At 71.4% G+C, this 56394-nt stretch carries 51 protein-coding genes and 4 pseudogenes (1 of these 55 only partly in view); 34 read left to right on the top strand and 21 right to left on the bottom strand.

What is annotated here, in order from left to right:
• On the top strand, positions 1–825 hold the 3' portion of the coding sequence (hutI, locus tag OG242_RS11720) for an imidazolonepropionase (protein WP_405898092.1). It extends 348 nt beyond the left edge of the window; 825 of the gene's 1173 nt are visible here — the last part of the coding sequence; its start codon lies off the left edge, out of view; the stop codon is at positions 823–825.
• A 93-nt stretch (positions 826–918) separates the two neighbouring features.
• Here the strand turns inward: hutI and OG242_RS11715 are convergent, their stop codons facing one another.
• Positions 919–1815: an RNA polymerase sigma factor SigF gene (locus OG242_RS11715; RefSeq protein WP_405898091.1), complete on the bottom strand. Its 897-nt coding sequence runs from the start codon at positions 1813–1815 to the stop codon at positions 919–921.
• Between the two features lie 285 nt (positions 1816–2100).
• On the opposite strand from OG242_RS11715, the gene OG242_RS11710 reads away from it, so the two are divergent.
• Positions 2101–2469 (top strand): STAS domain-containing protein, encoded by a 369-nt coding sequence (locus OG242_RS11710; protein WP_405898090.1) that lies wholly within the window; start codon positions 2101–2103, stop codon positions 2467–2469.
• Between the two features lie 243 nt (positions 2470–2712).
• Positions 2713–3222, top strand: coding sequence for an ATP-binding protein (locus tag OG242_RS11705; RefSeq protein ID WP_405898089.1), 510 nt, complete (start codon positions 2713–2715; stop codon positions 3220–3222).
• An 84-nt stretch (positions 3223–3306) separates the two neighbouring features.
• Here the strand turns inward: OG242_RS11705 and OG242_RS11700 are convergent, their stop codons facing one another.
• Complete coding sequence (locus OG242_RS11700) at positions 3307–4803, bottom strand: peptide MFS transporter (RefSeq protein ID WP_405898088.1); 1497 nt, start codon at positions 4801–4803, stop codon at positions 3307–3309.
• Between the two features lie 423 nt (positions 4804–5226).
• Between OG242_RS11700 and OG242_RS11695 the strand changes: the two genes are divergently transcribed.
• On the top strand, positions 5227–5904 hold the full coding sequence (locus OG242_RS11695) for a response regulator transcription factor (RefSeq protein WP_018104033.1): 678 nt from the start codon (positions 5227–5229) through the stop codon (positions 5902–5904).
• A gap of 53 nt (positions 5905–5957) precedes the next feature.
• The gene (locus tag OG242_RS11690; RefSeq protein WP_405898087.1) at positions 5958–7223 is read left to right on the top strand and encodes an ATP-binding protein; all 1266 of its coding nucleotides are present in this window, start codon (positions 5958–5960) and stop codon (positions 7221–7223) included.
• 161 nt (positions 7224–7384) lie between these two features.
• On the opposite strand, the gene OG242_RS11685 is transcribed toward OG242_RS11690, so the two are convergent.
• Positions 7385–7906: a GtrA family protein gene (locus OG242_RS11685; protein WP_405901580.1), complete on the bottom strand. Its 522-nt coding sequence runs from the start codon at positions 7904–7906 to the stop codon at positions 7385–7387.
• A 161-nt stretch (positions 7907–8067) separates the two neighbouring features.
• Between OG242_RS11685 and OG242_RS11680 the strand changes: the two genes are divergently transcribed.
• Genes OG242_RS11680 through OG242_RS11670 form a run of 3 tightly spaced genes read left to right on the top strand, consistent with a single transcriptional unit; the run spans position 8068 to position 10945 of the window.
• On the top strand, positions 8068–9207 hold the full coding sequence (locus OG242_RS11680; RefSeq protein WP_405898086.1) for a 5-(carboxyamino)imidazole ribonucleotide synthase: 1140 nt from the start codon (positions 8068–8070) through the stop codon (positions 9205–9207).
• Positions 9204–9743, top strand: coding sequence for a 5-(carboxyamino)imidazole ribonucleotide mutase (purE, locus tag OG242_RS11675; RefSeq protein ID WP_405898085.1), 540 nt, complete (start codon positions 9204–9206; stop codon positions 9741–9743). Before OG242_RS11680 ends, purE begins: the two co-directional genes overlap by 4 nt.
• Before the next feature lie 5 nt (positions 9744–9748).
• Positions 9749–10945: a dipeptidase gene (locus OG242_RS11670; RefSeq protein ID WP_405898084.1), complete on the top strand. Its 1197-nt coding sequence runs from the start codon at positions 9749–9751 to the stop codon at positions 10943–10945.
• An 18-nt stretch (positions 10946–10963) separates the two neighbouring features.
• Here OG242_RS11670 and OG242_RS11665 read toward each other — a convergent pair whose 3' ends face one another.
• The gene (locus OG242_RS11665; RefSeq protein WP_132903301.1) at positions 10964–11323 is read right to left on the bottom strand and encodes a VOC family protein; all 360 of its coding nucleotides are present in this window, start codon (positions 11321–11323) and stop codon (positions 10964–10966) included.
• A 103-nt stretch (positions 11324–11426) separates the two neighbouring features.
• Between OG242_RS11665 and OG242_RS11660 the strand changes: the two genes are divergently transcribed.
• Positions 11427–11936, top strand: coding sequence for a CGNR zinc finger domain-containing protein (locus OG242_RS11660; RefSeq protein WP_405898083.1), 510 nt, complete (start codon positions 11427–11429; stop codon positions 11934–11936).
• 14 nt (positions 11937–11950) lie between these two features.
• Here the strand turns inward: OG242_RS11660 and OG242_RS11655 are convergent, their stop codons facing one another.
• The gene (locus OG242_RS11655; protein ID WP_405898082.1) at positions 11951–13294 is read right to left on the bottom strand and encodes a UDP-glucose dehydrogenase family protein; all 1344 of its coding nucleotides are present in this window, start codon (positions 13292–13294) and stop codon (positions 11951–11953) included.
• A gap of 175 nt (positions 13295–13469) precedes the next feature.
• On the opposite strand from OG242_RS11655, the gene OG242_RS11650 reads away from it, so the two are divergent.
• From OG242_RS11650 to OG242_RS11640, 3 genes are all read left to right on the top strand, one after another.
• A complete protein-coding gene (locus tag OG242_RS11650) occupies positions 13470–14627 on the top strand; it encodes an acyl-CoA dehydrogenase family protein (RefSeq protein ID WP_405898081.1) in 1158 nt (385 codons plus the stop codon).
• A gap of 119 nt (positions 14628–14746) precedes the next feature.
• Complete coding sequence (locus OG242_RS11645; RefSeq protein ID WP_405898080.1) at positions 14747–15916, top strand: AAA family ATPase; 1170 nt, start codon at positions 14747–14749, stop codon at positions 15914–15916.
• Positions 15913–16497, top strand: coding sequence for a DUF4276 family protein (locus OG242_RS11640; RefSeq protein ID WP_405898079.1), 585 nt, complete (start codon positions 15913–15915; stop codon positions 16495–16497). The genes OG242_RS11645 and OG242_RS11640 overlap by 4 nt, the downstream gene beginning before the upstream one ends.
• On the opposite strand, the pseudogene OG242_RS11635 reads toward OG242_RS11640, so the two are convergent.
• Both OG242_RS11635 and OG242_RS11630 read right to left on the bottom strand, forming a co-directional pair.
• Positions 16494–16793 (bottom strand): annotated as a pseudogene (locus tag OG242_RS11635) (DNA alkylation repair protein); the annotation flags it as partial. The gene OG242_RS11640 and the pseudogene OG242_RS11635 overlap by 4 nt on opposite strands.
• A gap of 71 nt (positions 16794–16864) precedes the next feature.
• Positions 16865–17294 (bottom strand): annotated as a pseudogene (locus OG242_RS11630) (ATP-binding protein).
• Positions 17295–17336: 42 nt separating this feature from the next.
• Between OG242_RS11630 and OG242_RS11625 the strand changes: the two are divergent.
• The 6 genes and pseudogenes from OG242_RS11625 to OG242_RS11600 all read left to right on the top strand — a co-directional run bounded on the left by OG242_RS11625 (position 17337) and on the right by OG242_RS11600 (position 20380).
• Positions 17337–18191 (top strand): annotated as a pseudogene (locus OG242_RS11625) (helix-turn-helix domain-containing protein).
• Positions 18188–18388 (top strand): DUF397 domain-containing protein, encoded by a 201-nt coding sequence (locus tag OG242_RS11620; protein ID WP_405898078.1) that lies wholly within the window; start codon positions 18188–18190, stop codon positions 18386–18388. The pseudogene OG242_RS11625 and the gene OG242_RS11620 overlap by 4 nt, the downstream one beginning before the upstream one ends.
• A 7-nt stretch (positions 18389–18395) precedes the next feature.
• Entirely contained in the window at positions 18396–18641 is a 246-nt protein-coding gene (locus OG242_RS11615; protein ID WP_405898077.1) for a DUF397 domain-containing protein, read from the top strand.
• Positions 18638–19096: a hypothetical protein gene (locus OG242_RS11610; protein WP_405898076.1), complete on the top strand. Its 459-nt coding sequence runs from the start codon at positions 18638–18640 to the stop codon at positions 19094–19096. The genes OG242_RS11615 and OG242_RS11610 overlap by 4 nt, the downstream gene beginning before the upstream one ends.
• Positions 19089–19577, top strand: coding sequence for a hypothetical protein (locus OG242_RS11605; RefSeq protein ID WP_405898075.1), 489 nt, complete (start codon positions 19089–19091; stop codon positions 19575–19577). The genes OG242_RS11610 and OG242_RS11605 overlap by 8 nt, the downstream gene beginning before the upstream one ends.
• The gene (locus tag OG242_RS11600) at positions 19574–20380 is read left to right on the top strand and encodes a class I SAM-dependent methyltransferase (RefSeq protein ID WP_405898074.1); all 807 of its coding nucleotides are present in this window, start codon (positions 19574–19576) and stop codon (positions 20378–20380) included. Before OG242_RS11605 ends, OG242_RS11600 begins: the two co-directional genes overlap by 4 nt.
• On the opposite strand, the gene OG242_RS11595 is transcribed toward OG242_RS11600, so the two are convergent.
• Genes OG242_RS11595 through OG242_RS11585 form a run of 3 tightly spaced genes read right to left on the bottom strand, consistent with a single transcriptional unit; the run spans position 20365 to position 22213 of the window.
• Positions 20365–20490 carry a hypothetical protein gene (locus tag OG242_RS11595; protein WP_405898073.1) on the bottom strand — a complete coding sequence of 42 codons (126 nt, stop codon included), beginning with the start codon at positions 20488–20490 and terminating at the stop codon, positions 20365–20367. The genes OG242_RS11600 and OG242_RS11595 overlap by 16 nt on opposite strands.
• The gene (locus tag OG242_RS11590) at positions 20481–20876 is read right to left on the bottom strand and encodes a histidine phosphatase family protein (RefSeq protein WP_405898072.1); all 396 of its coding nucleotides are present in this window, start codon (positions 20874–20876) and stop codon (positions 20481–20483) included. Before OG242_RS11590 ends, OG242_RS11595 begins: the two co-directional genes overlap by 10 nt.
• 41 nt (positions 20877–20917) lie before the next feature.
• A complete protein-coding gene (locus OG242_RS11585; RefSeq protein WP_405898071.1) occupies positions 20918–22213 on the bottom strand; it encodes an LCP family protein in 1296 nt (431 codons plus the stop codon).
• Positions 22214–22332: 119 nt separating this feature from the next.
• On the opposite strand from OG242_RS11585, the gene OG242_RS11580 reads away from it, so the two are divergent.
• Positions 22333–22881, top strand: coding sequence for an acyl-CoA thioesterase (locus OG242_RS11580; RefSeq protein ID WP_405898070.1), 549 nt, complete (start codon positions 22333–22335; stop codon positions 22879–22881).
• A gap of 96 nt (positions 22882–22977) precedes the next feature.
• Here the strand turns inward: OG242_RS11580 and OG242_RS11575 are convergent, their stop codons facing one another.
• Positions 22978–24345 (bottom strand): LCP family protein, encoded by a 1368-nt coding sequence (locus tag OG242_RS11575; protein ID WP_405901579.1) that lies wholly within the window; start codon positions 24343–24345, stop codon positions 22978–22980.
• Between the two features lie 276 nt (positions 24346–24621).
• On the opposite strand from OG242_RS11575, the gene OG242_RS11570 reads away from it, so the two are divergent.
• Entirely contained in the window at positions 24622–25653 is a 1032-nt protein-coding gene (locus tag OG242_RS11570) for a glycosyltransferase family 2 protein (RefSeq protein WP_405898069.1), read from the top strand.
• A gap of 62 nt (positions 25654–25715) precedes the next feature.
• Here OG242_RS11570 and OG242_RS11565 read toward each other — a convergent pair whose 3' ends face one another.
• From OG242_RS11565 to OG242_RS11545, 5 genes and pseudogenes are all read right to left on the bottom strand, one after another.
• Positions 25716–27188 carry an LCP family protein gene (locus OG242_RS11565; protein ID WP_405898068.1) on the bottom strand — a complete coding sequence of 491 codons (1473 nt, stop codon included), beginning with the start codon at positions 27186–27188 and terminating at the stop codon, positions 25716–25718.
• Between the two features lie 268 nt (positions 27189–27456).
• The gene (locus OG242_RS11560) at positions 27457–29169 is read right to left on the bottom strand and encodes an LCP family protein (RefSeq protein ID WP_405898067.1); all 1713 of its coding nucleotides are present in this window, start codon (positions 29167–29169) and stop codon (positions 27457–27459) included.
• A 256-nt stretch (positions 29170–29425) separates the two neighbouring features.
• Complete coding sequence (locus tag OG242_RS11555) at positions 29426–30769, bottom strand: LCP family protein (RefSeq protein WP_405898066.1); 1344 nt, start codon at positions 30767–30769, stop codon at positions 29426–29428.
• Positions 30770–31000: 231 nt separating this feature from the next.
• Positions 31001–31750 (bottom strand): TIGR03089 family protein, encoded by a 750-nt coding sequence (locus tag OG242_RS11550; protein ID WP_405898065.1) that lies wholly within the window; start codon positions 31748–31750, stop codon positions 31001–31003.
• A gap of 260 nt (positions 31751–32010) precedes the next feature.
• Positions 32011–32391 (bottom strand): annotated as a pseudogene (locus tag OG242_RS11545) (zinc ribbon domain-containing protein); the annotation flags it as partial.
• 330 nt (positions 32392–32721) lie between these two features.
• On the opposite strand from OG242_RS11545, the gene OG242_RS11540 reads away from it, so the two are divergent.
• Both OG242_RS11540 and OG242_RS11535 read left to right on the top strand, forming a co-directional pair.
• Positions 32722–33813, top strand: a complete 1092-nt coding sequence (locus OG242_RS11540) for a sugar phosphate nucleotidyltransferase (protein ID WP_405898064.1) — start codon at positions 32722–32724, stop codon at positions 33811–33813.
• Between the two features lie 90 nt (positions 33814–33903).
• On the top strand, positions 33904–34887 hold the full coding sequence (locus OG242_RS11535) for a DNA-3-methyladenine glycosylase family protein (protein ID WP_405898063.1): 984 nt from the start codon (positions 33904–33906) through the stop codon (positions 34885–34887).
• Positions 34888–35441: 554 nt separating this feature from the next.
• On the opposite strand, the gene OG242_RS11530 is transcribed toward OG242_RS11535, so the two are convergent.
• Genes OG242_RS11530 through OG242_RS11520 form a run of 3 tightly spaced genes read right to left on the bottom strand, consistent with a single transcriptional unit; the run spans position 35442 to position 38245 of the window.
• Positions 35442–36752, bottom strand: coding sequence for a coenzyme F420-0:L-glutamate ligase (locus tag OG242_RS11530; RefSeq protein ID WP_405898062.1), 1311 nt, complete (start codon positions 36750–36752; stop codon positions 35442–35444).
• Complete coding sequence (cofD, locus tag OG242_RS11525) at positions 36749–37705, bottom strand: 2-phospho-L-lactate transferase (protein ID WP_405898061.1); 957 nt, start codon at positions 37703–37705, stop codon at positions 36749–36751. Before cofD ends, OG242_RS11530 begins: the two co-directional genes overlap by 4 nt.
• Positions 37706–37750: 45 nt before the next feature.
• Positions 37751–38245, bottom strand: coding sequence for a cysteine dioxygenase (locus OG242_RS11520; RefSeq protein ID WP_405898060.1), 495 nt, complete (start codon positions 38243–38245; stop codon positions 37751–37753).
• A gap of 699 nt (positions 38246–38944) precedes the next feature.
• Between OG242_RS11520 and OG242_RS11515 the strand changes: the two genes are divergently transcribed.
• The 3 genes from OG242_RS11515 (at position 38945) to OG242_RS11505 (ending at position 44960) form a co-directional block, all read left to right on the top strand.
• Positions 38945–39208 carry a WhiB family transcriptional regulator gene (locus OG242_RS11515; RefSeq protein ID WP_003968728.1) on the top strand — a complete coding sequence of 88 codons (264 nt, stop codon included), beginning with the start codon at positions 38945–38947 and terminating at the stop codon, positions 39206–39208.
• A gap of 296 nt (positions 39209–39504) precedes the next feature.
• Positions 39505–43413 (top strand): glycosyltransferase, encoded by a 3909-nt coding sequence (locus OG242_RS11510; protein ID WP_405898059.1) that lies wholly within the window; start codon positions 39505–39507, stop codon positions 43411–43413.
• A complete protein-coding gene (locus OG242_RS11505; protein WP_405898058.1) occupies positions 43410–44960 on the top strand; it encodes a DUF5719 family protein in 1551 nt (516 codons plus the stop codon). Before OG242_RS11510 ends, OG242_RS11505 begins: the two co-directional genes overlap by 4 nt.
• Before the next feature lie 15 nt (positions 44961–44975).
• On the opposite strand, the gene OG242_RS11500 is transcribed toward OG242_RS11505, so the two are convergent.
• A complete protein-coding gene (locus tag OG242_RS11500; RefSeq protein ID WP_405901578.1) occupies positions 44976–45404 on the bottom strand; it encodes a metallopeptidase family protein in 429 nt (142 codons plus the stop codon).
• Between the two features lie 321 nt (positions 45405–45725).
• Between OG242_RS11500 and OG242_RS11495 the strand changes: the two genes are divergently transcribed.
• From OG242_RS11495 to OG242_RS11460, 8 genes are all read left to right on the top strand, one after another.
• Positions 45726–46103 (top strand): DUF3499 domain-containing protein, encoded by a 378-nt coding sequence (locus OG242_RS11495; RefSeq protein WP_018524691.1) that lies wholly within the window; start codon positions 45726–45728, stop codon positions 46101–46103.
• Positions 46104–46162: 59 nt separating this feature from the next.
• Complete coding sequence (locus OG242_RS11490; RefSeq protein WP_405898057.1) at positions 46163–47530, top strand: phosphomannomutase/phosphoglucomutase; 1368 nt, start codon at positions 46163–46165, stop codon at positions 47528–47530.
• Between the two features lie 278 nt (positions 47531–47808).
• Positions 47809–47991, top strand: coding sequence for a Trm112 family protein (locus tag OG242_RS11485; protein ID WP_405898056.1), 183 nt, complete (start codon positions 47809–47811; stop codon positions 47989–47991).
• Positions 47992–48051: 60 nt separating this feature from the next.
• On the top strand, positions 48052–49188 hold the full coding sequence (locus tag OG242_RS11480; protein WP_405898055.1) for an SIS domain-containing protein: 1137 nt from the start codon (positions 48052–48054) through the stop codon (positions 49186–49188).
• A gap of 47 nt (positions 49189–49235) precedes the next feature.
• On the top strand, positions 49236–50405 hold the full coding sequence (gene manA / locus OG242_RS11475) for a mannose-6-phosphate isomerase, class I (protein ID WP_405898054.1): 1170 nt from the start codon (positions 49236–49238) through the stop codon (positions 50403–50405).
• 86 nt (positions 50406–50491) lie between these two features.
• Positions 50492–51571: a cation diffusion facilitator family transporter gene (locus tag OG242_RS11470; protein WP_405898053.1), complete on the top strand. Its 1080-nt coding sequence runs from the start codon at positions 50492–50494 to the stop codon at positions 51569–51571.
• 268 nt (positions 51572–51839) lie between these two features.
• A complete protein-coding gene (gene ahcY / locus OG242_RS11465) occupies positions 51840–53297 on the top strand; it encodes an adenosylhomocysteinase (protein WP_405898052.1) in 1458 nt (485 codons plus the stop codon).
• A 192-nt stretch (positions 53298–53489) separates the two neighbouring features.
• Positions 53490–54104: a hypothetical protein gene (locus OG242_RS11460; RefSeq protein ID WP_405898051.1), complete on the top strand. Its 615-nt coding sequence runs from the start codon at positions 53490–53492 to the stop codon at positions 54102–54104.
• On the opposite strand, the gene OG242_RS11455 is transcribed toward OG242_RS11460, so the two are convergent.
• Complete coding sequence (locus OG242_RS11455; RefSeq protein WP_405898050.1) at positions 54101–55048, bottom strand: RDD family protein; 948 nt, start codon at positions 55046–55048, stop codon at positions 54101–54103. The genes OG242_RS11460 and OG242_RS11455 overlap by 4 nt on opposite strands.
• A gap of 113 nt (positions 55049–55161) precedes the next feature.
• Here OG242_RS11455 and OG242_RS11450 point away from each other — a divergent pair, with 113 nt between their 5' ends.
• Complete coding sequence (locus tag OG242_RS11450) at positions 55162–56169, top strand: stage II sporulation protein M (RefSeq protein WP_405898049.1); 1008 nt, start codon at positions 55162–55164, stop codon at positions 56167–56169.
• Positions 56170–56394: the final 225 nt, after the last annotated feature.

Below are 56394 nucleotides of genomic sequence, written 5' to 3'. Positions count from 1 at the left end.
GTCGCCCGCTACCTCGCCGAGGCGCTGCGCCAGGGCACCACCACCTTCGAGACCAAGTCCGGCTACGGCCTCACCGTCGAGGACGAGGCCCGCGCCCTGCGCATCGCCGCCCGCCACACCGACGAGGTCACCTTCCTCGGCGCCCACATCGTCTCCCCGGACTACGCCGACGACCCGGCCGGCTACGTGGACCTGGTCACCGGGCCGATGCTCGACGCCTGCGCCCCGTACGCCCGCTGGATCGACGTCTTCTGCGAGCGCGGTGCCTTCGACGGCGACCAGGCCCGCACGATCCTCACCGCGGGCCGTGCCAGGGGCCTGCACCCCCGGGTGCACGCCAACCAGCTCGGCCACGGGCCCGGCGTCCAGCTCGCCGTGGAGCTCGACGCCGCGTCCGCCGACCACTGCACCCATCTGACCGACGCGGACGTGGACGCCCTGGCCCAGTCGGCCACCGTCGCCACCCTGCTCCCGGGCGCCGAGTTCTCCACCCGGGCCGCCTGGCCGGACGCCCGCCGGCTGCTCGACGCGGGCGCGACCGTGGCGCTCTCCACGGACTGCAACCCGGGCTCCTCGTTCACCTCGTCCCTGCCGTTCTGCGTCGCCCTCGCCGTCCGCGACATGGGCATGACGCCGGACGAGGCCCTCTGGTCCGCCACGGCGGGCGGCGCTGCGGCCCTGCGCCGCGACGACATCGGCCGCCTGACCCCGGGCGCCCGCGCCGACCTGGTGGTCCTGGACGCGCCCAGCCACGTCCACCTCGCGTACCGGCCGGGAGTGCCGCTGGTCCACGAGGTGTGGCGCGCCGGCGCCCGCGTGGCCTGACCTCCGGGAGGGTCCCGGCAAACGGAAGGACCTGCCCCGTCCGGGGCAGGTCCTTTCCGGCGGTCCACGCGCACACGGGGCGCGGGGTGCGTCTCACTCGTCCAGCGTCAGACCCCTGCGCAGCTTGACCAGGGTGCGCGAGAGCAGGCGCGACACGTGCATCTGGGAGATGCCCAGCTCCTCGCCGATCTCCGACTGCGTCATGTTGGCGACGAACCGCAGCGAGAGGATCTGGCGGTCGCGGCCCGGCAGCGAGGCGATGAGCGGCTTCAGGGACTCGACGTACTCGATGCCTTCGAGCCCGTGGTCCTCGTAGCCGATCCGGTCGGCCAGCGCGCCCTCGTGCTCGTCCTCCTCGGGCTTGGCGTCGAGCGAGCTCGCGGTGTACGCGTTGCTCGCGGCCATGCCCTCCACGACCTCGTCACGGGTCAGGCCGAGGCGGTCGGCGAGCTCGCCCACGGTGGGCGCCCGGTCGAGCTGCTGGGCGAGCTCGTCGCCCGCCTTGGCCAGGTCGAGCCGCAGCTCCTGCAGCCGGCGCGGGACGCGCACGGACCAGCTGGTGTCGCGGAAGAAGCGCTTGATCTCACCGACGATGGTCGGCATCGCGAAGGTGGGGAACTCGACGCCGCGGCTGAGCTCGAAGCGGTCGATCGCCTTGATGAGGCCGATCGTGCCGACCTGGACGATGTCCTCCATCGGCTCGCTGCGGGTACGGAAGCGGGACGCGGCGAACTTGACGAGGGCCAGGTTCAGCTCGACGAGCGTGTTGCGTACGTAGGAGTACTCCGGCGTGCCCTCTTCCATGGACTCCAGCCGGGCGAACAGCGTCTTCGACAGGGCCCTGGCGTCCAGCGCCCCCACCTCGGTGTAGGGCGGGATCTCGGGAAGTCCCTCGAGTCCGTCGAGCGCATCGGTGTGTGATTCGGTCAGTCCCTGAGGACATGCCGACGGCGCGTAGGGGGTACGCGGTACGTCGAGCCGGGGTGACATGGGTCTCCTCCATCGTTCTCGGCATATGGCTGCCGATGCCCATACGTGTTCCTGCGGTGAAGCGGCGCCTCCGAAGCCGGTCGTGTTTTTTGGGGTCCTCTACCCTTACCCGCTCGCCCTGACTCGGTACAACCGCCAATTGACCATATATGTCCGCTTTGTTGAGGTCTCTGGCTACCGCGTGGCGCAGGGAACGCGTACTGTTCCAAGAACATCAGTGACAGCTGGGTACGCATCCGGATGTGCGGCGATGCGGACAGTGACGAGCGGTGAAGAGGGACGGGCATGGACCGCGGGACGGTCGGCAGTGCGAACCGGGGTCGGCTTCAGGTCGAGGCCCGGACCGAGGGGCTCAGCGAGGTGGTGACGCCGGTCGGTGAGCTCGATCACCACACGGCGGATCTGCTGCGCGAGCCGCTGGAGAGCGCGGTCGAACAGGGGCGTGCGCGCCTGGTGGTCGACTGCTCGCGACTCGACTTCTGTGATTCCACCGGGCTGAACGTGCTGCTCGGTGCCCGCCTCAAGGCGGAGGCAGCCGGGGGAGGGGTTCATTTGGCCGCGATGCAGCCGGTGGTGGCGCGGGTCTTCGAGATCACGGGCGCGGAGGCGGTATTCACCGTCCACGCCACGCTCGCCGAGGCCCTGGAGACCTGACCCGGACGGCGCACCGGCATCCCGGACACCTGTTCGTCGCGTGAGTTACGCGATACGCGAAGGCGTAAGGGGTGTCGTAACGGTTCGGCCGGGCAGGAGATCTTCCGGCGAGCCCGGGCGGCCTGGCCCTCCGTGCCTGTGCGGTTCCTGTATCAGTGTCCGTATCGGTATTCGTACTCGTATCTGTTCAATAGTTCGCATCTGTCCAATGGCGACATGGTGAATCGGTGAGGTGAAGCGCTGATGAGCACCACCCGGCAGCATCCGCCGGGCGACCTCGGCCGCGAGCCGGAGGGCACGGGCGTTTCCTCCGCCGAGCCCGTCCGGCCCGCCGAGGCCCCCGACCGGCAGTGGCGCACGCTGTCGTTGCGGGAGGCCACCGGCATCGTGCCGACAGCCCGTGATTTCGCCCGTCAGGCGCTTCACGACTGGGGCTGGCTCCCCGCGGCCGGCGCCGACCGCCGCGCCGCCGCGGAGGACGTCCTGCTGGTCGTGTCCGAGCTGGTCACCAACGCGTGCCTGCACGCGGGCGGCCCCGACGAGCTCCGGATCGCCCACAGCTCCAAGATGCTGCGCGTGGAGGTCGCCGACGGCGGTGCGGGCCAGCCCGCGCCGCGTACGCCGCACCGGGCCGGGCGGCCCGGCGGGCACGGCATGTTCATCGTGCAGCGGCTCTGCCTGGACTGGGGAGTCGTACGGGTGCCGGGCGAGCCCGGCAAGACCGTCTGGGCGGAGCTGGCCGCTCCGGCGTAACGACGCGGCAGACAAGGCATACGGAAGGGGCCGCCGCACCGAGTGATCGGTGCGGCGGCCCCTTCCGTACGGGTGGCTACCGGATCAGTGCACGTCGCCCATGTGCCGGGCGACCTTCTTGCGGTACATCCAGATGCCGACACCGGCGATGACGGCGAGGATCACCTCGAAGGCGACGGACCCGGTGTTGTCCAGGTCCACGCCGAGCTGCTTGGAGGTGAGCAGACCGGTCACGGAGTCGCCGGCGGTGACGGCGAGGAACCAGACGCCCATCATCTGCGAGCTGTACTTCGCCGGCGCCATCTTCGTGGTGACCGACAGGCCCACCGGCGAGAGGCACAGCTCCGCGACGGTCTGGATGAAGTAGATCGCCACCAGCCACATCGGGCTGACCTTGCCGCCGTTGGCGGCGGTGTCGATCAGCGGGATCAGGAAGACCGCGAAGGAGACGCCGATCAGCACGAGGCTGGAGGCGAACTTGACCGCGGTGCTCGGCTCCTTGCCGCGCTTGTTCAGCCACAGCCACCCCGAGGCGAGCACGGGGGCCAGCGCCATGACGAAGACCGGGTTCAGCGACTGGTACCACGACGTCGGGAAGTCGAACCCGAACAGGCTGTTCGTCGTCGAGTTCTCACCGAAGATCGACAGGGTCGAGCCGTTCTGGTCGTAGATCATCCAGAAGACGGCGGCGACCACGAAGAACCAGATGTAGCCCGAGAGCTTGGACTGCTCGGTGCTCGTCAGCTCCTTGTCGCGCTTCATGCGCACCAGGACGGCGACCGGGATGATCAGTCCGGCCAGGGTGATCGGCAGGACGCCCCAGTCGACGAAGTTGCCGGTGATGCCGAGCAGGCCGTAGAAGACGGCCGCGACGATCAGCCAGATCAGGCCCTTGCGCAGGGCGGACTGCTTCTCCTGCGCGGTCGCCGGGGTGGCGACGACATCGCTCTCCGGGCTCAGGTGGCGGGTGCCGAGCATGAACTGGGCGAGGCCCAGAGCCATGCCGATCGCGGCCAGCGCGAAGCCGAAGTGCCAGTTGACGTTCTCACCGACGGTGCCGATGGTCAGCGGGGCGAGGAAGGCGCCCACGTTGATGCCGATGTAGAAGAGCGTGAACCCACCGTCGCGGCGCGGGTCCTCCGGGCCGTTGTAGAGGTGGCCGACCATCGTGGAGATGTTGGCCTTCAGCAGGCCGGAGCCGAGCGCGACCAGGGCGAGACCGGCGAAGAAGGTCGCCGAGTTGGGCACCGCGAGCGTGATGTGGCCGAGGATGACGATGCCGCCGCCGACGGCGACCGTCCTGCGCGGGCCCCAGAACCGGTCGGCCATCCAGCCGCCGGGCATGGCGAGCAGGTAGACCATCGCCATGTAGGCGGAGTAGATCGTCGTCGCGGTGGTGGCGTTCATGTGCATGCCGCCGGGCGCGATCAGGTACAGCGGGAGCAGTGCCTTCATGCCGTAGAAGCTGTATCGCTCCCACATCTCGGTCATGAAGAGCGTCGCCAGGCCGCGGGGGTGGCCGAAGAAGGTCTTCTCGCCACCCGCCGTGCTCGACGGGTCCTTCGTCAGGCTGGACGCCATGATCGATCCTTGTGTGCTCGGGACGCGACACCTCGTCGAGGCGGGTACGCGCCCGGTGGGGGGAGGCCGGCACCGCCGCGGGCACGCCCACCGCGACGGGATCCACGCCCGGCGGCGCCTTCGTCGGCGCTCCGGGCCCGGCCCACAGGTCATTCACTGAATTCCGGGCCGGCGGGTACCGGCCCCGCACACAAAAGAGACCCTTGGCGCTCAGAGCTGCCCAAAGGTCCTTGAGTAGTGCAATAGGCGTTGAGACACCTTACGACACGACAGAGCCCGATATGGAAGGACTTGAGAGATGGATCACAGGTCCAGGTGCAACCACACTCGCATATTCGAAGGTCCTGACGGTGACGGGGAGCGGACCCGCAGGGCTGCTGGATCACCTCCCGCCCTGTCCGCCGCGCGGACTACCATCAGTGCATGACCCGTGTACTGCTCGCCGAGGACGACGCATCCATCTCGGAACCGCTGGCCCGCGCCCTGCGGCGGGAGGGTTACGAGGTCGAGGTGCGGGAAGACGGCCCGACCGCGCTCGACGCCGGACTCCAGGGCGGCATCGACCTGGTCGTGCTCGACCTGGGGCTCCCCGGCATGGACGGCCTCGAAGTCGCCCGCCGGCTCCGTGCCGAGGGTCACACCGTGCCGGTCCTGGTCCTGACCGCCCGCGCCGACGAGGTGGACACGGTCGTCGGGCTCGACGCGGGCGCCGACGACTACGTCACCAAGCCCTTCCGCCTCGCCGAGCTCCTCGCCCGCGTCCGGGCCCTGCTGCGGCGCGGCGCCACCGAGCCCGCCCCCCAGCCCGCCACGCACGGCGTCCGCATCGACGTCGAATCGCACCGGGCCTGGATGGGCGAGGAGGAACTGCAGCTCACCGCCAAGGAGTTCGACCTCCTGCGCGTCCTCGTCCGGGACGCGGGCCGGGTCGTCACCCGCGACCAGCTGATGCGCGAGGTCTGGGACACCACGTGGTGGTCGTCCACCAAGACCCTCGACATGCACATCTCCTGGCTCCGCAAGAAGCTCGGCGACGACGCGGCGAACCCGCGCTACATCGCCACGGTGCGGGGCGTCGGCTTCCGCTTCGAGAAGAGCTAGGGGCTGTAGCGTCCCCGCTGTCCGCCCGAGCCGACTGACGTACAGAAGCAGGCATGCGCCGACGACTGATCAACTCCACCCTCGCCGTCGTGCTCGTGGTGATCGCCGTCTTCGGCGTCTCCCTCGTGATCGTCGAGACCCGCACCATCAGCAGCAGCGCCCAGGAGAGCGTCGACTCCGAGGCGCTGCGGCTGATCAGCGTCATCGAGAGCCGGCTCCTGGGCGCCGAGCGGATCAACCCCGGGGTGCTGGCCGAGCAGATCGACGACAAGCGCTACGCCCTGGTCAAGATGCCGGGCCGCGCTCCCATCGAGGTCGGCGAGCGCCCCGGCGGCAGCGTGATCACGGCCACCGAGACGGGTGAGCACGGCGAGAAGGTCACCGTCGAGGAGTCCCGCTCCGCCGTCACCCGCGAGGTCGGCCGCACGCTGATGATCATCGGCGCGGTGGCGTTGCTGGCCATCGTCTCCGCCGTTCTCCTCGCCGTACGCCAGGCCAACAAGCTCGCCTCGCCGCTCACCGATCTCGCCGAGACCGCCGAACGCCTGGGCTCCGGCGACCCCCGCCCGCGCCACAAGCGGTACGGGGTGCCCGAGCTGGACCGCGTCGCCGACGTTCTCGACGCCTCCGCCGAGCGGATCGCCCGCATGCTGACCGCGGAACGCCGGCTCGCCGCCGACGCCTCCCACCAGCTGCGTACGCCGCTCACCGCGCTGTCCATGCGGATCGAGGAGATCTCGCTGACCGACGACCCGGAGACCGTCAAGGAGGAGGCGCACATCGCCCTCGCCCAGGTCGAACGGCTCACGGACGTCGTGGAGCGGCTGCTGACCAACGCCCGCGACCCCCGGACGGGCTCCGCGGTCGTCTTCGACCTGGACGAGGTCGTCAAGCAGCAGATCGAGGAGTGGCGCCCGGCCTACCGGGGCGAGGGGCGCGCCATCGTCTGCTCCGGCAAGCAGGGGCTCAGCGCCGTCGGCACCCCGGGCGCGGTCGCCCAGGTCCTGGCCGCGCTGATCGAGAACTCCCTCATGCACGGCGGCGGTACGGTCGCGCTGCGCACGAGGGTCACCGGCAACCAGGCGGTCATCGAGGTCACGGACGAGGGCCCCGGGGTCCCCGCCGACCTGGGCGCGCGCATCTTCGAGCGGACCATCAGCGGCCGCAACTCCACGGGCATCGGCCTCGCGGTCGCCCGCGACCTCGCCGAAGCGGACGGCGGCCGCCTGGAACTCCTCCAGCAGCAGCCCCCGGTCTTCGCCCTCTTCCTGAGCCGCATGTCCCAGCCGAGAGAGGAACCGGAACGCCCGGTGCGGTGAGCTGTTGCATCAAGCCTGCGGCAAATCGGACCCGCGCGTCACATCCACGGCCGGCAAAATCAAGCCCGTCCGGCAAACCGGGCCCGCGCGTCACATCGACGCCGGCAGAATCAAGCCCGTCCGGCGATTGAGGACAAAGCGTCCGCCCGGACGCCCCGGGCCTACCGACGAGCGGTGTCCGCCTCCACCCGCACCGCGGGCGCAGGCACGCTCACGAGGGCCTCTTTGTCACCCTCCACCTCCCGCGAAGCGGGCAACGCCCTGAACACCCACGTCCGGTACGACCAGAACCGGAACAGCGTCGCGATCCCGATCCCCACGATCTTGAACACGTTGCTCTGGACCGGCGTGTCCCAGCCGAACCCGTACGTCGCCACGTACAGCACGCCGGTCTCGATCACCGCGCCCACCGCGCTGAACAGCAGGAACAGCGTCAGCTCACGCGTGCGGCCGGTCTTGTCGCGGTCGCGGTAGGTCCAGTACCGGAAGCCCACGTAGTTGCAGAGGATCGCGACGAACGTGGCGAGGAGCCCCGCGCGCACGGTCGGGATGTCCGTGTAGCGCCACAGCAGGTTGGACACGGCGATGTTCACGACCAGGCCGACCGCGCCGACCACGCCGAACTTGGCGATCTCCCGGGCCAGCAGCTCCAGCCGGGCCCGCAGTGCGCCTCGTTCGCTCATGTGATCGCTCAGCCCGTCCGTAAGTTCGGCTTCGTGTTCCGTCAACCCGGCCATGCTAACCAGGACGCCCACCGGACGCCTGTGCGTTGCCTTCGGGCGCGGGTGTGGCGGGCTCAACCCCGCCCACGGGTGTCGGCGGCCGGTGCGGATACCCTGGAAGCGTGACGTTCCCGGTAGTCGGCATGGTCGGTGGCGGTCAGCTCGCCCGTATGACCCACGAGGCGGGCATCCCCCTCGGCATCAAGTTCAAGCTCCTCAGCGACACCGCTCAGGACTCCGCGGCCCAGGTGGCGGGTGAGGTCGTCGTCGGCGACTATCGCGACCTGGAGACGCTGAGGGCCTTCGCGCGCGGCTGTGACGTGATCACCTTCGATCACGAACACGTGCCGACCGGGCATCTGCGGGCCCTGGAGGCGGACGGCATTCCCGTACGCCCCGGCCCCGACGCTCTGGTGCACGCCCAGGACAAGGGGGTCATGCGCGCGAAGCTCACCGAGATGGGCGCGCCCTGCCCCCGCCACCGCATCGTGAAGGACCCGGCCGACGCCGCGGCCTTCGCCGAGGAGGGGGGAGGCTTCCCGGTCATCCTCAAGACCGTGCGCGGCGGCTACGACGGCAAGGGCGTCTGGGTGGTCCGCTCCGAGGCGGACGCGGCCGAGCCGTTCCGGGCCGGTGTCCCGGTCCTCGCCGAGGAGAAGGTCGACTTCGTACGCGAGCTGGCGGCCAACATCGTCCGCTCCCCGCACGGCCAGGCCGTGGCCTACCCGGTCGTCGAGTCCGTCCAGGTCGACGGCGTCTGCGACACGGTCATCGCCCCGGCCCCCGGGCTGGACGAGGCACTGGCGGGCGAGGCCCAGCAACTCGCGCTGCGCATCGCGTCCGAGCTCGGCGTCGTGGGCCACCTCGCGGTCGAGCTCTTCGAGACCCGTGACGGGCGCATCCTCGTCAACGAGCTGGCCATGCGCCCGCACAACTCCGGGCACTGGACCATGGACGGCGCGATCACCTCGCAGTTCGCCAACCACGTCCGCGCGGTCCTCGACCTCCCGCTCGGCGACCCGCGCCCCCGCGCCCCCTGGACGGTCATGTGCAACGTCCTCGGCGGCGACTACCCGGACATGTACCAGGGCTACCTGCACTGCATGGCGCGCGACCCGCAGCTCAAGATCCACATGTACGGCAAGGACGTGAAGCCCGGCCGCAAGGTCGGACACGTCAACACCTACGGCGACGATCTGGCGGACGTGCGCGAGCGCGCCCGGCACGCGGCCGACTACCTGCGAGGAACGATCACCGAATGACTTCCCCCGCCTCCGCCGCCCCGGTCGTCGGCATCGTCATGGGCTCGGACTCGGACTGGCCCGTCATGGAAGCGGCGGCCAAGGCCCTCGACGAGTTCGAGATCCCGTACGAGGTCGACGTCGTCTCCGCCCACCGCATGCCCCGCGAGATGATCGCGTACGGCGAGAACGCGGCCGGCCGCGGCCTCAAGGCGATCATCGCGGGCGCGGGCGGCGCCGCCCACCTGCCCGGCATGCTCGCCTCGGTCACCCCGCTGCCCGTCATCGGCGTCCCGGTCCCGCTGAAGTACCTCGACGGCATGGACAGCCTGATGTCCATCGTCCAGATGCCCGCCGGCATCCCCGTCGCCACCGTCTCCATCGCGGGCGCGCGCAACGCCGGCCTGCTGGCCGTCCGCGTCCTGGCCGCGGCCGACCCCGGTCTCCAGGGCCGGATGACCGAGTTCCTGGGCGACCTCAACGACCAGGCCACCGAGAAGGGCAAGCGGCTGCGCCAGAAGGCCGCCGGCGCGGAGTCCTTCGGCTTCGGGAAGTAGGGATCATGACGGACCGACTGGACCTGGCCCGGGAACTCCTCGCGGAGTACCCCGTCGTCGACGGCCACAACGACCTGCCGTGGGCGCTGCGCGAGCAGGTCAACTACGACCTGGCCGTACGCGACATCGCCACGGACCAGTCGGCCCACCTGCACACCGACATCCCCCGGCTGCGCGCCGGGGGCGTCGGAGCCCAGTTCTGGTCGGTCTACGTACGCTCCGACCTCGCGGGCGACGCCGCCGTCAGCGCCACCCTGGAACAGATCGACGCCGTCGCCGAGCTCCTCGACCGCTACCCGGCGGACCTCCGCCGCGCCCTGACCGCCGACGACATGGAGGCGGCCCGCGCCGAGGGCCGGATCGCCTCGCTGATGGGCGCCGAGGGCGGGCACTCCATCGACAATTCGCTGGGTACGCTGCGCGGCCTGTACGCACTGGGCGTCCGCTACATGACGCTCACCCACAACGACAACATCGCCTGGGCGGACTCCGCGACCGACGAGCCCGGTGTCGGCGGCCTCTCGCCGTTCGGCCACGAGGTCGTCCGCGAGATGAACCGCACCGGCATGCTCGTCGACCTCTCGCACGTCGCGGCGACGACCATGCGGGACGCGCTCGCCACCTCCGAGGCGCCGGTGATGTTCTCGCACTCCTCGTCGCGCGCCGTCTGCGACCACCCGCGCAACATCCCAGACGACGTCCTGGCCCTGCTCCCGGCCAACGGCGGCATCGCCATGGCCACCTTCGTCCCGAAGTTCGTCCTGCCCGAGGCCGTCGCCTGGACGAAGGCCGCCGACGAGAACCTCCGCGCGCACGGGCTGCACCACCTGGACACCACCGAGCGCGCGATGAAGCTGCACGCCGCGTTCGAGGCGGCGAACCCCCGCCCGGCCGCGACCGTGGCCACCATCGCCGACCACCTCGACCACATGCGCGAGGTCGCGGGCATCGACCACATCGGCATCGGCGGCGACTACGACGGCACCGCCTTCCTGCCCCAGGGCCTGGAGAGCGTCGCCGGCTACCCGAACCTGATCGCGGAGCTGCTGCGCCGCAACTGGTCCGCCGCCGACCTGGCCAAGCTCACCTGGCAGAACGCCGTACGGGTGCTGCGCTCCGCCGAGGACGTGGCGCGGGACCTGCGCACGCGGCGCGGCCCGTCGCACGCCACGATCGAACAGCTGGACGCCCCGGCGGCCTGAGCCACCGGGGCGCCGTTCTCAGCAGGCGCAGAGACAGAACGGGTGCCCCGCCGGGTCGGCGTACACCCGGAAGGACCGCTCCCGGTCGTCCGCCTCCAGCACCGTCGCGCCCAGCGCCAGCACCTCCCGCTCCGCCGCGTCCAGATCCTGCACGGTCAGGTCCAGGTGGAACTGCTGCGACGCGTCGGCGCTCGGCCACTTCGGCGGTACGAAGCCGGGGGCGGCCTGGAAGGCGAGCGGGGCGCCCGCGCCTCCCGTGAGGTCCACCCAGTCCTCCTGCTGCTCGACCTCGCCGCCGATCAGCGCGGCGTAGAAGTTCGCGAGGGCGACGGGGTCGGGGCAGTCCAGGACGACGGCACCCACTGCGGCCAGAGCCATGTTGCTTCCTCCTCGGGCAGACTACGGACAGGTGGTTACCACTTGATGCGCTCAACCGGTAACCGTGACTGCATGCTCCCGCATTGGGGGTAACGTCGCAACCATGAATGAGAGGGACTCCGCGCCCGGCGGACTCGCGCTCGTCGAAGCGCTGGTCAACAGCCTGAACGTCGAGACCGGCGCGGACAGCCTCGACACGGCGGAGGGGCGCGCCGCCTTCGCCCTCGCGGAGCCGGACGCCCCGGCGGCGCGCGCACTGCGCGAGGCCCTGCGCGCGGCCTGCCTGGCCCACGCGGGCCACTGCTCGGACGGCGACCCGCTGTGCGTACTGGACCGGCTGCTCGCGAAGGTGCCGCTGCGGGTCACCGTGGACGCGGCGGGCGGGGCGGCGCTGTGCCCGGTGGAGGAGCCGCCCGGGCTCACGGCGCGGGTCGCGGCCGCCATCGCCGCCGCAGTGGCCGACGGGACCTGGGCCCGGCTCAAGGCGTGCGAGGCGGCGGACTGCCGCTGGGCCTACTACGACCGCAGCCCGGCGGGGCGCCGCCGCTGGTGCTCGATGTCGGTGTGCGGCGCCCGCGCCAAGATGCGTACGTACCGCGCGAGGCGCGGCTGAGAAAGGGGCCCGGGTCAGGCGGTCGGGCGGCCCATCGCCCGGTAGCTCCAGCCGGCCGCGCGCCACACGGCGGGGTCCAGCGCGTTGCGCCCGTCGAGGAGGGTCCGGCTGCCCGCGACCGCGCCCAGCGCCTCCGGGTCCAGCTCGCGGAACTCCCGCCACTCCGTCAGGTGCAGCACGACGTCCGCGCCGCGCACCGCTTCGAGCGCGCTCTCCGCGTACCCGAGGGTCGGGAAGAGGCGGCGGGCGTTCTCCATGCCCTTGGGGTCGAAGACGGTGACCTGGCCGCCCTGGAGGTGGATCTGACCGGCGACGTTGAGTGCCGGCGAGTCGCGTACGTCGTCCGAGTCGGGCTTGAACGTGGCGCCCAGCACGGCGACCCGCTTGCCGAGGAAGGAGCCGCCGCCCACGGCCTCCCGGGCCAGCTCCACCATGTGGCCGCGGCGGCGCATGTTGATCGAATCGACCTCGCGCAGGAACGTCAGCGCCTGGTCGGCGCCCAGCTCACCGGCGCGGGCCATGAAGGCGCGGATGTCCTTGGGCAGGCAGCCGCCGCCGAAGCCGATGCCGGCCCGCAGGAACTTCCTGCCGATGCGCTCGTCGTGCCCGATCGCCTCGGCGAGCTTCGCGACGTCCCCGTCGGCGGCCTCGCAGACCTCCGCCATGGCGTTGATGAACGAGATCTTGGTGGCGAGAAAGGAGTTGGCGGCGGTCTTCACCAGTTCGGCGGTCGGGTAGTCCGTAACGACGAACGGGGACCCTTCCGCGACCGGCACGGCGTACACCTCGCGCAGCAGCTTCTCGGCCCGCTCGCCGGCCACGCCGACGACGATCCGGTCCGGGTGCAGCGTGTCGTCGACCGCGAAGCCCTCGCGCAGGAACTCCGGGTTCCAGGCCAGCTCCGCGTCGGCGCCCACGGGGGCCAGCTCCGCGAGGCGGGCGGCGAGGCGGGCGGCCGAGCCTACGGGCACGGTGGACTTCCCGACGACCAGGGCGGGGCGGGTCAGCAGCGGCGCCAGCGAGTCGAAGGCGCTCTCGACGTACGTCATGTCACAGGCGTACTCACCGTGCTTCTGCGGAGTGTTGGTACAGACGAAGTGCACGTCGCCGAAGTCCGCCACCTCGTCCCAGGAGGTGGTGAACCGCAGCCGCCCGGTGGAGCCCTCGATGCCCGCGACGTGCCGCTGCAGCAACTCCTCCAGCCCCGGCTCGTACATCGGGACCCGGCCGGCGGACAGCATCTCGATCTTCTCGGGCACGACATCGAGGCCCAGGACCTCGAAGCCGAGCTCCGCCATGGCCGCGGCGTGCGTGGCGCCCAGATAGCCGGTCCCGATCACGGTGATCCTGAGGGCCATGAAGTGCTCCTGTGAGATGCGGACGGACATGCGGTGAACGAGCATAGTCCCGCCCGTGAAACCTCCCGTTTCCGGCTGTCGCGCAGCTCACGGCCCGAGCGCGTATGCCCGGGGCGGGTCGAACGCCTAAAATTGGGTTACTTAACGGTAGTTAGCACCCTGGGGAGTGAGCGTCTTGGCGGGTTCCACCGATTTCGACCTGTACCGTCCGGCCGAGGAGCACGAGATGCTCCGTGAGACGGTGCGCGCGCTCGCCGAGGCGAAGATCGCCCCGTACGCGGCCGCGGTCGACGAGGAGGCACGCTTCCCGCAGGAGGCGCTGGACGCCCTCACCGCCGCCGATCTGCACGCGGTCCACGTACCGGAGGAGTACGGAGGCGCGGGCGCCGACGCGCTCGCCACGGTCATCGTGATCGAGGAGGTGGCCCGCGCCTGCGTCTCCTCCTCTCTCATCCCGGCCGTGAACAAGCTCGGCTCCCTCCCCGTCGTCCTCTCCGGCTCCGAGGCCCTGAAGAAGAAGTACCTGGGCCCGCTCGCCAAGGGCGACGGCATGTTCTCGTACTGCCTCTCCGAGCCGGACGCGGGCTCCGACGCCGCCGGCATGAAGACCCGCGCCGTGCGCGACGGTGACTTCTGGGTCCTCAACGGCGTGAAGCGCTGGATCACCAACGCGGGCGTCTCCGAGTACTACACGGTCATGGCCGTCACCGACCCGGAGAAGCGCTCCAAGGGCATCTCGGCCTTCGTCGTCGAGAAGTCCGACGAGGGCGTCTCCTTCGGCGCCCCCGAGAAGAAGCTCGGCATCAAGGGCTCCCCGACCCGCGAGGTCTACTTCGACAACGTCCGCATCCCCGCCGACCGCATGATCGGCGAGGAGGGCACCGGCTTCGCCACCGCGATGAAGACCCTGGACCACACCCGCATCACCATCGCGGCCCAGGCCCTCGGCGTCGCCCAGGGCGCACTGGACTACGCCAAGGGCTACGTCCAGGAGCGCAAGCAGTTCGGCAAGCCGATCGCGGACTTCCAGGGCGTGCAGTTCATGCTCGCCGACATGGCCATGAAGCTGGAGGCCGCCCGCCAGCTCACGTACTCGGCCGCCGCCAAGTCCGAGCGCGTCGACGCCGACCTCACCTTCTTCGGCGCCGCCGCCAAGTGCTTCGCCTCCGACGTCGCCATGGAGGTCACCACGGACGCCGTCCAGCTCCTCGGCGGCTACGGCTACACCCGTGACTACCCGGTCGAGCGCATGATGCGCGACGCCAAGATCACCCAGATCTATGAAGGCACGAACCAGGTCCAGCGGATCGTGATGGCGCGGAACCTTCCGTAACCGTCGGGACTCTTCCGTGGCCCGCCCCCGAGACCTCGTGGGCGGGCCGCTGTGCGGCTGGTCCGGATGCGTCCTCCGTGTGAACGCTGGAGGACCGTACGAGCTGTCAGACTGACTGGATGCAGGACATCGACGCCTTCTCGCTGACCAGGGTCCGGCTCAGGCACTACCGCAGCATTGCGGAGGCCGACGTCAGCCTGGGGCAGCTGTTGCTTCTCGTGGGGCCCAACGGCTCGGGCAAGAGCAATTTCCTTGATGCCTTGAGGCTGCTCTCCGATTCGTTGCAGACGTCGCTCGACCAGGCGCTGCGCAGCCGTGGCGGAGTGGCGGAGGTCCGGAGGCGGTCCACGGGACATCCGACGCACTTCTCCATCGACCTGGAATTCCGTGGGCACGGCTACGAGGGGGAGTACGGGTTCGAAGTCGCAGCGGTGCGTGGCGGTGGCTTCCGCGTTTCCAGGGAGAACTGTGGTGTGTGGCTCGGCGCGGGACGTGGCGAGGGAAGCCGCCGCGCGGACGCCTACTTCCGGATCGACAAAGGGGTGCTGGCGGAGTCCTCGGAGCCGGTGATGCCCCCCGTGAGCGGGCAGCGGCTGTACTTGGTGTCTGCCGCGGGCCTCGATGTGTTCCGGCCTGCCTTCGACGGTCTTGCGGGCATCAGCGTGTTCAGCCTGAACCCAGACGTGATGCGTCAGCCGCAGACGCCCGACACGGGTGAGTTCCTGAATCGCGATGGCGCCAATATCGCCAGCGTCCTCCACCGGCTCGAGCCGGCCGACAAGGGGCGGATCGAGGCGTATCTGCAACAGATCGTCCCCGGCATGCACGAGGTGTCCCGCTCTGAACTGGGAAACTGGGAGACGCTCGAATTCGCTCAGGACGTTCCCGGGGCGAAGAATCCTTGGCGCTTTCAGGCCCAGTCGGTCTCGGACGGCACGCTGCGCGCTCTCGGAGTGCTGGTGGCGCTGTTCGCGGGGACGGGTTCCACGCTCAGCACGGTCGGGATCGAGGAGCCGGAAAGCGCTCTGCATCCCGCCGCAGCGAGCGTCCTGCTCGATGCACTGCGTGACGCGAGCGAGCGACGCCAAGTGATCGTGACGAGTCACAGCCCTGACCTGCTTGACCGCCACGACTTCGAGCTTTCCCAACTGCGCGCGGTCCGTTCGATAGGTGGCGAGACAAGGATCGGGCCCCTGGACGAGGCAGGGGCCTTGGCCATGCGGGAGCAGCTCTACACGCCGGGAGAGCTGCTACGGACGGACCAATTGCTTCCGGAGACCGCGCGGTGACCGTTCCTGTGATTGCCCCGATTGTGGAGGGGCACGGAGAAGTGACGGCGGTGCGGGAGCTCATCAGCCGCATCGTCGCGGAATTCAGCGGGACGTATGCGGAGGTGGCCCAGCCCTTTCGGCTCGACTCCGGAAAAATGCGCAAGCCGGACGAATTGAGCAAGGCGATCCGCGTCCAAGCTGCTCGCGTACGCGGCAGGGGCGGCGTGCTCGTCCTCCGGGATGGCGATGACAGCGACATCACCTGTCCGGTCGAGCTGGCGGGCAGTCTCGCTCCCGAAGCGGGCCTGGTCGCTGTGCCGGTTGAGATTGTGATTGCGCGGCACGAATACGAGGCATGGTTCCTGGCGGCAGTGGAATCGCTGCGAGGATATTCCGCGGTGAGAGACGATGCCACGGCTCCGGACGACCCGGAGGCCAGGCGTGGAGCCAAGAGCCAGCTCGAGAGCCGGATGAAGGAGTCGTACAAGGAGACGCTCCACCAGGCGAAGTTCTCCGGTGTCATGGATCTCCAGTTGGCGGCGGGCCGAAGCCGGTCATTCCGACGGATGATCCACGCGGTGGAACTCCTGCTCCGCTAGCTTCCGCCTCGCCGCCGCACCATCTCCCCGATCCACACCGGCGCGTACGGCGACGTGCACCCCCGGGGCGTCGGGTAGTCCTTGAGCACACCGAGCCGCTCGCCGATGTCCAGCGCGCGGGCCCGGTGTTCGGGGTGCTCGATGCCGATCTGGGCGAGGCAGGTGTTCATCGCCCACTGGAGCCGGTCCGGGGTCTTCTTCACCACGTAGTTCACGAGCCAGTCGTGCACCTTGGGCGCCCGCGCCTCGCGCAGCATGCGGTCCAGCTCGTCCCGCGCGTACGCCTTCGGCTGGCACCAGGGTTCTTTCAAAGCAATTGACGTCGTGGCGCACCGGGTCGCGGGCCTCCGCGACCCGGTGGACCGCGTCACGGTACGAGGTCGAGCTCCGCCCACACCGTCTTGCGCGGCACAGGCCCCAAGACGACGCCCCAGCGGTCGGCCAGGGCTTCGACGATCACCAGTCCACGCCCCGGTGTCCGCATGCGTGTCGGGTGCGGCAGCCACGGGCAGGCAATCGCCCTTCGTGTCCGTGACCTCGATCCGCAGCACGGTGTCCTCGCGGACGGCGAGGCTCAGTTGGAAGTCCCGCCCCTGAACCCGCCCGTGCGTCGCCGCGTTCGCGGCCAGCTCCGCGACGATGTGCGCGGCCGGCGCCGAGGGCAGGTCCCAGAGGTCCAGGTATGCCACGGCGGGTGGGGGAGAGCAGCACAGTGACCGAGCCCTTGCGTACGGTGACTGTCCGGCGCTTGTCCGGCGTTGTCCCGGCTGTCCGGCGTGACGGGTGGGGACGGTCATCGGTTGAGGAACGAAGGCACGCGCGTCGGAAGTGGGGTACGGATGAGCGTCAACAACGAGGCGGACGAGCACGGTTGGGACGTTGATCCCGACGACGAGTCGGGTGCGGCGGTGGTCGCCGCCGTGGGCCGCCAGCTCAAGGCCTGGCGCGAGGCAGCGGGGATGAGGGCGGCGGAGTTCGGGGTGGCGATCGGGTACGGGGAGGGCTTGATCTACAAGGTTGAGGGCGGGCGGCGCATTCCCCGGCCCGAGTACCTGGACAGGTCGGACGACGTCCTGGGCGCGAACGGCAAGATCGCCGTGATGAAGCAGGACCTGGCGGTGGTGCGGTACCCGAAGAAGGTTCGGGATCTGGCGAAGATGGAAGCACAGGCGGTGGAGCTGGCGGCTTACCACCATCACAACATCAACGGCCTGCTACAGACAGAAGGGCACATGCGGGCCCTCTTCGCAGGGTGGCTGCCCGCTTATACGCAGGACGAGTTGGAGCGCGTGGTGGCCGCGCGATTGGCACGGCGAGCGATCTTCGACCGCGAGCCAGGCCCTGCGCTCAGCTTCGTGCAGGAAGAGGTGACGCTGCGCCGTCCTGTTGGGGGTAGGACGGTATGGCGAGAGTAATTGGAACACCTGCTGGAGCTGGGGCAGTTGCGCAATGTCTCGATTCAGGTTGTACCGACCCACCGCGAGGAGCACCCTGGGACGGGCGGTCTGATCGAGGTCCTGAAGTTTCCCGACGGCACCGCCGTAGGATGCTCGGAGGGGGCATTCAGTGGCCGCCCGGTATTTGACCCGAAGCAGCTCAGGATCCTGGAGTTGCGCTATGGGATGATCCGGGCCCAGGCCCTCTCTCCAAGGGAGTCACTGGCCTTCATCGCGCAATTGCTGGGAGAGACATGATCGACAAGCCCTCTGGCGGGGAAGCCGCGTGGTTCCGGAGCAGCTACAGCAGCAGTGGTGACGGAAACGACTGCGTCGAGGTCGCGGCCGCCCGGGACGCCGTCCTCGTACGGGACTCCAAGAACACGCAGGGCCCAGTGCTCGCCTTCGAGGAGCGCGCATGGGCTGACTTCACGTCGTACACAGCGAAGGGCTGATGTCGACATGGCTGACGGGCTGACGTGGTTCAAGAGCAGCTATAGCAGCAACGGCAGCGAGAGCGACTGCATCGAGGTCGCCTGGTTCAAGAGCAGCTACAGCGACAGCAGCAGCGGCAACAACTGCATCGAGGTCGCAGCCGCTCCCGGAGGCGTCCTCGTCCGGGACTCCAAAGACGTCCGCCGCCCCCACCTCGCGCACGCTCCGCGCGCCTGGGCGGCCTTCGTCGCCCACGCTGCCCACACCGCGTGACGCACCCCCACCTGCCCACCACCGAGGCCGCCGTCACGGCCGTACGCGAAGTCGCCCGGGCGTACGACCTGGAGGTCACCGTCACCGACGACATCGGGGCCGATCAGACCTCCCGGCGGGAGTCCGCGGGGGCGTTCGCCGTGACCGACGCGGACGGGGCCTTGCCGCACGAGGCGTTCGTCGAGCTGGGCGGGGCGCCCGCCGTCACCGTGCAGGTGTTCCCGGAGGACGACGCGCGGATCACCGTCGACGGGGTGGTGTTCGACGACGTGCCCCGGGACTCCGTACCGGCGTTCCTGCGGTCCGTGTACGGAGGGACGGCCTATGTGAAGGGCCGGCTGTTCCCGCCGGGGCAGTGGCTCGTCGTGCCGTTGCCCGGAGACGAGACGTACAAGGAGCTGGTGCCGCGTGCCATGCTCAGCCCCTGGCTGTCCCGCAACTTCCGCAGTGCCTGAGGACATCGGGCCGCTCGCCCGGCTCTTCGACGTGCTCGGGGCCGAGGACGCCGAAGGGTGGGCCGAGTCCGAGGCCGAGGAGGGGCTGCCGCAGCTCGCCCGGTTCCGGTTGCTGCGCGCGGTGTGGCAGGACATCGACGAATGGAGCACCACCGCGCCCCGATGGGTGGCCGCCTACCGCCGGGAGGGCGTGGCCGGCGGGGCCGTCGAGCGGGCCGTGCGGCTCGGGCTGACCGCCGAGGAGCTGGGGGAGATCGCGCGCGAGGTCGCCCGGGAGACCGCCTTCGGGCTGCTCCAGGGGCTCGACGACCCGGACCGGGGTGACGTCCCGGACGAGGCGGCGGGGCGGCTGCCCGGGTGGTTCCTCGGGGAGCTCTCCGCGCGCGGCGAACCCACCGGGCGCGTACTCGGCGCCCTGCACGAGGACTTGAACGAAGCGGAACCGCAGACCCCCACCCGTACCGGAGGAGACGACACATGACCGCGTTCGACGTGATGGAGCGGCGGATATGGGACGGGCAGGCCGAGAGCTACGCCCGTACCGCCGCCCAGCTCTGCGTCCGCACCGTGCCCGCCCTGCTGGACGCCGCCGGGGCCGGGCCCGGGACGCGCCTGCTCGACGTGGGGTGCGGCACCGGCAACGTGACCGCGGCCGCCCTCGCGCGCGGCGCCTCCGTCCGGGCCGTGGACGCCGAGCCGGACATGGTCGCGGCAACCCGGCGGGCCGCGCCCGGGACCGAGGTGCGCACCGGGACGCTGCCCCAGCTCCCGTACGCCGACGCGGAGTTCGACGCGGTCGTGGGCAACTTCGTGCTCAACCACGTCGGCCGCCCCCTGGAAGCCCTCGTCGAGATGCGCCGGGTCACCCGCCCCGGAGGCCGGATCGCCGTCACCGTCTGGCAGCTGCCGGGCACCCCGGGGCAGACGCTGGTCGGGCGGGCCGCCCAGGCCGCCGGGCTCACCCGGCCCGACTGGCTGGCCACGGTCGACGAGGAGCGCAACTTTCCGCGCACCCAGGACGGGCTGACCGCGCTGCTCAGGGCCGCCGGGTTCGCGGACGTACAGGGCGAGGCGCACGCCTGGGACCACCGGGTCGATCCGGAGGACTGGTGGGCGGGCCCCGCTGCCGGGATCGGCGCGGTCGGCGCGATGGTCACCAGCGCCGGGCCGGAGGGCGTGGCGGCGGCCAAGCGGGAGTACGACGCGCTGTGCCGCGAACTCCTCGCGGACGACAAGCTGCTGACGCTGGAGCACGTGGCGGTGCTGGCTCAGGGCACGGTGTAGGAGACGCCCGGCTGCCACGGCGGCGGGTGTGCGACGAGGCTCTCCAGCCGGGCACCCGCGAGCAGGCAGTCCAGGGCCCAGCGGTTCGCCGAGTGGGCGATCAGGAGCACCTAGGGGGCGTCTTGCCGATCAGGGCCGGGTCCGCGGCGCCTGGCACGGCACCTCGCGGCGTTGCCGAAACGCCCAAATCGCTCCGCGATGAGGCCGCTCCGGCGCCTTGCGATGCACCGCACCAGACGCCGAGGCCTGACCGACCCTGATCGGCAAGACGCCCCCTGGCCTCTGCGCCGGCGAACGCGATGCGGGCCGTCTCCACGGCGCGGGCCAGGTCCGAGGTGCAGACGGCGTCGAGCCCGGTGCCGCGCCGCCGGTCGCCCAGTTCGGCGGCCTGGCGGCGCCCGGTCGCGGAGAGCCGCCCCGGCAGCCATCCCGTGGCGATCCCCGCCTCGTTGTCGGTGGTCGTGGCGTGCGACTCGTACACGATCCGGACAGGCATGGCGGCTCCGCGACAGGGGAAGAGGTGCGGGACGCGCCCCCTCAGTTCTCCGTGACCGTGACCTTCTCGTCGTTCTTCAGCTGCTCGACCAGCTTCTTCACCTTCGCCTTGTCCCAGGCGAGGTTGGAGCCCACGTTGCCGGCGATCGGGATGTTCATCGACGTGCCGTCGCCGCCCGTGACGCCCTTCATCGCGAAGAACATCTTGCCGAGCGACCACAGCGACATGTCCTTGTCGACGATCAGCGTGTCCAGGCCGGCGCCCATCGTCGGGTACAGCTTGAACGGGTTGATGATCGTCGAGAACGTCGCCGTCTGGCTCGCCAGCGCCGCGAGGAACTTCTGCTGGTTCTTCGTACGGTCCAGGTCCGAGGTGAACGCGTGGCGGGTGCGGACGAAGGCCAGGGCCTCCTGGCCGTTCAGGGTCTGCTTGCCGGCCGGGAAGTCGGCGCCCGAGTACTTGTCCTTGAACGCCTTCGGGATGTCCAGCTCCACCCCGCCGATCGCGTCCACGATCTTGGCGAAGCCGCCGAAGCCGATCTCGACGTAGTGGTCGATGTGCAGGCCGGTGTTGAACTCGACGGTACGGACCAGCAGCTCCGGCCCGTCCGAGGCGTACGCGGCGTTCAGCTTCGTCGTTCTGCCCGTGCCCGGGTACTTCTTGCCGGAGTCGGAGCCGACGAACGACGGGATCTCGACGTTGGAGTCGCGCGGCAGCGAGACCAGTGTCGGGCCGTTGTCGCCGGTGTGCAGGATCATCATCGAGTCGGTCCGCTTGCCGTCGGCCGAACCCGTGTGGAGCCGCTTCTTGTCCTCGGACGTCATGCCCTCGCGGCTGTCGGACCCGACGATCAGGTAGTTCGTCCCCTTGCCCGCCTCCGGCCGTTCGATGACCTTCGACAGGTCGACGGCGCGGTTCAGCTTGGAGTCGGCCCAGAAGTACGTGCCCACGGAGACGCCGAGCAGCGCGACGACCAGGACCAGCGCGCCGATCTTGATCCGGCGGCGCCAGTCGGGCGCGGGGCCCGGGCGGCCCTGTACGTGACCGCGGTCACCGCCGTCGCCGCCGTGCCCCGCGCCACGGCCGCCGTTCCCGCCGCCGTACACCTGGCCGGTGTTGTAACCGCTGTCGTACTGCGGGTTACCGTCGTCGTAGCCCGACGGCTGCTGCGGTACCGGGCGCTGCCTCGGCGGCGCGGGGCGCTGCTGCGGCGGGGCCGGGCGGCGCTGGACGTGCGGCATCGAGCGGGCGCCCTCGGGCCGCTCGCTCGCGCTGCCCTGCCCGTAGCGGTTGCCGCTGCGGTTGTCGTCGGTCCAGCCGTCGGGCCAATCGTTCATACGGACCAGTGTGCAGGTCGGGGTTGTCCCTCTTACAGGGCGTGTGGGGAATCGGGCCAGGGCTGTTGCGAAGCTGATGCATTGCGACGCGTTCCGGGGCCACGCATAAGGTGGACGGCATGACAGATCAGGCTCCGCGCCCGGAGAGCGACATTCCGGCCAAGCCCACCGCGGCCTCCCGGACCACCCTCAGCCACATCATGACCGGCAGCGACACCAATCTCCTGGGTACGGTGCACGGCGGCGTGATCATGAAGCTGGTCGACGACGCGGCGGGCGCCGTGGCCGGCCGGCACTCCGGCGGGCCCGCCGTCACGGCCTCGATGGACGAGATGGTCTTCCTGGAGCCGGTCCGCGTCGGCGACCTCGTGCACGTACGCGCCCAGGTCAACTGGACCGGCCGCTCCTCCATGGAGGTCGGCGTCCGGGTCATGGCCGAGCGCTGGAACGAGTCGACGCCCGCGCAGCAGGTCGGCAGCGCGTACCTGGTGTTCGCGGCGGTCGACGCGGACGGCCGGCCCCGCCCCGTACCGCAGGTGACCCCGGAGACGGAGCGCGACAAGCGGCGCTACCAGGAGGCGCAGATCCGCCGCACGCACCGGCTGGCCCGGCGCCGCGCGATCAGGGAGCTGCGCGAGAAGCGGCTGGCCGACGGCATCGAGGACTGAGGGCGCGGGGCCGGCCGAGGGGCGCGAGGCCCACCCCTGACCGGTTCCGTCCTCAAGCGCCGGACGGGCTGGGTTTGCCCGGCCGCCTCAGACGCCTCACGGGCACACCACCTCGTCCCCCTTCACCGCCCCGAACCTCCCCGGGTCCGGTTCCTCCGCGTGGACCCGCTCGACCTTGCGGTAGTTCTCGCCCGCCGTCACCCGCATCGTCGCCCCCTGTCCCGGCACCGCCCGCAGCTCCACCCCCGGCAGCGCCGCCGCCAGTGACTTCGCGGACCGGTCCCAGCGCGGGTCGTACGTCACCAGGGTGTGCTTGAGGTCGTGCTGCGGTGCCGTGAGCGGGGCGCGGGTCGTGTCGAAGCCGGTCGCGTGCAGTGCGGCGTCGACGGTGGAGCCGAGGCCGTCCCGCGCGGTGCCGTTGTAGACCTGGACGCGGATCTGCTTCGGCGGGACGTCGACCTTCTTCGCGGGGGCCTTCTCGGCGGGCCGGGTGGTGGTGAGGGGTTTGTCCTCGCGCAGGGCGGTGAACAGCTGCTTCGACTTGGCCGGGTCCCACTTGACCGTGGAACCGATCCCCTTGACCTGGTGGGCGACATCGCTCATCGGCACCGATGCGAACTCCGAGGAGGAGGGGGAGAAGCCCCGCATCGCCTGGCTGAGGGAGAGCATCTGCTCCGTGTCGAAGCCCCGGTCGGCCCGTACCGACTTCAGCATCGTCGAGGCGACCTCGCGGAACTTCACCGGGTTCAGCAGCACCCCGCTGCTCGTCGCCTGCTTGATCAGCGAGGCCATGAACTTCTGCTGGCGCTGCATCCGGCCCAGGTCGGCGGCCCCGTCGATGTGCCGGGAGCGTACGTACTGGAGGGCCTGGCCACCGTCGAGCACATGGGTGCCGGCGGGGAGGTCGAGGCCCGTGTACGAGTCCTTCAGCGGACGGGCGGTGCAGATCCTCACCCCGCCGAGGGCGTCGACCGTCGTCATGAAGCTGGTGAAGTCGACCTCCAGATAGTGGTCGATCTTGACACCGGTCATGTGCTCGATCGTGCGTACGGTGAGGCCGGGCCCGCCCTCCGCGTACGCCGCGTTCAGCTTGACGGGGTGCGCCGGGTGCTCCTGGCCGGTCGTACGGTCCCGGTGCGCGGGGATCTCCGCGTAGCTGTCGCGCGGCAGGCTGACGACGCTGGCGCGCTGCTCGTCGGCCGACAGGTGCACCAGCATGATCGTGTCCGTGCAGTGGCAGGGCTCACCGCCGAGCCGGTACTTCCGCTTCTCGTCCTTCGTGATCTTGTCGCGGCCGTCGGTGCCGACCAGCAGCAGATTCATGCCGCGCCCGCCGGCGGGCCGGTTCTTCATGTCCTTGAACGGGTCGATGCGGTCGATCCCGCTCTCCAGGTTCGTCACGACCGCGTGCCCGATCCCGCCGGCCCCCAGCACGAGGACGGAGAGCCCGGTCGCCACCCGCATGCCCCAGCGCGGCCGCTCGTCCTGCTTTCGCGGCCGCCTGCGCCGCGGGGGCGCGGGGCGGGGCCGGCTCGGACGGGGAGAGCGGTGCGGCGTGGGCACGGGGGACACCTCCGCGGTGCGAGGGGGACCGTTCGCACGGTAGGCCCATACGATCCTCATCCCGGGAGGCCACCCGGCGGCGCGCACCGCTGTCCCCCGTTCGCGGTAACGTGGCGGCCGAATACCGCCTGGTGGGGTACGAGCCCCCGGCGCCCCCGAGGACCCCCCGAGGACCACATGTCTGCCGCGCAGCCTCCCGCCGTCTCCGTGATCATGCCGGTGCTCAACGAGGAGCGCCATCTCCGGAACTCCGTCCGTCACATCCTGGAGCAGGAGTACGCGGGCGAGATGGAGGTCGTGATCGCGCTGGGCCCCTCCACGGACCGTACGGACGAGATCGCCGCCGAACTGGTCGCGGAGGATCCCCGGGTCCACACCGTGCCGAACCCCACAGGACGCACCCCCGCAGCCCTCAACGCGGCGATCAAGGCGTCCAGCCACCCGATAGTCGTCCGCGTCGACGGCCACGGCATGCTCTCGCCGAACTACATCGCGACCGCCGTCCGGCTCCTGGAGGAGACGGGCGCGCAGAACGTCGGCGGCATCATGCACGCCGAGGGCGAGAACGCCTGGGAGGACGCCGTCGCGGCGGCCATGACCTCGAAGATCGGTGTGGGCAACGCCGCCTTCCACACCGGCGGCCAGGCGGGCCCCGCCGAGACCGTCTACCTGGGCGTCTTCCGCCGGGAGGCGCTGGAGAAGGCCGACGGCTACAACGTGGAGTTCATCCGCGCCCAGGACTGGGAGCTGAACTTCCGCATCCGCGAGGCCGGCGGCCTGATCTGGTTCTCGCCCGAACTGCGCGTCCAGTACCGCCCGCGCCCCTCCGTCCGGGCGCTCGCCAAGCAGTACAAGGACTACGGCCGCTGGCGCCACGTCGTCGCCCGCTACCACGCCGGCTCCATCAACCTGCGCTACCTGGCTCCCCCGACCGCCGTCGTCGCCATCGCGGCCGGCCTCGTGGTGGGCGCGGCGGTCACGCCCTGGGCCCTGATCATCCCCGGCGGGTACGTCGCGGCGATCGTCGCGGGCTCCCTCCCGGCGGGCAAGGGCCTGTCGCTGAAGGCCCGCGCGCAGATCCCGGTCGCGCTGGCGACCATGCACATGTCCTGGGGCTACGGCTTCCTGACGAGCCCGCGCTCCCTGGCCAGGAAGGTCATCGCGAGCCGCCGCCCGGCGATCGCCGACCCGGCCGCGCTGGTGGCCTGACCGAGGCAGAGCGCGGGAGGGGCGCCCGGCCGGACCCGGCGCCCCCTCCCGCGTACCGTCTGTCAGCTCTTTCCGTCCCACTTGTAGACGGAGTAGATGTCCATGCACTGGCCCTCGTCCGCGGCGTTGATGTCGTCCGCGCCTTCCGGGAGGTCCCCCTCCTCGACCTTCGGGGCCTTGTACGCGGTGCCCTCGCGCCAGTCCGCGCCGACGACGACGGTCAGCCCGCCGGCCTTCGGGTCGGCCTTGACCGCTGTCGTCGGGAGCCCCAGCGCCTTGGCGACGGACTGCGCGTCCGACTTGCCCTGGTCCCCGTCCTCCTTCGCGTACCGCACCACCGTGTCCTTGCTCGGTTCGGCGGTCTGCGAGGCCCCGGCCTCGGCGAAGCCCTTGCCGTGCAGGATGTCGGCGACCTCGGTGGCCCGCCCGTCCTTGGGCGCCTGGCCGACACCCGTGCCGTTCACCACCGAGACGCCGAGCGTCGCCGGCTCCGCCGCCGGAGGCCCGGCGGGGGTAGTGGAGGCCGAGGGCTTCTTCTTCGCCTTGCCGTTCTTGTCGAACGCGACGTCCTCACGGACCAGCCGCCACAGGGCGTCCGCGGACTTCTCGACGGGAACGAGCTTGTTCCGGTCCTGGGACCACTCGGCCGTCGGCATCGTCGCCATGGTGATGCGCTCGATCGGCACGCTCTTGAGCTGCATCGACAGGTCGTAGAGCTTCTTGACCGAACGGATCTCGTCGGAGACCTGGAGGGCCTTGGTGGCCGTCTCCGCGAGATTCATCAGCCGGCCCGCGTCCGACCAGAGGTTCTGCTTCTTCAGCGTGCGCAGCATGGAGTTCATGTACATGTGCTGGGCCTTGGCGCGGTTCTGGTCATTGCCGAACGCGTGCCGGGTACGCAGCCACTGGAGCGCCTGCTTGCCCTTCACCGTGCTGGTCCCTGCCGGCAGTTTGAGGCCGGAGCCGCCGGGGACCTGCGTGGTGGGCCGGTCCCACACACCCGACCTCACGCACACGTCGACACCGCCGACCGCGTCCGCCATGGCCACCACACCCGCGAAGTCGAGCATGATCCAGTGGTCGATGTAGACGCCGGTGAGCTTCTCCCAGGTGGTCAGCGTGCAGCCGGGACCACCGCGCTGGAGCGATTGGTTGATAGGGCTGTTGACCGTCGCGGGATAGGTCCGACCGGTCTCGGGGTCCGTGCACTCGGGGATCTCAAGGATCGTGTCGCGGGGAATGCTGACCAGCGAGGAGTTCTTCCGGTCCGCCGAGATGTGCAACAGCATCTGGACGTCGGCCCGCGGCTTGTCCCCGACCGTGTCCTTGCTGCCGCCGAGCTTCACGTTCTCCGCGCTGTTGCGGCTGTCCGAGCCGATCAGCAGGATGTTGAGCGGGGTGTTGCCCTCGGCGTTCGGCGCGGCCTTCTTCACACCGCTCTCGCCGCCGCTGCGAGCACTGCTGCGGATGTTGTTGTTGAGGTGCCGGTAGTAGAGGTATCCGGCGGTGGCGGTGCCCAGTATCAGCACCGCCATGGATATCGCTATCCATCGGAACACACGGCGTCTTCGGGACTTCTTCGCAGCCCGCTTACGCGGCTTGGCACGCCGATGACCCGACCGCGCACCGCCGTCGCCGCCCCGCCCGGTGTCATCGGGGTGCGCGCCGGCCCGGTCGCCGCCGCCCTCGTCCCCGCCCTTCCGGCGGGAGTGCGTCCGCGACCGCGTCCCCTCCCCAGGCGTGCTGCTCCGTCCCACCAGGACCCCCCTGCTGTTCAGACTCGTATGGTGTGGCGAGGCGGCGTCACTTGGAGCACCCCGCCGACTCGGCGCTGGACTTCGGAATGTCGATCTTCTTGGGTGCGGTGATCGGCGTGCCGGCCGCCTTGAAGTCCTTGCCCAGCGTCAGCACCATCGCCTGAAGCCCTTCGGCGTCGGTGGTGCCCGGCTTCATCGCGGAGCCGGGCAGGCCCATCATCTCGGCGAGGGCGCGAGCCTGGTCCGCCTGGTTCGGGGCGTACTCCAGCGTCGTCTTGGCGATCTTCTCCGGTGCGTTGGCCTTGTTCGTGGACTTCAGGACGCCCTTGGTGTTCTGCAGCCAGGTGACCGTCTGCTGGGCGCCGCCGGCGACCTCGCCACCGTTGTACACATCCACCCGGACGTCGGCCGCCGCCGCCTTGGTTCCCTTGAGGAGCGCGTCCTGCTTGCTCTTGGCCTTCTTCTTCTGCGCGGCCACCTCGGTCAGCGAGGTGTCGTCGCGCAGCATCGAGAACAGCTGCTCGGCCTGCGTCGGGTGCGGGACGACCGTGATGGGCTTCGGCTCCTCGGGGTTGTCTATCACCGGCAAGGTGACGAACGTGATGTTCTTCGTGTCCGTCTTGGTGATCTCCTTGGCGAGCGTGCTGAGCTTCTTCACGTCGCCGATGGCCTTGTCGACCGTCAGGGCCTTGGTCGCCGCGTCCGCCACCTTGAACAGCTTCGTCGGGCTGGTCAGCGTGTCGTCCGACTTGGCCTGCTTGATCATCGACCCGATGAACTGCTGCTGGCCCTTGATCCGGTCGAGGTCGCTCCCGTTGGCGTAGGCGTGCCGCGTCCTTACGAACGCCAGCGCGTTCTCGCCCTGGACCTTGTTCGGGCCCGCGGGCAGCTTGAGGTGGGACTTGGGGTCGTCGATGGCGTGGTCGAGGCAGATGTTGACGCCGCCGACCGCCGTGGACAGGGTCTTCACCGCGTTGAAGTCGACCATCATGAAGTGGTCGATCTTCACGCCGGTCAGCTCCTCGACCGTCTTCATCGTGCAGCCCGGGTCGCGGCCGTTCTCGCCGAGGCTCCGGTTGAACCGGACGTGCTGCGTACCCGAGATGGCCTTCTCGGAGCCGTCCTCCTGTACGGAGGTGCAGTCCGGGATGTCGGTGATGAGGTCGCGCGGGATGCTCATCGCCGTGGCGTTGGTGCGGTCCTCGGAGACGTGGAACAGGATGTTCGTGTCCGCGTGGCCGACGCTGCCCTTGTCGCCGTAGCCCTCGTTGCCCTTGCCGGTCCGCTTGTCCGTACCGATGATCAATATGTTGATCGGTGCGTTGGCGGTGATGACGTCCTTGTTGCCGTTGTCGCCGATGTCCACCGTGTTGATGTTGCCGTTGAGGCGCTGGTACAGCCAGTAGCCACCGGCCGAGAGGCCGACGAGCACGAACGCCATCGTTCCGCCCGTCCACAGCAGCGCCTTCTTGCGGCGCGACTTGGGGGCCTTGCGCTTGCGGCGGCCGGGGCCCGCGTCGCCCGGGGCGGGGCGCTCCTTGCCGCGCGGGGCGTTCGCCGCCCGGCGCCCGCCCTGGCGCGGCACCTCGGTAGCGCGTCGCGGGGAGTCGTCGGCGGGCGCGCGACGGGGGGTGCCCGATGTCCCGCGCCGGGCCTGGGGGACCGAGGGCCGGGGGGAATTCCCTCCGGAGTGGTTCAGTCGCAGTTCGTAATCGCCGGTGTCCGGGTTGAGGACCCACTGGTCTGCGGGATCATCCATGTCGTCCGCCCGCCCACGGCTTTGCGCATCCACGGTCGCTCAAGTCCTCCGTCGGTGCCACGCGAGGCGCCTCCCCCGAAAAGGCGCTCAGTCTTGCTTTCCAGAAGTGCGCGGCCGGACGGCCGGAAGCACCGGATCGCGTCACACTATCCGTCCCATTCGGCGTCCAGCGACGCGCGTGACGCATTCCACGGCCCTTACAACCGGGCATTCTTCCCATTGTGCGCGGAATATTGGTGTCTGCTTGGCCATTGCTTTACTGCTTGCACAGGTCGGTCGCGGCATTGTTCCCCGAGTACGTGGGTGTGGGAGACGGCCCCGAAGCGTCGGCCGCGTCCGGGTTCTTGTCGTCGCTCTTGTCGTCGTTCTTGAGCTTGTCGGCGGGCACCACGGCGACCGGCTTGTCCTCGCGCAACTGCTTGAACAGCTTGTCCGCGTCGGGCTGCACCAGTTCGTCCCGGTTCCGGTTCAGGTGGTACGGCTGCCGGGGGACGGTCAGGAACTGGACCTTCTCGGTGGGGACGTCCCGCATGCCCCGCACCAGGTCGTACAGGTCCTTCAGGCTGTCGAGGCCCGGATCGGTGGTGAGCGCCTTCGTGGCCGCGTCCAGCACCGGGTAGAGCCGCGTCGGGTTGAGCAGGACGCCGTTGCTCTGAACCTTGTTGACGAGCGCGCCCAGGAACTGCTGCTGGCGGTCCATGCGGTCGGTGTCGCTGCCGTTGCCGAGCGACTTGCGGGCCCGTACGTAACCGAGCGCCTGCTCGCCGTTGAGCTTGTGGCGGCCCGCCCCGAGCTTGAGGTGGGCGTCCTCGTCGTCGACCGGCTCCTTGAGGCAGATCTCGACCCCGTGCACCGCGTCGACCATGTTCTTGAAGCCGTTGAAGTCGACGACCATGTGGTGATCGATGCGGATGCCCGTCATCTTCTCGACGGTCCGGATGGTGCAGGCGGTCCCGCCCATCTCGAACGCCCAGTTGAACTGCGCGAACTGGGCCCTGGTGGCGGTCTTGTCCGCCTTGTGGCAGACGGGGATGTCCACCATCAGGTCGCGCGGGATCGACATCGCGGTGGCGCTCTTACGGTTCGCCGCCAGGTGCAGCAGGATCGTCGTGTCCGAGCGCTGGGAGCCGCCGTCGTCGCGGCCGTACTCGCGGTTGTCGCCGGCCCGGCTGTCCGAGCCGATGAGCAGGATGTTCTCCGCGTCGTGGACGACGGAGACCGGCCGCTCCTTCTCGTACGCCTTCAGCTCTGCCGCCGCCGAGGTGTCCGTCCGGATGTTGCCGTCGAGCTTCTTGTACAGCCACCAGCCGACGCCCGCCGCGACGAGCACGACGAACGAGACCCCGAGCGCCGTCCAGCGCAGCCAGTGCCGCTTCCGCTTGACGGTGATGTCGAGGGCGGCGCCCTCGCCCCCGCCCTCGCCCTCCGGGCCGGGGCGGGGGCCACTGCCGGACCCGCTGCGGGTCTCCCCGCCGGGGGCGGACTTCGCGTCCTTCTCCCCGGGGGCGTCCTGCTCGGCGGGCGGCGGTGCGTCCGGCGTCCGGTCCTCGCCCGCGGCCGAGTCGTCGGGGTCGCCCGGAGTGCCGGCGCTTTCGGTCACGTCTGCGTCCATCCTTCACGTTCGGCGGCGCGCTGGGCCGCCGGTCGCAGAAGTAGACGGCTGAACCTCACGCTTGGTTGTGCCTGGGGAGACCTCTGGTGGTCCGTACCGCCGATCATGTACCGGAGTTGAGCGCCGACGCAGGGGACTCGGCCCACGATGGGCCGGACGGGTGCCCCCTAGAGGGCTTCTTGTCGCACCGGTCCCGGGCCACGCCCCGCCGTCACGCCGTCACGCCGTCAGCGTGACCCGCTCGCTCTCCACCCGCTGCGCCAGCGTGTCCGCGCCCACCCGGTCGAGGTGGCGGCACAGGACCACGGAGCCCCCGGTCGCGAGGGGTGCGTAGAGCCCGGCGGCGAGCCCGTCCCAGGTGTCGTACGAACGCCCCGTCAGCAGCCGCGAACCGGCGTGCAGGCCCAGCGCCGCCCCGTCCTCGCGGGCCCGCGACACCAGCTCCGCCGCCGTGAACGCCACCCCGTCCACCGTCAGCGCCGGCGCGTCCGGGTCCACCGGGGTGAACGGCGCGAACCGGTCGCCCTGCCCCGGTACCTCCACCGCGTAGTCCGCGAACCCCTCCGGCACTTGCGGGAACCTCCCGCCCAACGGGCGCAGCGCCAGGGCGATCCGCTCGCCCCGGCAGGCCCGCGCCGCGTCCAGCGTGTCCGGGCCGGAGACGACGAGATCGGCGGCGGCCGGGTCGCCCTGCACCTCGGCCACCACGCCCACGGAGGAGCAGGCCAGCAGCCAGACCGCGGACTGCCAGTGCGCGGGGAGCAGCAGCGCGAGCCGGTCGCCGGGCGCGGCGGCCAGGTCCCCCTGGAGCAGGTTGGCGGTCTTGGCCACCCAATTGGCGAAGGTGGCCACCGACAGTTCGACGCGCTCTGCGGTGGCGTCGTCGTAGAAGGTGACCAGGGGGCGGGCCGGGTCCGCGGCGAGCGCGGAACGCAGCAGGTCGGCAGGGGTGCGGTCGCTGGCGTTCATGGGCGGAAGCGTACGCGGCCCCCTCCGACGACCGAGGGCCCTCAACGCCGCGACGCATCCGGCCGCCCCCGTCAACGCAACCCAACGCCCGGGAGCGCGTTTTCGCAGGAAGCCGTGGACCGCCGTCCGAAGGCGCCGACCACGGTCTGCATACACTGGCCAGCCGTAACGACGCGACGCCCGGCCCCAGCAGGAAGCGAAGACAGTGCTTTGACATCCTCCCCGCCCTGGGGGGCGGGGATTTCTGGCTCACGTTGGCTGGGGACCTGCGGTCCTCCGGCTCTTACACGATCGGCACCAGCCGGGTTGAGACCAGCCCGGACCAGCATCACGCGGGCGGAGTTCTTGTCCCTGGGGGACACGGCTCCGCATGCGGTGCAGGTGTAGGTACGTTCTGAAAGAGGAAGTGCGTGCTTGGTTCTCGCTCCGCACGACGCGCAGTCCATGGTGGTGTGCGCGGGGTGCACGAGACGGATGTCCCGTGCGTGCTTGCGCCCCATCTCGATCAGGGCGGTCTTGGTGGCGCCGATCGCGGCGTCGGCGGCCTTGCGGGCAGTGTCCTGCCGCTGCCGGGCCACCTTCTTGTGCAGCTTCGCGGCCTGTCGTCGGGCGTTGCGGTAGCCCTTGGACGCGGCTTCGCCCGTCTTCTCAGCCCCGTCCCGGTTCGCGGTGTGAACCTTGCGGGACATCGCCACACACTCGTTCCACACCCACCGACACCGCGCCCACTCACCCTCCAGCCGGGCGAGCGCGGCCGACGACACACGCAACCGGAAGGTGTACCGGGCACGCCCGGAACCCCGCTCAGCCGCTGCTTTCATCGCCATGATCCGCAACCTAACAGCCCCCACTGACAACGAAAGAAAGCACAGGTCAGAACCAATGTGCAGCGAACTCCGCCACTTCGCGGCCCCGCCCCAAGGACCCACTCCTCCCCGTCCTGAAGGACGGGGCATCCTGGGAGAATCAAGGTGACAGAGGCAAAAGAAGCGATCCTCCTGGTCGGCGGCAAGGGAACCCGGCTGCGCCCGCTCACGGTGCACACGCCCAAACCCATGGTTCCGGCGGCGGGCGTCCCCTTCCTCACGCACCAGCTGGCGCGTGCCCGGGCCGCCGGGGTCGAGCACATCGTCCTCGCCACCTCGTACCTCGCCGAGGTCTTCGAGCCGTACTTCGGTGACGGCTCCTCGCTCGGCCTGCACATCGAGTACGTCACCGAGCGCGAACCGCTCGGCACCGGCGGCGCCATCCGCAACGTCGCCCACCGCCTCGCCTCCGGCCCGGACGAACCGGTCCTCATCTTCAACGGCGACATCCTCACCGGACTCGACATCCGGGCCCTGGTCACCTCGCACGCCGACTCGGGCGCCGACGTCTCCCTCCACCTGACCCGGGTCGAGGACCCGCGCGCCTTCGGTCTCGTGCCGACCGACGACACCGGCCGCGTCACCGCCTTCCTGGAGAAGCCGCAGACGCCCGAGGAGATCGTCACCGACCAGATCAACGCCGGCGCGTACATCTTCCGCCGCTCGGTCATCGACACCATCCCGGCCGGCCGCCCGGTCTCCGTCGAGCGCGAGACCTTCCCCGGCCTCCTCGCCGACGGCGCCCACCTCCAGGGCATGGTCGACTCCACGTACTGGCTGGATCTCGGCACCCCGCAGGCGTTCATCCGCGGCTCGGCGGACCTGGTGCTCGGCCGCGCCCCGTCCCCGGCCGTGCCGGGCCGCTGCGGCGACCGCCTCGTCCTGCCGACCGCCTCCGTCGCCCCCGACGCCAAGCTCTCCGGCGGCACGGTCGTCGGCGACAGCGCGGTGATCGGCGCGGGCGCCCGGATCGACGGCTCCACCGTCCTCGCGGACGCGGTCGTCGAACCCGGCGCCGTGATCACGGACTCCCTGGTCGGCGCGCGCGCCAGGATCGGCAGCCGTACGGTGCTGGCCGGCGCGGTCGTCGGCGACGGCGCGGACGTGGGCGCCGACAACGAGCTGCGCGACGGCGTACGCATCTGGTGCGGGGCGCGTCTGCCGGACGCCTCGGTGCGGTTCTCCTCGGACGAGTGAGCGGACCGGCCGCCCGGCCCGTACGCGGACCGGATGGCTGAAAACCGCCGTACCCTCGACAGGCAGACCCGACTACCGAGGACCTCATCCGTGGCAGGACGCTTCGCTCCCCGCAACGCCCGGCGCGCGCCCGTCCCGCACCAGGCGGCGGCCACGCCCGTACCGGCGGCGCAGACCCGCGTCTGGACCCCGCCGGGCCCGCTCGACCTGCGCCTCGTCCTCGGCCCCCTGCGCCGCGGCCCCGCCGACCCCACGTTCCGGATGGTCGCCGACGGCTCCGTCCGCCGGGCCAGCCGCACCCCCGAAGGCCCCGGCACGCTCCGCGTCGTCGCCCGCGACGACCGCATCGAGGCGTCCGCCTGGGGGCCCGGCGCGTCCTGGCTGCTGGACCAGCTGCCCACGCTGCTCGGCGAGGGCGACGACCCGGCGGCCTTCACCCCGCGCCACCGCCTCCTCGCCCAGGCCCAGCACCGCCGCCCCGGACTGCGGCTGCTGCGCACGGGCCTCGTGCTCGAGTCGCTGATCCCGTCGATCCTGGAGCAGAAGGTCACGACGGACGAGGCGTACCGCGCCTGGCGCCTCCTGGTGCGCCAGTACGGGGAGCCCGCGCCCGGCCCGCAGGAGTACGGCCTCTACGTCATGCCGGACGCCCGCACCTGGTCGCTGATCCCGTCCTGGGACTGGCACCGCGCGGGCGTCGACAGCAAGCGCTCGGCGACGATCCTGCGCACGGTCCGGGTCGCCCGCCGCATGGAGGAGGCGGCCGCGATGGACCTCCCCGACGCGCTGGGCCGCCTCCAGGCGATCCCGGGCATCGGCCCCTGGACGGCGGCGGAGACCCTGCAACGCTCCAACGGCGCGCCGGACGCGGTGACGGTCGGCGACTTCCACCTCCCCGGCATCGTCGGCCACGCCCTGGCGGGCAACCGCAACGCCGACGACGACGAAATGCTCGCCCTCCTCACCCCGTACGAGGGCCAACGCCACCGGGCAACCCGCCTCATCCTGCTCTCGGGCGCGACGCCGCCGCGCAGAGCACCCCGCTTCCAGCCGAGGGACATCGCACGGCTGTAGCGCTTTCGCGGGGCAGGGCCAAAATCAAGCCCGCAGAGGCGTGCCCGGCCGAGCAAAACCAAGCCCGTCCGGCGATTGATGACAAAGGCCCCAGCCAAATCGAGCCCGCTGTGGTGCTCTGGGCCGGGCTCAAATCGAGCCCGCTGTGGTGCTCTGGGCCGGGCTCAAATCGAGCCCGCTGTGGTGCTCTGGGCCGGGCTCAAATCGAGCCCGCTGTGGTGTTCCGGGCCGGGCTCAAATCGAGCCCGCTGTGGTGCTCTGGGCCGGGCTCAAATCGAGCCCGCTGTGGTGTTCCGGGCCGGGCTCAAATCGAGCCCGCTGTGGTGTTCCGGGCCGGGCTCAAATCGAGCCCGCTGTGGTGTTCCGGGCCGGGCTCAAATCGAGCCCGCTGTGGTGTTCCGGGCCGGGCTCAAATCGAGCCCGCTGTGGTGCTCTGGGCCGGGCTCAAATCGAGCCCGCTGTGGTGCTCTGGGCCGGGCTCAAATCAAGCCCGTCCGGCGATTGAGGACCGGGGTCCGGGGCAGCGCCCCGAAACCCCCGCGGCCGCGCCAACCTCACCGCACCACGACGAAGTCCTCCGCAGCACGCCCCACCCGCGGCCCGGGGGCCGAAACCGCCTGCCCCACCGCCACCGCCCCCAACGGCTCCCAGGACTCCGGCAGCCCCAGAACCTCCCGCACCACGTCCCGGCAGAACATCGTCGAGGACACCCACGCCGACCCCAGCCGCTCCCCGGCCAGCGCCACCAGGAAGTTCTGGATGCCCGCGCCCGCCGCGACCACGAACATCTCGCGCTCCGCGCCGTCCCGCCGCTCGTCCCCGTACGTGTGCGAACCGTCCCTCACCATGCACGGCACCACCAGATACGGCGCCCGGCGCAGCACATCGCCCCGCCGCACCCGCTTGGCGATCGACTCCTCGCTCTTGCCGTCGCGCCGCAGATCCGCGATCCACGCGTCCCGCATCGCGTCGAGCAGCCGGGTCCGCGACTCCGGGGACTCCAGCAGGACGAACCGCCACGGCGTCGTGTGGTGCGGCGCCGGCGCGGTCACCGCCGCGGCGACCGCACGCCGTACGGCCCCCGGGTCCACCGGCTCGTCGGTGAACTCGCGGACCGTACGCCGCTGGGTCAGCGCCTCCCGTACCGCCTCGGAGGTCCCCAGCCGGAACATGTCGTCCGCCGCGACCCGCACCATCGCGCGGGCGCCCTGCTCGTCCGCCGCGTCCACGACGTGCCCGAGCCCGCGCACGACCGCGACGGGCAGCCCGTCCGCCTTGCCCTTGACCAGGTCACCCGCGGCGGCCAGCTCGTCGGCGGTGGCGACCACGGTCGCACTCAGCGGATTGCCGTACGCGTCCTGACCGCCCCGCAGGTCGTCCAGCACCCGCACCCCGGCGGCGCCGATCGCGACATCGGTCAGCCCGTTGCGCCAGGGCCGGCCGAAGGTGTCCGTGACGAGGACGCCGACCTCGACGCCGAGGGCCGCGCGCAGCCCTTCCCGGATCGTCCGGGCCGACGCGTCGGGGTCCTCGGGGAGCAGCAGGACCGTGCCGGCGGGGGTGTTCGACGCGTCGACGCCGGCGGCGGCCATCACCAGGCCCTGCCGGTTCTCCACGATGCGCAGCGGACCGCGCCGGGCCACCACCCGTACCGTCTCGGCGTCGATCGCCGCCTCCCGGTCGGTGGCCTCGACGATCCGGCCCTCCGCCTTGGAGACGATCTTCGAGGTGACGAGCAGGACGTCGCCGTCGGCGAGACCCGGCTCGGCGGCGGCGATGAGCTTTGCGAGGTCGTCCCCGGCCCGCACCTCGGGCATGCCGGGCAGGGCCCACACCCGGTAGGAGGGGGCGTCGGCGGGGCTCACGCGCGGACCTCCCCGGCGAGGGCCAGCGCCTGCCGGGCCATCTCGGCGGTGGCGGCGACATCGGTCATCATCAGCGGCACGGCCCGGCAGCGGATGCCCGCCGACTCCACCCGCTCGACCGCGCCCGCGTCCACGGTGTCGACGAGCCAGCCGTCGAGCAGCCCGGACCCGTAGTGCTCGGCGACCGCGGCGGCCGTCGACTCGACGCCCACCGCCGCGAGGACCTTGTCGGCCATCCCGCGCACGGGGGCGTCCCCGACGATGGGGGAGAGGCCGACGACCGGCACCCCGGCCTCGGCGATGGCCTCGCGGATGCCGGGCACGGCGAGGATGGTCCCGACGGAAACGACCGGGTTGGACGGCGGGAAGAGGATGACGTCGGCCTCGGCGATGGCCTCCAGGACGCCGGGCGCGGGCTTCGCCTGCTCCGCGCCGACGGGCACGATCGCCCGCGCCGGCACGGAGGCCCGCAACTTCACCCAGTACTCCTGGAAGTGGACGGCCCTGCTCTCGCCGTCCTCGTCGATCGCCACATGCGTCTCGACGCGGTCGTCGGACATGGGCAGCAGCCGCACCCCCGGCTTCCAGCGGGCACAGAGCGCCTCGGTGACGGCGCTGAGGGGATAGCCCGCGCCGAGCATCTGCGTACGGACGATGTGCGTGGCGAAGTCGCGGTCGCCGAGCCCGAACCACTCAGGGCCCACGCCGTACGCGGCGAGCTCCGCCTTGACGTGGAAGGTCTCGTCGGTCCGGCCCCAGCCCTGCTCCTCGTTGATGCCACCGCCGAGGGTGTACATCACGGTGTCGAGGTCGGGGCAGACCTTGAGCCCGAACAGATGGATGTCGTCACCGGTGTTGCCGATGACCGTGATGTCCGCGTCGGGCGCGGCCTCCTTGAGGCCACGCAGGAATCGAGCACCACCGATACCGCCGGCCAGAACCACAATGCGCATGCAAACAGTGTGTCAGCAGCTCGGGCCTTCACGGACAGCGGCCGTTCAGGCAGTCGCGACCGCCGGGGCGCACTGCGCGGTGTGCATCGGCATGTCGGTGAGGCCCGGGTAGTAGACGTGCAGGCTGACGGCCGGTTCGAGGGAGTCGTTGACGACCTCGTGGAGGTAGCCGGGGGCGAAGACGCGCTGCGCCCCGGCGCCCAGCGTCCGCTTCCCCCGGTCCGTACGCTCGGTCAGCTCGCCGTCGAGGACGGTCAGCACGCCGGAGGACGGGCCATGGTCGTGCAGCCCGCTGCCCTGCCCGGGCACCCAGCTGAGCAGCCAGACCTCGTAGCCGAGTCCGTTGTGCAGACGGTGGTACCAGCGGCTGGTGGCGTCGTACTGGACGAGCGGGGCCCACCGGTCGCGGTCGGCGGCGATGGTACGGGCGAGGCCGACGAACTCGGCCACGGTGACGGGGTGTTCGCGGGCGGGGCGAAGGAGGTGCTGGACCTCCAGGAGGTCGCCGGCGATCTGGAGGTCGCTGTCGCTGCTGTTCATGGGAGCGGTAGTTCCTCGGCGGGGTGCGAGTACGGCGTGCGGTGCGGTGGGCTCGTCGCGAGGACCGGGGCCGTGGGCCGGAGGGCCGCGTGGGGGAGGTCCGGGACGAACGGGCCGAGCCGGAGCGGGGGCTACGACGGCGTCGGCGGGATCAACAGCTGAGACAGCTGGAACAGCAACAGCGAGCCTGGACAGCGCTACGGAACCCGCGGGCGCGGGTGGCGTGCATCGCTGAGGTCACTGGCATGCCATCAAGGAGAACCGGAGAACCGTCCACTGTCAACCCAATGCCCGGTTTGGCGGCAATGTTTCACCTCATCCGGTTACTCCGTCCGGGGAAAGGTTTTAGCGGCCTTCGGTGGGGACAGGTGGCGCAACAGTCGTGCAGCCAAACACGGGCACGGCGCCGTGACCCGAATGTGATCTTGGTCGCTTCAGTGATCGAATCGCAACGTGTTCGAGCCTGCGGGAGTTTGTCTCCATGACGGGTGGGCAGGCGCGAAGGCCCATGGCATATGTCAGGTTTTTGGTGATTTGAACACTTAATGCATACGGTTGGTGCCGCAGGGTGAATACCGGGGCCAATAGCAGATCTGGGCTTGACCAGCCAGAGCTTCACGCTTGTAATTTCACCCGTGTCGTTCGGCCGATTCGGTAACGGCCGCATCACGGGACGCAAGAGACGGACGAGGGGCGCAGATGACCGAGCTGTTCCAGCAACTGCTGGTCGAGGACGCGGACGAGGAGCTCGGCTGGCAGGAGCGCGCGCTGTGCGCCCAGACCGATCCCGAGTCCTTCTTCCCCGAGAAGGGCGGATCGACCCGCGAGGCGAAGAAGGTCTGTCTCGCCTGCGAAGTCCGGTCCGAGTGCCTGGAGTACGCCCTCTCCAACGACGAGCGGTTCGGTATCTGGGGCGGTCTCTCCGAGCGTGAACGCCGGCGCCTGAAGAAGGCTGCGATCTGACCGGGCCGACCGGCCCGGCCCACCGCACACTCCATGGCCCGCAGCCTGCACCCGCAGGCGGCGGGCCATCGCCGTACCCGGCACCCGCCGCGCTCATGCCCGGCCCGGCCCGATATCCGCGCCGCCCGCTACCCCGTCGCGCTCCCGGTCAACCGCTCCGCGCACCCCGGGTTTGTCCGTACCGTTAGTGTGGGGCCCCGTCCGAGACGCGCCAACGACCCGACAGAGCGCGCGTGTACACCGATGCAGCCCCCGGGGGGACGTCCCCCGGACCCGGCCGGAGGGCCCGTACCTCGATGTCCGTGCACAGCCAATCAACGGCGCCGTACGCGGCCGCCGCCGCCCCCGAGTTCCCCCGGCATGTCGTCACCGCCGTGCTCGTCTCCCACGACGGCGCACGCTGGCTGCCCGACGCGCTCGCCGGGCTGCTCGGCCAGGAACGCCCCGTACAGAACGTCGTCGCCGCCGACACGGGCAGCGCCGACGACTCCGCGCGCCTGGTCACCGAGGCGCTCGGCGCCGACCGGGTCCTGCACCTCGCGCGGCGTACGAGCTTCGGCACCGCCGTCGACGAGGCGAGCCGCACGGCCGGTGTCCTCACCCCGGACGACCTGCCCTACCTGAAGCGGCCCAGCGGCTGGGACCCGGTCACCCGGACCTGGCGCGACGAGGCGTACGAGATGCCCGAGCTGCCGCACGGCGAACCGGTGCAGTGGCTCTGGCTCCTCCACGACGACTGCGCGCCCGACCCCGACGCGCTCGCCGAGATGCTGCGCGTCGTCGACAACGACCGGCACGCCGCGATCGTCGGCCCCAAGCTGCGCGGCTGGTACGACCGCCGCCAGCTCCTCGAGGTCGGCGTCTCCATCGCCAACAGCGGACGCCGCTGGACCGGCCTCGACCGCCGCGAGCAGGACCAGGGCCAGCACGACCAGGTCCGTACGGTCCTGTCCGTCTCCACCGCCGGCATGCTCATCCGGCGCGACGTCTGGGAGGAGCTCGGCGGCTTCGACCGCAGGCTCCCGCTGATGCGCGACGACGTCGACCTGTGCTGGCGCGCCCACATGGCGGGCCACCGGGTGCTCGTCGCCCCCGACGCCGTCCTGCGGCATGCCGAGGCCTCCGCGCGGGAACGCCGCCCCATCGACTGCGCCGGCCGCAATGCCCGCCCGTCGCCCGACCGCCACCCCTCATCGGCGCGCTTCGCGCGGCGTGGCGCTTCCCCGCACCGCGTGGACAAGGCGGGCGCCGTCTACACGATGCTCGTCAACGCCCCCGGCAAGAAGCTGCCCTGGGTCATGCTGCGGCTCGTCCTCGGCACCCTGCTCCGCACCCTCGCCTACCTCGTCGGCAAGGTCCCCGGCCAGGCGCTCGACGAGGTCACCGGCCTCCTGAGCACCCTGCTGCGCCCCGGCCGCATCCTGGCCGCCCGCCGCGCCCGCGGAAAGGGCGCCGTCGACGCCGCCGAACTGCGCAGCCTCTTCCCCGCACCCGGCGCCACCGTGCGCGCGACCGTCGAACAGGTCGCCGGGAACTTCGGCGGCGGCTCCGACGCCGACTCCGGCGGCTCCCGGCACGGCGCCGTGGAGTCCGGACCCGGGGGCGACGACGCCGACTACCTGGAGATCGACCAGTTCGCCCGGCTGAAGAAGGTCGGCCGCAAGCCCGGACCGGTCCTCTTCGCCCTGCTGCTCCTGGTCTCCCTCGTCGCCTGCCGCGGCCTCATCGGCGGGGGCGCGCTGGCCGGCGGCGCCCTGCTGCCGGCCCCCGGCGACGTCTCCGACCTGTGGGGGCGCTACGCGGACGGCTGGCACACCGTCGGCACCGGCGGCACCCCGACCGCCCCTCCCTACCTCGCCGTGATCTCGGCGCTCTCCGCGCTCTTCCTCGGCTCCACCGGTTTCGCGCTCACCCTGCTGCTCGTCTGCTCGGTGCCGCTCGCCGGACTCACCGCGTACTTCGTCACCCGCCCGCTGCTGCCCTCGCGGCTGCTGCGCGCCTGGGCGAGCATCGCGTACGCCTTCCTGCCCGCAGCGACCGGCGCCCTGGCGACCGGCCGCCTCGGCACCGCCGTCCTGGCCGTCCTGCTGCCGCTGATCGCCCGCACGGCCGTCTCCGCACACGGCATGCGGGCCACCGGCAACGCCCGCGGCAGCTGGCGCGCCACCTGGGCGTACACCCTGCTGCTCACCCTCGCGATGGCGTTCACGCCGATCGTGTGGCCGCTCGCCGTGGTCCTCGGCCTCGGCGTCCTGGCGCTGCGGCACGACGACATCACGGCCTACGGGCTCCGCTTCCTCGCCGCCGTCGGCACCCCGCTGCTCGTCCTCGCGCCCTGGTCGCTGTCGCTGCTGAGCAGCCCGTCGGCGTTCCTGAAGGAAGCCGGACTGGAGACCGGTACGGGCTCCGCCTCCGCGCTGGACCTGCTCGGCATCAGCCCTGGCGGGCCGAAGGCCGCGGGCGGCGTCCTGCTGCTCGGCATCGTCCTCGCGGCGCTCGCCGCCCTGCTGCGCGGGGAGCGTCAGTCCGCCGTCCGCACCGCCTGGGTGGCCGCGCTGGTGGCCCTGGCGTTCGCCGGGCTCGCCAACGGCTCCGGCTGGGCGGGCCCCGCCACCCTCGTCTACGGCGCCGCGCTCATCGCCGCCGCGCTGGTCGGCGCGGACGGTGCCCGCATCCGCGTCGCCGAACTCAGCTTCGGCTGGCGCCAGCCGGTCGCGGTCCTCATCGCCCTCGCGGCGGGCCTGGCCCCCGTGCTGGCCGCCGCCGGCTGGATGATCGGCGGCGCGGCCGGGCCGCTGGAGCGCCGCGACCCGGTCCAGGTGCCCGCGTTCGTCGCGGAGGAGAGCGGCACCCGCGACCAGCCGCGCACCCTGGTCCTGGGCGGCGCCTCGTCCGCCTCCGTCGACTACACCCTCGTCCGGGGTTCGGGCGCCCGGCTCGGCGACGCCGAACTGGCCGAGGCGCAGGGCGGCAACAGCCACCTCGACAAGGTCGTCGCCAACCTGGTCGCCGGCTCCGGCGCCGACCAGGGCAGCCAGCTCAGCGGCTTCGCGATCCGTTACGTCCTCGTGCGCGACGGGGCCCCGAAGCAGATGAGCCGGGTGCTCGACGCGACCCCGGGCCTCAGCCGGCTCAGCCAGCTGGACGGCAGCGCCCTGTGGCGGGTGGACCGGCAGGTCGCCCGGATCATGATCGTCCCGTCCGCCGCCGGTGACGAGCCGCTCCCCGTGGGCTCCCAGCCGGTCGAGGCGCACACCAAGATCCCGGCGGGTGGCGCCGGCCGGGTGCTGCGGATCGCCGACGCCGCCGACCCCGGCTGGGAGGCCACGCTCGACGGCCGCGCGCTGACCGCCAAGACCGTCGACGGCTGGGCCCAGGGCTTCGAACTCCCCGCCGAGGGCGGCACCCTGGACCTCACGTACGAGGCCCCCTTCACGCACACCGTGTGGATCTGGGCGCAGGTCGCGCTCGCCGTCGTCCTGGTGGTCATGGCCCTCCCGGGCCGCCGCCGGGAGATCGACGACGACCTGCCCGAGGAGGCCGAGGCGGTCGCCGCCGAACCGGTCGCCGGTGAGGGCCGCCGGGCCCGCAGGCTGCGCGCGGCCGCCCTGGCCGAGAGCGAGGACGGTGCGGGGGAGCAGGACGCGGAGGGAGCCCCCCGGGAGCAGGAGGAGACCGGCGAGCAGCCGGCGTACGCACAGACCGGCGAGCTGCCGGCGTACGCACAGACCGGTGACGAACCGGCGTACGTTCCCGCCCAACAGGGCCCGGAAACCGATCCGGCCCCCGAGGGCGCCCCGGAGAACGACGACGTCTTCGTACCGCAGCAGGAGTACGGCGAGTGGGACGCCCAGCAGGGCCAGTACCAGGACGCGGGCTACCCGCAGTATCAGGACGGCCAGTACCAGGACGGCCAGTACCAGGACGGCCAGTACCAGGACGGACGGTTCCAGGGCGCCCAGTACGCCGAGGGCCAGCAGCAGCCGGATGCCGGCGCCTACGACCCGTACGGCTATCCGCAGTACCAGGACGGCCAGTACGCGGGCCCGTACGACCCGCCCGCGTACGACCCGCAGACCTACGACCCGAACGGGTACGGCCCCGAGGCCGGGCAGTACGGCGAGCAGCGCCCGTACGACCCGCAGAACCCCGAGAACCCCGCCCCGGGCCAGAACCCGTGGCCGACCCGAGGCGAGTCCGAGTGAAGTCCACCAGCAGCCTGTCCCTCATCGCCGGGGCGGTCGCCCTGGCCGCTGTCACCGGGTTCGCCGCGCTCAACGTGCCGGACGGCGACGGTACGACGGAGGCGAAGACGGCCGCGCGACTGCCCGTCGAACGCACCAGCCTGCTCTGCCCGGCACCAGGTCTCTCGGACCTCTCGGAGACGGCGTACACGGCCTACACACCGCCCAACAAGAGCGGTGGGTCGGCCACCGCCGGCGCGGCCGCGCTCGTCTCGTCCGCGAAGGACGAGGCCAAAACGGACGAGAAGTCCGACGAAAAGGACAAGAAGGACAAGGAGAAGAGCAAGAAGGGCAAGGAGGCGGACAAGACCAAGCCGGTCGTCTCCCTCAAGGAGCCCGGCAAGCCCGCCACCGGCGAGGCATCGGGCGCGGACTCGCCCGCGCTCGTCGGCACCGCCACCGGCCGTCTCGCACCCGGCTGGACCGCCCAGCAGACCACCACCATCGAGGCGGGCGACGGCCGCGGCCTGCTCGGCATCAGCTGCACCGTGCCCGACACCGACTTCTGGTTCCCGGCGGCCAGCACCGCCAAGTCCCGCGAGGACTACGTCCACCTCACCAACCCGGACGACACCGCCGCCGTCGCCGACATCGAGCTGTACGGCCCGGACGGCACGCTCAAGTCGGACGTCGGCGAGGGCATCACGGTCCCGGCGGGCTCCGGCGTACGTGTCCTGATCTCGACGCTCACCAGCAAGGCCGCCGACGACGTGACCGTCCACGTCACCACCCGTACGGGCCGGGTCGGCGCGGCCGTCAGGACGGCGGACGACACCACCGGCAGCGACTGGCTCCCCGCTTCCGCCGAACCGGCGAGCACGCTCGTGCTGCCCGGCATCCCGGCGGACGCGACCTCCGTACGCCTGGTGGCCTTCGCCCCCGGCGAGGACGACGCCGACCTCACGCTGAAGCTGCTCGGCAAGAGCGGCGCGATCACCCCGGCCGGTCACGAGGAACTGCACGTCAAGTCGAACATGACGGCCGGAATCGACCTGAAGGACGTCACCCGCGGAGAGGCCGGCTCGCTGATGCTGGTGCCCTCCGAGAAGGGCAGGGCGACCCCGGTCGTCGCCGCGCTGCGCGTGGTCCGGGGCAAGGGCGGCAACCAGGAGGTCGGTTACATCCCGGCGACCCGCCCGGTGGGCGCGCGCGCGACCGTCGCCGACAACCGCTCCCAGGGCTCGGTCCTCTCGCTCACCGCCCCCGGCGCCGCCGGAACCGTCAAGGTCACCGCGTCAGCCGGCAGCGGAGGCGGTACGCCGGTCAGCAAGACGTACAAGGTCGCGGCCGGCACCACCACGGCGGTCACCCCGCCCGTGCCCCAGGGCCTCAAGGGCACGTACGCCCTGACGGTCGAGACCTTGTCGGGCGGCCCGGTCCACGCCGCGCGCACGCTCACGGTGAAGGTGGACGGCATCCAGATGTTCACGGTGCAGACCCTGCCGGACGACCAGGGCACGGTGGAGGTCCCGGCGGCCCGTCAGGACCTGTCCGTACTCGACGACTGAGGGCGGCCCCCGCCGTCACTCCTGCCCGTAGCGGGGGTCGACGGACTCGGGGGCCAGGCCCAGCAGCTCGGCGACCTGCTCGACGACGACCTCGTGGATGAGCAGGGCACGCTCGTCGCGGCTCTTGGTACGGAGCTCGACCGGGCGCCGGTAGACGGAGATCTGGGCGGGCCGGCCCTTCTCGGCCGAGACCGCGTTGCCCAGCGGAACGATGTCCTCCGCCGTCTCGGGCACCTCCAGGACGACGAAGTCGACCTCCGCCAGCTGGGGCCAGCGCCGTTCCAGCCGCTCGACGGAGTCCTGGACGAGATCGCGGAAGCCGTCCGCACGGCTCGTCGACAGCGGCACCTGCGGCGGGGCCACGGGCCCGCGCATACCGCGGCCGTGTCGGTCGCGACGCCGCGGACGGGGCTCGGACGGGCGGGGCGGTACGGAGCTGTCCATCACCGACGCAGCCTAACGCTCCGGGGCCCGTCCGGCCGGAGACCGAGCGGGCGCGCGGAACCCTGTCCGCTCTTGAACAATCCGGCCACACGAGAGCCCGTTTCCGGCCCCGCTCCCGACCGCTGAACTCGCGCCTTGTGAAAGGTTCGCTCCATATCGGTGACCGGAATCATTGCCGTCAAGGCGCTCGCCCTCTCCTCCCGCGCAGGTCAGGGGAGTTGCTCCGAGGCGGTATGTGCAGGAGTTCACAGGGCGACACGGAGGGGTGAGCCGGGGGAGAGTCGTCGCAGCCCGCTCAAGAGTGCGGTACCGTCCAACATCGTGAGCCCTGTACGTCGCTGTTCGCGCACCGCGTGCGGCCGCCCTGCCGTCGCGACACTGACGTACGTCTATGCCGACTCGACTGCGGTCCTCGGCCCGCTCGCCACCTACGCCGAGCCCCACTGCTACGACCTCTGTGCCGAGCACAGCGAGCGGTTGACCGCGCCACGGGGCTGGGAAGTCGTCCGGCTCTCCGACCCCTCCGCGCCCAGCCGCCCCAGCGGCGACGACCTGGAAGCGCTGGCCAACGCCGTGCGCGAGGCCGCGCGTCCGCAGGAGCGCGGCGACGGCACCCGGGGCGGCGGCCCGCGCACGGCCGACCCGATGGAGGTCGCCCGCCGGGGCCACCTCCGCGTCCTGCGCTCACCCGACTCCTGAGGGACGGCCGGCCGCCGGGTAGTTTGGCGGTCCGAAGAAACCCCCAGGAGGACCGGCCCGTGACCGCAGACCTGTCGCAGCTCGTGAAGGCGTACGACGTGCGCGGAGTCGTGCCCGACCAGTGGGACGAGGAGCTGGCCGGACTCTTCGGGGCGGCGTTCGTCGAGGTGACCGGCGCGGACGCGATCGTCATCGGCCACGACATGCGCCCCACGTCCCCGGCCCTGTCCGGGGCGTTCGCACGCGGTGCGGCGGGGCGGGGCGCCGATGTCACCATGATCGGCCTCTGCTCGACGGACCAGCTGTACTACGCCTCCGGGGCGCTGGACCTGCCGGGCGCGATGTTCACGGCGTCGCACAACCCGGCGCAGTACAACGGCATCAAGATGTGCCGGGCGGGCGCGGCGCCGGTCGGCCAGGACACGGGCCTGGCCGAGATCCGCACACTGGCCGAGGAGTGGTCCGGGAAGGGCGCCCCCGAACCGGTCGCGACCCCGGGGACGGTCACCGAGCGCGACACCCTCACGGACTACGCCGCCCATCTGCTCTCGCTGGTGGACCTGACGGAGATCCGCCCGCTGAAGGTCGTCGTGGACGCGGGCAACGGCATGGGCGGCCACACGGTCCCCACGGTCTTCGCCGGACTGCCCGTGGACCTGGTCCCGATGTACTTCGAGCTCGACGGCACCTTCCCGAACCACGAGGCCAACCCCCTGGACCCGGCCAACATCGTCGACCTCCAGGCCCGCGTCCTGGCCGAGGGCGCCGACCTGGGCCTGGCCTTCGACGGCGACGCGGACCGATGCTTCGTGGTGGACGAACGAGGCGAGGGCGTCTCCCCGTCGGCGATCACGGCCCTGGTCGCGGCCCGCGAACTGGCCCGCAACGGCGGCCGGGGCACGATCATCCACAACCTGATCACGTCCCTCTCCGTCCCCGAGGTCGTACGCGAACACGGCGGCACCCCCGTCCGCACGAGGGTCGGCCACTCCTTCATCAAGGCCGAGATGGCCGCCCACGGCGCGATCTTCGGCGGCGAGCACTCGGCCCACTACTACTTCCGCGACTTCTGGAACGCCGATACGGGCATGCTCGCCGCCCTCCACGTCCTCGCCGCCCTCGGCGGCCAGGACGCCCCCCTCTCCGCCCTGGTCGCCCAGTACGACCGCTACGCCGCCTCCGGCGAGATCAACTCCACGGTCGACGACCAGACCGCCCGCACCGCCGAGGTCAGGACCGCCTTCACCTCCCGCGAGAACGCCACCACGGACACCCTGGACGGCCTCACGGTGACCACCCCCACCTGGTGGTTCAACCTCCGCCCGTCGAACACGGAACCGCTGCTGCGGTTGAACGTGGAGGCGAAGGACGAGGAGACGATGAGGTCGGTACGGGACGAGGTACTGGGGCTGATCAGGAACACCTAGCCCCTCCGGCGTTCGAGGCGCGGGGGCCGGGGCAGAGCCCTCCGTAGCCGGCCCGTCGCCTCATCCAGCCGCGCCGCGTAACCCAGCCCCTCCGGCGTTTGAGGAGCGAGGTCCGGGGCAGAGCCCCGGTTTCGGGAAGGGGAGGGTAGGGGACAAGGCCCGCCGCAGGCGCCCCCACCTCAGGCCGCCCCGCCACAGGCGCCCCACCCCACCCCGGCGGTAGGCTGACCTCGCCCCCACAAGGGCCCCCAGAACACACCCGCCCGAAGGGACACCCCATGCCGCTCGAAGCCGGCCTCCTGGAGATCCTGGCCTGCCCGGCCTGCCACTCCCCCCTGGACGACCGGACGGCAGCCGACACCCCGGAACTCGTCTGCACCGGCACCGACTGCGGCCTCGCCTACCCGGTCCGCGACGGCATCCCCGTACTCCTCGTCGACGAGGCCCGCCGCCCCGCATAAGCCGGCGTACCCGCCGCACCGCACCAGCCGGTGAGCGGCACGTGATCGGAGGACCGCCCCATGCTCGACGAGTCGTTGCTCGACGCCCCCGACGCCCTGGCCCGAGCCGACCGCCGCGACCTGCTCCGCGGCGCCGCCGAGGCCGGGGCCCGCGTCCGTACCGCCGCCCGGCACGCGACGGAGGCCGGGATCACCGACCTGAAGCCGGAGGGCCGCCCGCGCGCCGTCCTGGTCGCCGGCCCCGGCACCGCCGCCACCTGCGTCGCGGACCTGATCGCCGCCCTGGCCGGCGCCTCCGCCCCGGTCACCCGCATCCACCCGACCGGCGTCGCCCCCGCCCCCGGCGCCCTTCGCTGGACGCTGCCCGGCTGGGCCGGCTCCGTGGACCTGCTCCTCATCGCCACGGCGGACGGCTCCGAGCCGGGCCTCGCCCTCCTCGCGGAGCAGGCGTACCGCCGCGGCTGCACGGTCGTGGCCGTCGCACCCCTGCGCTCCCCGCTGCGCGAGGCGGTCCACGGGGTGCACGGCCTCGTCGTACCGATGGCCTCCGCCCCGCACGGCGAGTACGACGCCGAGACGTCGGCCGCGGGCCCCGGCACGCTCTGGGCCCTGTTCACCCCGCTGCTCGCGCTGCTCGACCGCGTGGGCCTGGTCACCGCCCCCGCCGAGGCCCTGCAGAGCGTCGCGGACCGCCTGGACCGCACGGCCGAGCGCTGCGGCCCGGCCATCGCCACGTACAGCAACCCGGCCAAGACCCTCGCCGCCGAGCTCGCGGACAGCCTGCCGCTGATCTGGACGGAGGGGGACGCGGCCGGCCCGGTCGGACGCCGGTTCGCCGCCGTCCTGGCGGAACTCTCGGGCCGCCCGGCCCTCGCCGCCGCGCTCCCCGAGGCGCTCCCGGCGCACGGCGGCCTGCTGGCGGGCGCCTTCGCCGCGGGCGCGGACCCGGACGACTTCTTCCGCGACCGCGTCGACGAGTCGGAGCCCCTGCACGCCCGGGTCGTGCTGCTCCGCGACCGCCCGACCGGCGGCCTCAGCGCCGCCCCGGCCGCCCGCGAACTGGCCCTCGGCCACGACACGGCGATCAGCGAGCTCGAACCGGAGGAGGGCAGCACGCTCGAATCCCTCGCCGAACTGCTCGCCGTCACCGACTTCGCAGCGGTCTACCTGTCGCTCGCCTCGACGGCCGGCGCCTGAGACACCCGCACCACGCCAAGACAGCACAGCAACACAAGGACTGATCCATGGACCGGCTCTCCAACACCGTGCGCCCGTACGCCTGGGGCTCGACCACCGCGATCCCCGCCCTGCTGGGCGTTGCCCCCACCGGCGAGCCGCAGGCGGAGATGTGGATGGGCGCCCACCCCGGGGCCCCCTCCCGGATATCCCGCGCCGAGGCCCCCGCCGAGCAGTCCCTCACCGAGGTCATCGCCGCGGACCCGGCCCGCGAGCTCGGCGCGGCGGCCGTCGAGAAGTTCGGCCCCCGGCTGCCCTTCCTCCTCAAGCTGCTCGCCGCCGGCGCCCCCCTCTCCCTCCAGGTGCACCCGAACCTCGACCAGGCCAGGGCGGGTTACGCGGACGAGGAGCGCCGGTCCGTCCCGATCGACGCCCCCCACCGCACGTACAAGGACGCCAACCACAAGCCCGAGCTGATCTGCGCGCTCACCCCCTTCGCCGGCCTGTGCGGATTCCGCCGCCCCCTGGAGGCGGCCGAGGCGATGGAGGGCCTGGGCGTCGACTCCCTGAAGCCGTACGCGGACCTGCTGCGCGCCCAGCCCGAGGAGGCCGCGCTGCGCGAGGTGCTGACGGCGATCCTCACGGCGGACCCGGACGAGATGGCCGAAACGGTTACCGCCGCCGCGGCCGCCGCGGAACGGCTCGGCGGCGCCTACGCCCCGTACGCCCGCATCGCCCACCACTTCCCCGGCGACGCGGGCGTCATCGCGGCCATGCTGCTCAACCACGTGCGGCTCCAGCCCGGCGAGGCGCTGTACCTCGGGGCCGGTGTCCCGCACGCGTACCTCGACGGCCTCGGCGTCGAGATCATGGCCAATTCGGACAACGTGCTGCGCTGCGGCCTCACGCCCAAGCACATCGACGTCCCCGAACTCCTCCGTATCGTCCGCTTCGAGGCGACCGACCCGGGCATCCTGCGCCCGGAGGCGTCCCCGTCGGGCGAGGAGCTGTACGAGACCCCGGTCGACGAGTTCCGCCTCTCCCGCTTCGACCTGTCGCCCGGCGCCGCCCCCGCCGACCTGACCGCGGCCACCCCGCAGATCCTGCTCTGTACGGCGGGCGCCCCGCAGGCAGGCGACCTCGGTCTCGCCCCCGGCGAATCGGTCTTCGTACCGGCGGGCGAGCGGGTACATGTGTCCGGAGCGGGCACGCTGTTCCGTGCGACAGTGGTGGCCTGACGCACCGTCCGCCGCGGCGGCTGCAACAATGTGCCGCCACACGGCGGCCGCCGGGGCCGCAGACCGAAGAAGGGACACAGGCACCCATGAGTGCGTCAGGCGGAACCAAGGCGATCGTGGCGGCGCTCGGCGCCAACCTCGCGATCGCGGTGGCCAAATTCGTGGCGTTCCTGTTCAGCGGCTCCTCGTCGATGCTCGCGGAGAGCGTCCACTCGCTCGCGGACTCCGGCAACCAGGGACTGCTGCTCCTCGGCGGCAAGCGGGCCCAGCGCGAGGCCACCCCGCAGCACCCCTTCGGCTACGGCCGCGAGCGCTACATCTACGCCTTCCTCGTCTCCATCGTCCTGTTCTCCGTCGGCGGCATGTTCGCGGTGTACGAGGGCTACGAGAAGATCAGGCACCCCCACGAGCTGGAGGCCTGGTACTGGCCGGTCGGCGTCCTGGTCTTCGCGATCATCGCGGAGGGCTTCTCCTTCCGTACGGCGATCAGGGAGTCCAACGAAACGCGCGGCTCGCTCAGCTGGACGGACTTCATCCGCCGCGCGAAGGCCCCCGAACTGCCCGTCGTGCTGCTCGAGGACTTCGGCGCGCTGATCGGTCTGGTCCTCGCCCTCGGCGGCGTCGGCCTGGCCCTCGGCACGGGCAATGGTGTGTGGGACGGCATCGGCACCCTGTGCATCGGCATCCTGCTGATCACCATCGCGATCGTGCTGGCCGCCGAGACCAAGTCGCTGCTGCTCGGCGAGGCGGCCGGGACCGACCAGGTCGAGAAGATCAAGGCCGCGGTCGTCGACGGCGACACCGTCACCGGCATCATCCACATGCGCACCCTCCACCTCGGCCCGGAGGAACTGCTGGTCGCCGCCAAGATCGCGGTCCAGCACGACGACACCGCAGACGAGGTCGCCAACGCCATCAACGCCGCCGAATCCCGCATCCGCGCGGCCGTCCCGATCGCCCGGGTGATCTACCTGGAGCCGGACATCTACAACGCCGCGGCCGCCGCGGCCGGCACCAACCCCGCCAAGACCCCCGCCACCCCGCACCCCGAAGCCGCCACCACCCCCGGCCCGGAAGCCCCGGAACCCGGAGCGGCCGAACCCGACGACACGGATTCCGGTGACACGGATTCCGGTGACAGCGGGCCGTCGGAATCCGGCCGCTGACCGCATCGGACCCGCCATCGCGTACCCCTCGCAGCCGCTCCCGCACCGGACCCGCCCCGGTGGACTGGGAGCGGCTGCGCCGTTCGGTGTAGATTCGACGGCAGTGTCAGACGTCGCTGCTGATGGCGGTCGATCGGTCCGTACACCGGACCGGCCGAGGGAGAGAGGGCCTCCGACGGACTGCGCTGCGCGCGCCCGGGCATTCGTGTGCCCGCCGCCGCAGAGCCGCCCTACCCACCCTCGACTCCACAACGAGGAGCAGCCCGTTATGACGACGGTCGCCAATCGACAGGACTTCAAGGTCGCCGATCTCTCCCTTGCCGCCTTCGGCCGCAAGGAGATCACCCTGGCCGAGCACGAGATGCCCGGCCTGATGTCGATCCGCAAGGAGTACGCCGCCGCCCAGCCGCTGGCCGGCGCCCGCATCACCGGCTCGCTGCACATGACCGTGCAGACCGCCGTGCTGATCGAGACCCTGGTCGCCCTCGGCGCCGAGGTCCGCTGGGCCTCCTGCAACATCTTCTCCACCCAGGACCACGCCGCCGCCGCCATCGCGGTCGGCCCGAACGGCACCCCCGACGCCCCCGCCGGCGTCCCCGTCTTCGCCTGGAAGGGCGAGACGCTCGAAGAGTACTGGTGGTGCACGGAGCAGGCCCTGACCTGGCCGAACACTCCCACCGGCGGCCCCAACATGATCCTGGACGACGGCGGCGACGCCACCCTCCTGGTGCACAAGGGCGTCGAGTTCGAGAAGGCCGGCGCGGCCCCGGACCCGGCGACGGCGGACAGCGAGGAGTACGCGCACATCCTCACGCTGCTCAACCGCACGCTGGGCGAGTCCCCCCAGAAGTGGACCCAGCTGGCCTCCGAGATCCGTGGCGTCACGGAGGAGACCACGACCGGTGTGCACCGGCTGTACGAGATGCACCGCGACGGCACCCTCCTGTTCCCGGCGATCAACGTCAACGACGCGGTCACCAAGTCGAAATTCGACAACAAGTACGGCTGCCGCCACTCGCTGATCGACGGCATCAACCGCGCCACCGACGTCCTCATCGGCGGCAAGACCGCCGTCGTCTGCGGCTACGGCGACGTGGGCAAGGGCTGCGCGGAGTCCCTGCGAGGCCAGGGCGCCCGCGTGATCATCACCGAGATCGACCCGATCTGCGCCCTCCAGGCGGCGATGGACGGCTACCAGGTCGCCACCCTCGACGACGTCGTCGCGCAGGCCGACATCTTCGTCACCACGACGGGCAACAAGGACATCATCATGGCCTCCGACATGGCCAAGATGAAGCACCAGGCCATCGTCGGGAACATCGGCCACTTCGACAACGAGATCGACATGGCCGGCCTGGCCAGGATCGACGGCATCGTCAAGGACGAGGTCAAGCCGCAGGTCCACACCTGGACGTTCCCCGACGGCAAGGTCCTCATCGTGCTGTCCGAGGGCCGCCTGCTGAACCTGGGCAACGCCACCGGCCACCCCTCGTTCGTCATGTCCAACTCGTTCGCGGACCAGACCCTGGCCCAGATCGAGCTGTTCACCAAGCCCGAGGAGTACCCGACCGACGTCTACGTGCTGCCCAAGCACCTCGACGAGAAGGTCGCCCGTCTCCACCTCGACGCGCTCGGCGTGAAGCTGACGACGCTCCGCCCCGAGCAGGCCGCGTACATCGGTGTCGAGGTCGAGGGCCCCTACAAGTCGGACCACTACCGCTACTGATCCCGCCACGCGCCGCGGAGGCTCGCCGGTGACCGGTCACCGGCGAACCCCGCAGCGCGCAGCGGCTCAGCGGCGCGGGACGTCCGACGCCCCGGGCCGATCAGCGGCAGCGACGAACGCAGGCCCCCGCACCCCCGTGTCGGGGGCCTGCGCCGCACCGCACCCGCACGAGCCGAGGACCCGAAGGACCCCATGCCCCGCGGCCGATATTCGCTCCACGACGTCCACGACCACACCCCCCTCGGCGAAGAACACTTCCACTGCGCACCCGGCCCTTCAGGCTGGCGCTACATCTCCCAAACGACTGCCCCGTCCGGCAGTCACCTCGGATCCGTCGACCTCACCCTCGACGAACTCGGCCGCCCCCTCCGTCTCGAACTCCATGCCGCCGACTGGCAGGTCCGCGGCGCCGCCCTGGAGGGCCTCACCTGGGTCCGTACCGATCCGACGGGCACTCACGCCACCGAAGGCAATGTCCGCGCCCACGCCTTCAACGGCACGTCCCCCGCTTTCCTCGTCGCGACCGCTCGTCTGCTGCGCCTCACCCCCGCTTCCCCCGAGACCCGCGTCCGGGTCGTCACCTTCACGGACCCGGTCCTCGCCCCCCGTACGCTCGACCAGTCCTGGGCCCTGGTGAACAGTGAAGCGCACCCCACTGACAACGGCCCCCTGAAGGTGGACGAATACCAGGTCAGCGCCCTGGACACGGGCGAACGGCACACTGTCCACCTCGCCGGTGACGTGGTGCTCTCCGCTCCCGGCATCGAGCTTGAGGAGCTGGACTCCCCGCCCTCCGCCAGCCCCTAGGCGGGCGGCACGAATCCGGTGGCGGGCGGACGCCCCGCGCCGATGTCGCCGGGACCGACAGCGGGGCACACGAAGCCGCCGACCGCATGAGGGCCGTGAGCCGGAGCGCCGGGGCCGGGCGCCCCGAATGCCTGAGCGCCGCCGTCCGCGGGACCGGGCCCGGCGCCGGCGGCACCACGGATCACCTCGGCGTGCGCGGCCTGCCACACCCTGTACGCGTCCCGTGCCTGACGTTCATGCACCACTGCGGCCAGGTACGCGGCGGCCGGCACATCAGCGGGGGCGGGGACCCCGGTCCGCTCGGCGACCTCTCCGCCGAGCCGCTCGGACATGGCCCTGCCCACGACGACGTCGAGCTGGTGCATCCGCGTCAGATACTGCCGCACCGCGAGCCACAGCTCGTCCGGGACCGCCGAGAGATCCAGCTCGGCGAACCGCCCGACCAGCCACGGCGGAGCCGGCGGAACGGCCGCGGCCCGCCCCGCCGGCATCCTTTCCCGTACGACGAGCGTCCCCGCGAAGACGTCCCCGAGCCGCCGCCCACGCGCCGAGACCAGCGACGCGACTGAGGCGACCACCCCGAGCGTCATCAGGATCTCCACGACTCCCATCGCGCCGCGCACCAGAGCGTGCCGGAACCGGATGGGGCCTCCGTCGTCCCGTACGACCCGCAGCCCACACGCCAGCTTGCCCAGTGAACGACCGTGGCTGAGCGTCTCGACCGCGATCGGGCCTCCCACCGGGACCAGCAGAAAAGCGGCGACGGACACCGCCGCCATGGCCGCGTCGTCAAGCGAGCCGCCGGCGACCGCCAGCCCCACCGCCACCAGACCGAACACCGTCCCCACGACGATCAGATCGATGGCCAGGGCCAGCGCACGGCTCGGCAGCTTCGCCGGCCGGAGGCCCAGCACGACCGCGTCCCCGGTCACCAGTTCACCCATCGCCCACCCCTCACCGCCGGCCCCTGCCCCGCGGACCCACAGTCTGCCAAGCTGACCCGCAACGCCGCAGTTGTACGACCCGGACGCACCCATACCTGGAGCCGCAGCCGATCATGGACCTCGACGTCTTCGTCAACGCCCACCGCATCGAGTGGGACCGGCTGGACCACCTCCTGCGCCGCGGACGCCGGCTGACGGGTGCGGAAGCCGACGAACTCGTCGACCTCTATCAGTGCACGGCCACCCATCTCTCCCTGATCCAGTCCAGCGCCCCCGACCCGCTGCTCGTCGCGCGCCTCACGCAACTGGTCGCGCGTGCCCGTTCCACGGTGACCGGCGCGCGCCGCGCGTCCTGGCGCGACGTCGCGCGCTTCCTCTCGGCGGGATTCCCCGCAGCGGTCTACCGCTCGCGGCAGTGGTGGATACCGACCGCGGTCCTCTCCACGCTCCTGGCGGCGCTGATGGGCTGGTGGATCGGCACCCATCCGGAGGTCCAGTCGGCCATCGCGGCCCCGGAGGACCTGCGCCGCATGACCGTTCCCGGAGGCGAGTACGAGACCTACTACTCCAGCCACCGGGCGACGTCCTTCGCCGCGCAGGTCTGGACGAACAACGCGCAGGCCGCCGCCATGTGCCTGGTGCTGGGCGCCTTCCTCTGCGTGCCGGTGATCTGGGTCCTCTTCGTCAACGTGGTCAACCTGGCCGTCGGTATGGGGCTGATGTCCTCGGCGGGCCGCCTCGACACGTTTCTCGGCCTGATCCTTCCGCACGGGCTGCTGGAGCTGACAGCCGTCTTCGTCGCCGCCGGCACCGGTCTCCGCCTCGGCTGGACGGTCATCGATCCGGGCCCGCGGACCCGCCGTGCGGCCCTGGCACAACGGGGCCGGGCCGCCCTAGGCATGGCCATCGGCCTGGCACTGGTGCTGTTCGTCTCGGGTGTCATCGAGGCCTTCGTGACCCCGTCCGGCCTGCCGACCTGGGCCCGCATCTCATTGGGCGCGGCCGCCGAACTGCTCTTCCTCGCGTACGTCTACGTCCTGGGCGGCCGTGCCGCCCGAGCCGGCGATGTAGGCGACCTGGAAGCGGTCGAACGAAGTGCCGAGCTGCCGACGGCCGCCTGATGTGCATACGACGTTAATGACCTGCTAGTCTCCTCCTCGCCCCAAAAAACCGTTGACACGGTGAAGTGGGGGAGGTAGATTTGAACGGTTGCCACGGACTGGACAGGTTCGGGTTCAACTGGCTAATATCTAGCTCGCTCTCACCGGAAATGAATTTTCCGCAGAGCCACCGATTCCCAACTTCTGAAGTTGAAGCCGATTAGGTTCGGCCGAAACGCTTCTGAT

The organism is Streptomyces sp. NBC_00727 (assembly GCF_045161745.1).
GTDB lineage: Bacteria > Actinomycetota > Actinomycetes > Streptomycetales > Streptomycetaceae > Streptomyces.
Note: the sequence above shows the minus strand (reverse complement) of the source record. Positions and strands in the feature narration are given on the sequence as shown.

Bases quoted from the DNA above. Each gene is read 5' to 3' on its own strand.
- OG242_RS11500 (WP_405901578.1), bottom strand. From the start codon at position 45,404: ATGGACAGCTCCGTACCGCCCCGCCCGTCCGAGCCCCGTCCGCGGCGT.
- OG242_RS11485 (WP_405898056.1), top strand. From the start codon at position 47,809: ATGCCGCTCGAAGCCGGCCTCCTGGAGATCCTGGCCTGCCCGGCCTGC.
- OG242_RS11510 (WP_405898059.1), top strand. From the start codon at position 39,505: ATGTCCGTGCACAGCCAATCAACGGCGCCGTACGCGGCCGCCGCCGCC.
- OG242_RS11710 (WP_405898090.1), top strand. From the start codon at position 2,101: ATGGACCGCGGGACGGTCGGCAGTGCGAACCGGGGTCGGCTTCAGGTC.
- manA (WP_405898054.1), top strand. From the start codon at position 49,236: ATGGACCGGCTCTCCAACACCGTGCGCCCGTACGCCTGGGGCTCGACC.
- OG242_RS11560 (WP_405898067.1), bottom strand. From the start codon at position 29,169: ATGGATGATCCCGCAGACCAGTGGGTCCTCAACCCGGACACCGGCGAT.
- OG242_RS11470 (WP_405898053.1), top strand. From the start codon at position 50,492: ATGAGTGCGTCAGGCGGAACCAAGGCGATCGTGGCGGCGCTCGGCGCC.
- OG242_RS11705 (WP_405898089.1), top strand. From the start codon at position 2,713: ATGAGCACCACCCGGCAGCATCCGCCGGGCGACCTCGGCCGCGAGCCG.
- OG242_RS11570 (WP_405898069.1), top strand. From the start codon at position 24,622: ATGTCTGCCGCGCAGCCTCCCGCCGTCTCCGTGATCATGCCGGTGCTC.
- OG242_RS11700 (WP_405898088.1), bottom strand. From the start codon at position 4,803: ATGGCGTCCAGCCTGACGAAGGACCCGTCGAGCACGGCGGGTGGCGAG.
- OG242_RS11585 (WP_405898071.1), bottom strand. From the start codon at position 22,213: ATGAACGATTGGCCCGACGGCTGGACCGACGACAACCGCAGCGGCAAC.
- OG242_RS11590 (WP_405898072.1), bottom strand. From the start codon at position 20,876: ATGCCTGTCCGGATCGTGTACGAGTCGCACGCCACGACCACCGACAAC.
- cofD (WP_405898061.1), bottom strand. From the start codon at position 37,705: ATGCGCATTGTGGTTCTGGCCGGCGGTATCGGTGGTGCTCGATTCCTG.
- ahcY (WP_405898052.1), top strand. From the start codon at position 51,840: ATGACGACGGTCGCCAATCGACAGGACTTCAAGGTCGCCGATCTCTCC.
- OG242_RS11615 (WP_405898077.1), top strand. From the start codon at position 18,396: ATGGCTGACGGGCTGACGTGGTTCAAGAGCAGCTATAGCAGCAACGGC.
- OG242_RS11565 (WP_405898068.1), bottom strand. From the start codon at position 27,188: ATGGCGGTGCTGATACTGGGCACCGCCACCGCCGGATACCTCTACTAC.
- OG242_RS11520 (WP_405898060.1), bottom strand. From the start codon at position 38,245: ATGAACAGCAGCGACAGCGACCTCCAGATCGCCGGCGACCTCCTGGAG.
- OG242_RS11655 (WP_405898082.1), bottom strand. From the start codon at position 13,294: ATGGCCCTCAGGATCACCGTGATCGGGACCGGCTATCTGGGCGCCACG.
- OG242_RS11645 (WP_405898080.1), top strand. From the start codon at position 14,747: ATGCAGGACATCGACGCCTTCTCGCTGACCAGGGTCCGGCTCAGGCAC.
- OG242_RS11690 (WP_405898087.1), top strand. From the start codon at position 5,958: ATGCGCCGACGACTGATCAACTCCACCCTCGCCGTCGTGCTCGTGGTG.
- OG242_RS11480 (WP_405898055.1), top strand. From the start codon at position 48,052: ATGCTCGACGAGTCGTTGCTCGACGCCCCCGACGCCCTGGCCCGAGCC.
- purE (WP_405898085.1), top strand. From the start codon at position 9,204: ATGACTTCCCCCGCCTCCGCCGCCCCGGTCGTCGGCATCGTCATGGGC.
- OG242_RS11660 (WP_405898083.1), top strand. From the start codon at position 11,427: ATGAATGAGAGGGACTCCGCGCCCGGCGGACTCGCGCTCGTCGAAGCG.
- OG242_RS11665 (WP_132903301.1), bottom strand. From the start codon at position 11,323: ATGGCTCTGGCCGCAGTGGGTGCCGTCGTCCTGGACTGCCCCGACCCC.
- OG242_RS11715 (WP_405898091.1), bottom strand. From the start codon at position 1,815: ATGTCACCCCGGCTCGACGTACCGCGTACCCCCTACGCGCCGTCGGCA.
- OG242_RS11575 (WP_405901579.1), bottom strand. From the start codon at position 24,345: ATGCGGGTGGCGACCGGGCTCTCCGTCCTCGTGCTGGGGGCCGGCGGG.
- OG242_RS11580 (WP_405898070.1), top strand. From the start codon at position 22,333: ATGACAGATCAGGCTCCGCGCCCGGAGAGCGACATTCCGGCCAAGCCC.
- OG242_RS11670 (WP_405898084.1), top strand. From the start codon at position 9,749: ATGACGGACCGACTGGACCTGGCCCGGGAACTCCTCGCGGAGTACCCC.
- OG242_RS11460 (WP_405898051.1), top strand. From the start codon at position 53,490: ATGCCCCGCGGCCGATATTCGCTCCACGACGTCCACGACCACACCCCC.
- OG242_RS11620 (WP_405898078.1), top strand. From the start codon at position 18,188: ATGATCGACAAGCCCTCTGGCGGGGAAGCCGCGTGGTTCCGGAGCAGC.
- OG242_RS11450 (WP_405898049.1), top strand. From the start codon at position 55,162: ATGGACCTCGACGTCTTCGTCAACGCCCACCGCATCGAGTGGGACCGG.
- OG242_RS11550 (WP_405898065.1), bottom strand. From the start codon at position 31,750: ATGAACGCCAGCGACCGCACCCCTGCCGACCTGCTGCGTTCCGCGCTC.
- OG242_RS11685 (WP_405901580.1), bottom strand. From the start codon at position 7,906: ATGAGCGAACGAGGCGCACTGCGGGCCCGGCTGGAGCTGCTGGCCCGG.
- OG242_RS11515 (WP_003968728.1), top strand. From the start codon at position 38,945: ATGACCGAGCTGTTCCAGCAACTGCTGGTCGAGGACGCGGACGAGGAG.
- OG242_RS11455 (WP_405898050.1), bottom strand. From the start codon at position 55,048: ATGGGTGAACTGGTGACCGGGGACGCGGTCGTGCTGGGCCTCCGGCCG.
- OG242_RS11695 (WP_018104033.1), top strand. From the start codon at position 5,227: ATGACCCGTGTACTGCTCGCCGAGGACGACGCATCCATCTCGGAACCG.
- OG242_RS11600 (WP_405898074.1), top strand. From the start codon at position 19,574: ATGACCGCGTTCGACGTGATGGAGCGGCGGATATGGGACGGGCAGGCC.